Source organism: Burkholderia sp. 572, assembly GCF_040545135.1.
GTDB classification, from domain to species: Bacteria; Pseudomonadota; Gammaproteobacteria; order Burkholderiales; family Burkholderiaceae; genus Burkholderia; species Burkholderia cepacia.
In genome coordinates, this window is record NZ_JBEPLH010000023.1 from 1 (window position 1) to 57,671 (window position 57,671).

Below are 57,671 nucleotides of genomic sequence, written 5' to 3' on the forward strand. Positions count from 1 at the left end.
ACCCGAGGCCGGGCAAGCTATGATGCGTCTCGCTCCGCTTGCCGCCGGATCGGCCGCATCAGGTAGCCCATCCGCGCGCATCGCGCCATGCGTCGGTCTATGCGGTCACTGCGTACGTCCTCCACCTGAACGGCATCGTGCCCGGCGACGCCCGGCTCGACGCGCGCACGCTGCCGCGCGTGAAGATGCCGAACCGCGACGGTTTCGTGCCTGACCCGAGGCCGGGCAAGCTATGATGCGTCTCGCTCCGCTTGCCGCCGGATCGGCCGCATCAGGTAGCCCATCCGCGCGCATCGCGCCATGCGTCGCGCGGATCGACGGCACTACGGGCAATCATTCGGCAGGCCCCTGTTCCGGTGGATCGGGGCACGTCGCGGCAGCGCGCGACGCGGTATCCGTCACGCGGCGTACGTGACGCGCCGTCCGCAAGGATTGGGGCCTACCCGCCCCGCGTGAGGGGCCGATTTCAGCTTACGTCACGCATGCGCCGGGACTGACCGCGTCCCGACGCGTCAGTGCTGAATGCCCCAGCGCCGCACGGTCGCGCGTTCGAGCGTATCGAACACGAGGTTCTCGACCAGCAGCCCGATCACGATGACGGCCGCGAGGCCCGCGAACACGCGATCCGTGTACAGCTCGTTGCGGTTCTGGAAGATGTACCAGCCGAGCCCGCCCTGCCCCGCGCTCGCGCCGAACACGAGCTCGGCCGCGATCAGCGTGCGCCACGCGAATGCCCAGCCGACGCGCAGCCCCGACAGGATCGACGGCAGCGCGGCAGGCACGAGGATCAGCGCGATCTGGCGCAGGCCGGTGAGCCCGTAGTTGCGTCCGGCCATTTTCAGCGTGACGGGTACGCCGGCGAAGCCGGTATACATGCTCAGCGCGAGCGGCCACAGCACCGCATGCACGAGCACGAACAGCAGGCTTCCGGTGCCGAGCCCGAACCACAGCAGCGCGATCGGCAACAACGCAATGGACGGCAGCGGATTGAACATCGACGTGAGCATCGTCAGCAGATCGCGACCGATGCGCGTCGATACCGCGAGCGACGTCAGCGCGAACGCCAGCAGCACGCCCAGCGCATAGCCGCGGAGCAGAACCGACATCGAGATGCCCGTCTTGACGAGCAGTTCGCCCGACTCGATGCCCTGCACGAACGCAGCCAGCGTCGCGCCGAAGGTCGGGACGAGCAGATCGTTCGCGACGATGCGCGCGACGATCTCCCAGACGGCGATCAGCACGAGCGCGATGACGCTGCGGCGAAACCACGCTGCGCCGGCGATGCGGCGCAGCAGCGGCGCGGGCGCCGCGCGTTCGGCGTCGGGCAGCGCGTCGAGCGTGCGCGTGTATTCGTCGCGCACGGGCGGCCGCGGCGGCAGGGCCGGATCGATCGTACTCATGATGCGGCGTCCTCGGTCGTCGGTACGTGCGGTGCGTCGGTGTCGAACAGCAGGCGGTGAATCCGGGCGACGTTGTCGCGGAAGTCGCCGGTATCGACGTTGTCGAGCGAATGCTCGTGGCTGTTGAGCTCCGCGCGCACGCGGCCCGGATGCGGCGACAGCAGCAGAATCCGGTTGCCGACCACGAGCGCCTCCTCGATCGAGTGCGTGACGAACAGCAGCGTGAAGCGGAACTCGTCCCACAGCCGAAGCAGTTCCTCCTGCATCTTGCGGCGCGTGAGCGCATCGAGCGCCGCGAACGGCTCATCCATCAGCAGCACGCGCGGCTGCATCGCCAGCGCCCTCGCAATCGCGACGCGCTGCTTCATGCCGCCCGACAGCGTATGCGGATAGGCATCGGCAAACGCGCCGAGGCCGACCTTGTCGAGATAGTGCAGCGCGCGCTCGCGTGCTTCGACGCGCGACAGCTTCGCGGCGACGCGCAACGGAAACGCGACGTTCTCGGCGACCGTCTTCCACGGCGGCAACTGATCGAACTCCTGGAACACGACGATGCGGTCGGGCCCCGGCCCGCTTACGGGCCGGCCGTCGAGCGCGATCGAACCCGAGACGGGCTCGATGAAGCCGGCGATCGCCTTCAGCAACGTCGACTTCCCGCACCCCGACGGGCCGAGCAGCACGAAGCGGTCGCTGCCGTACACGTCGAAGCTCACCTGATGCGTCGCGCGAACGATCCGCGCGCCGCTGCGGTATTCGAGGCTGACCTGGTCGATCGCCAGCAGGCGTTCGCTGTGCGTGGCGGCCTGCGCGGCGTTCGCGGCCGGGCGATCGTCGGCACGCGTATCGGGCACGGCAGACGTGGCCGGCGACGCGCCGCCACGTGCCGCATACGGCGGCAACCAGGTTCGGGGAGAAGTGGCGTTCACGATCGAATCTCTTGCGGGAAAAGCGTCAACATACGGCCGGGCACCGTGTGGACCAACCATCGATTGCGCATATCGAAACCGCGCCGACGCATAAGCGTCGATCGCGGCGTCACAGCATCGGCGCCGTTCAACTGCCGCCAGTCGTCGCCGGATCGTCGAAGAAATAATCGCGCCACGACTTCGGTTCGTTGCGGATCGCGCCGGTGCGATGCATGAACTGCGCGAGCGGCAGCGTATTCTGCGGCGCGGTCTTGAACTGCACCTGCGGATTGCGCAGGATCTTCAGCAGCAGCGCGCGATCGATCTTCGAACCGTTCACGCGAATATAGGTGTCGGCCGCGCGCTCCGGATCGGCCGTGATCTGCCGTGCGGCGTCTGCCAGTGCGGCGACGAACGCACGGTAGGTCTTCGGGTTGTCGTCGCGGAATTTCTCGGTCGCGTACAGCACCGTCGCGGAACTCGGGCCGCCGAGCACGTCATACGAATTCAGCACGATGTGCGCGTTCGGGTTGCCGGCGAGTTCCTGCTCCTGGAACGGCGGATTGCCGAAGTGACCGGTAATCACGTTGCTGTTCGCGAGAATCGCGGCCGTCGCATCCGGATGCGGAATCGCCTGCGTCAGCGCGTCGAGCTTGTCGAACTGCTTGTCGCCCCACTGCTTCGCGGCCGCGTACTGCAGCACGCGCGACTGCACCGACACGCCGACCGCCGGCACCGCAATGCGGTCCTTCGCGCTCAGGTCGGCGATCGTCTTCACGTTGGGGTTGCTGCTCACGAGGTAGTACGGAAAATTGCCGAGCGACGCGACACCCTTCACGTTCTGCCGGCCGCGCGTGCGATCCCACACGGTCAAGAGCGGACCGACGCCCGCGCCCGCGACGTCGACCGCGCCGGACAGCAGCGCGTCGTTCACGGCCGCGCCGCCCGACAGCCGCACCCAGTCGACCTTGATGTCGAGGCCAGCCTTGCGCCCTTCCTTCTCGATCAGTTGCTGGTCGCGCGCGACGTTCAGCATCAGGTAGACGACGCCGAACTGCTCGGCGATGCGGATGCGGCCCTCCGCGTGCGCGGCTTGCGGGATGATCGCACCCGCGAAGGCGAGTGCGGCGGTGAGCGTGGCCGCCAGCGCGCGACGCGCCGGCAAGAACGAAAACGACATCGGAACTCCGGTCAGGAAGGGGCAGGAATGAATGACGCGGCGCGTGGCTCAGAAAGGCGCATCGCCCTCGATCGTCGTGCGGTACAGCTTGCGGCGCAGGTGGTCGGGCGTGCCGGCGGCGAGATGCATCAGCGAACGGTTGTCCCAGAACACGAGGTCGTGGTCGCGCCACGCATGCCGATACAGGTGCTCGGCGCGCACGCTGTGCGCGAACAGTTCGTCGAGCAGCGCGCGGCTTTCGTCGTCGGGCAAGCCGATGATGCGCGTCGTGAAATGCTCGCTGACGAACAGTGCCTTTCGGCCGGTTTCAGGATGGGTGCGCACGACCGGATGAACGACCGCCTCGACCTGCGCGATCTGCTCGGGCGACAGGTTGGGCCGCCACGGGCTGCGCGCCTGCAGTTCCGCATAGCGCGCGAGATACGTATGCTCGGCGTGCCGCCCTTCGACTGCGCGGCGCAGGTGCGCGGGCAGCGTGTCCCACGCGAGATGCATGTTCGCGAACAGCGTATCGCCGCCTTCCGCCGGCAGTTCCTGCGCGTGCAGCAGCGAGCCGAGGCTCGGTTTTTCCTTGTACGACAGGTCGGAGTGCCAGAAATGGCCGGCATCGCCGAGCCCGACCGGTTTGCCGTTCTCGACGATGTTCGACACGATCAGCACTTCCGGGTGGCCGGCCAGCGCGAACTGGTGCAGCACGTGAATCTGCAGCGGGCCGAAGCGGCGGCTGAACGCGATGTGCTCGTCCGGCGTGATGCGCTGGTCGCGAAACACCAGCACGTGGTGATCGAGATGCGCGCGATGGACGCGCGCGAAGTCGCCGGCGTCGAGCGGTTGCGACAGGTCGAGGCCGATCACTTCGGCGCCGAGCGGCGCGTCGAACGGCACGATGTCGAAATGCTGCGCCGCGCCGTCCGGCCGCAAGGCAGGATGTCCAGCGGATAGCGTTGCGGCGTCGCGAATGGCGGTAGTCGTCACGGCATGGCCCTGATTCGGTCAAAACGCGAATCTACGAGGGCGTGCCGGCGTGCGTCAACGAAGCGATTCGGATACGTTTATCTGCTGCGGTGATAAAGATCGCTGCTCGCGCATACGACGCCGGCGAGCAATACCGTATGCAGTTGCGCGCCGAAATCGCGCACGCGTTCCATCACGGACTTGTTGCGGCGCACGAGGAAGCGTCAGCTGGCGCCCGCCGCCAGGTGTCCACACCGAGCCCGCTCGATACATGCGCACAGCGCTTCGGCGATAGCGTCGATCGGTGCGCCGGGCCCGAACGTCGCCGCGACACCCTTCATCTTCAGGTGTCGCGCATCCGCCACGGGAAAGATTCCGCCCAACACCACCTGAATCGCGGCGTCATACGACGCCAGTGCACCGAGTAGCCCTTCGACCAGTTCGAGGTGGGCACCCGACAACGACGAAATGCCCACGATGTCGGCGCCATACGCCTGCGCGGCTGCCGCCACACATGCCGGCTGCTGAAACAGCGGCAGGCGCAGGACGTCGAATCCGGCGTCCTCGAGCGCAGTTGCGACGACGGCCGCACCGCGGTCGTGCCCGTCCTGGCCGAGCTTGGCGATCATGATGCGCGGCCTGCGTCCCACGCGTTTCGCCAGCCGGTCGACGCAGCCCTTCGCCGCCCGCCATGCAGCGTCGTCTCGCCGATGTTCGCCGTAGACGCCCTTGCCGTCCGCTTCCACCGCCACGACATGCCGCGGCCATACCGATTCCAGCGCGCGCGTACACTCCCCGACGGTCGCACGTGCCCGCATGCAGTCGATCGCCAGTGCCAGCAGGTTTCCGGTGCCGTCGCGCGCGGCGTCGGCCAGCCGCTGCAACGCCGTCGCAACCCGCGCCGGATCGCGCGCGGCCTTGACGGCTGCGATTCGCCGCGCCTGCCCGGCACGCACATGACGGCCGTCGATCTCGCACACCATGAATTCGCCAGTCGGTTCGTCCGCGACGAAACGGTTCACGCCAACCACGGTCCGGCGCCCCGAATCGACCTGCGCCTGCGTCGCGGCCGCGGCGCGCAGCAAGCGCCGCTTGACCCAGCCGGACTCGATCGCGGCGATCACGCCGCCCTGCGCGTCGATGGCGGCCAGCTCGGCGCGCACGCGCGTCGCGATGTCGTCCGTCAGCGACTCCATCATGTACGAGCCGGCCCACGGATCGACCGTGTCGCACAGTCCCGTTTCATGCTGCAGAATCAGCTGCGTATTGCGCGCGAGGCGCGCCGCCGCCGCGGAAGGCAGCGCAAGCGCTTCATCGTACGCATTCGTGTGCAGCGACTGCGTGCCGCCGAACGCCGCGGCCATCGCCTGCGCCGTCACGCGAACGATGTTGTTTTCCGGCTCCTGTGCCGTCAACGACCAGCCCGACGTCTGGCAGTGCATGCGCAGTGCGCACGCCCGGGGCGAACGCGCGCCGCACGCGTGTGCGATCTCCGCCCACAGCAGGCGCGCCGCGCGCAGCTTGGCGATTTCCGTATAGAAATCGCTGCCGACGCCGAAGAAAAAGCTCAAACGGGAGCAGGCTTCATCGGCAGGCATGCCGCGTGCGGCCAGCGTGTCGACGTACGCGCGCGCGTTCGACAGCGTCAGCGCGAGCTCGAGCACGGCATCGGCGCCGGCTTCCTGGAAGTGATACCCCGACACCGACAGCGCATTGAAGCGCGGTGCATGCCGCGCGAGCCACAACGCGACGTCGGCGACGATCCGCATCGACGGCTCCGGCTCGAAGATCCACGTATTGCGGACCATGTACTCCTTCAGGATGTCGTTCTGAATCGTCCCGCCGATCCGCTCGGGCGGCACGCCCTGCTCCTCGGCGGCCACGACGAACGCCGCCATGATCGGCAGGACCGCGCCATTCATCGTCATCGACACGGTCGTCGCGTCGAGCGCAATGCCGTCGAACAGCCGCACCATGTCCTCGACCGTATCGATCGCGACGCCGGCCAAGCCGACGTCGGCCCGCGCCTCGGCGCAGTCCGAGTCGTAGCCCCGCTGCGTTGCCAGGTCGAATGCCACGGACAACCCCTGCGCGCCCTGCTCGAGTGCCGTGCGAAACGCGAGATTGGAATCCGCGGCGTCGGCATGCCCCGTGTATTGCCGGATCGTCCATGGGCGATCGGTATACATCGACGCGTACGGCCCGCGCACATAGGGCCACGCTCCGGGCATGCCGTCGAGATGCGCGACGGCGTCGAGATCGCTGCGCGTGTAGAGTTTCCGCAGCGGCACCGCGCGCGCGCCTCGATCGTTCCGCGCGACGTTCTCCACGCCGGTGCCCGGCTCCATGCATGCCGCTTCGTTCATGCCCGACTCCAGCGCTTTTGCGTGATCACATCGGCAATCTTCGTCCCGTCGCCGTCGCGCACGATTTCGCTCCAGTGCAACAGGCCATCCGCATCCGATCGAGCACGCGCGAAACGCACGGTCAACGAATCGCCGATGTCGAGATTTCCATGAAAGTACAGTTGACGCGCCGCCAGCACGGGGGCTTGCTCGAAGCGGTAATGCTGCCATTCCGCGCGGTCGACGAATGCCTGGAAGCTGGCGAAGTAAAGCAGGTCCGCGCCATTGAAATCCATGTTCGGGCACGGCAGAAACGAGACGCTTGCGCCGTCGCCCTCCGCGAGGCCGGCGAGCGCCGGCACGATCGACGCATCCCGCACGCGCAACTTCTTCGCACGTTCCGCCATCGCCAGCGCATCGGCCGGAACCGGTCCGGTGCTGCCGTCGATGCCGGTCATGCGCGCCTTCGCCACCGAGCGGTTGCTGCCGGCGTGTTCGCGCGTCACGAACGTCGACATCATCCGCACGATGCCGGCTTCGTCGTCGCCGCGCCGGATCCGCTGCTCGCTGAAATGGCGAATCGGGCCGACCCTGCGAAGCGCGACATGAAGCGCGAACGTGTCGTTCTCGCGAATCGCGTGACGGCGGTTCATGTCGACGTGCACCGCAACGAACGACGCATAGGCACGCCGCCCCTCGTCGTCGAAGAACTCGGGGACGTCGCGGCCGCCGTGCGCGGCCAGCGCGTCCCAGTGACGCTGCCCGCACTCCTTGAGCAGCCAGTTCTCCGCGAGCCCCGTGTGCGCGAGTTGCGGCATGCCGGCCCGATAGCGATGGATGGCGGTATGCATCGGCGTCAGGCGGCCAGGCTTTCGGCCGAGCGCCGCGCGGCCGTCGTCCCGGCCTGGATCTGGTCGACGATATGGGCGGCATCGCGCGCCACCCCGGAGAATCGCCCGGAACCCCACGTATATAGCCAGGGCAGCCCGACGAAGTAGAGCCCCGGAACCGGCGTCACGCCGCGCCGGTGCGCGGGATAACCGCGGCCGTTGAATACCGGCGCATCCAGCCAGCTGAAATCCGGAGTGAAGCCGATGCACCAGACGACCGATGCGATGCCGCTGGCCGCGAGATCGAGCGCCGTGCGCTCGCCGGCCGGACGCCACACGGGCTCGTAGCGCGTCGCCGGCGGCGCCGCGATCCCGTTCTTCTCGATATGGGCATCGATGCCGGCATTGATCCGGTTGTACGTATCGTCGGCGCTGTCGAGCTGCGCCGACAGATCCGCGGAGAAGCGCAACTGCCCGCCCGCGAAATCCTCCAGCCGGCCGTACAGTTCCATCCCTTCGGCCGCAAAGCGGCGCAGATCGATATCGCGCCCGCCATCGCGGCCGGTCACATAGTGGTTGGTATTGTCGCGCACGCCTTCGCGCAGCGGATGCGCATCGACCGGCATGTCGTAGTACTGCATGTCGGCCAGCCAGTCGACGACGTCCCTGCCCCGGTAAAAACGCGCACAGCGCGGTGCATCGCCCACCGCGAGGAACACTTTTCGCCCGGCGAGGTGGAGGTCTTCCGCGATCTGCGCGCCCGACTGCCCCGATCCGACCACGAGAACCGGTCCGTCCGGCAATGCGGCCGGATTCCGGTATTCCGACGACTGGATCTGCACGATCGTTGCCGGCAACCGCTCGGCCATCCGCGGCACAATCGGCCGATGGTAGCCGCCCGATGCAACGACGACCTGATCCGCCGTGTACGCGCCGCGCGACGTCGCGATGCGATAACGTCCGTCCGCGTCGCGCGTCACACGCTCGACGGCGGTATGTTCCAGCACCGGTGCATCGACGCTGCGGATGAATCCGTCGAGATACTCGACGATCTCGTCCTTCGTCATGAAGCCGTGCGGGTCGGCACCGCGATACGGATAGCCCGGCAGCGCACACTGCCAGTTCGGCGTCACGAGACAGAACGCGTCCCAGCGCTGCTTGCGCCACGTGTGCGTCACGGTCTCCTTTTCGAATACGAGATGATCGATACCAGCCTGCTTCAGGTAGTAGCTGATCGACAACCCCGCCTGCCCGCCGCCGATGACGGCTACGCGCAGATGGGAATCGGATTCCGGGAGGCTGGATGAAACAACGGGTTCGCTTGACATGATGCAGTCCTGAATGTGTGTTGAAGAGGACAGTGGATTCCTGCGTGCCTTACGCCTCAAACGAGTTCGATGACGGTCACGGTCGCGTCGCCCTGCGGCGCGAATCGTTCCGCGTTCGCTTCGATCCGTGCCAGCTCGTCCATCGCGGCCGAGCACGCGAATCCGTATTTCTCGCGGACGCGATCGGACGCGATACCCAGCGCGCGTCGGGCTCGCTCGACGAAGTCGTCGAGCGCGTACTGCGTCTCGGGCGTGAAGAATTCCGACACGACGGTCGAAGGCGAATAGCAATTTGTTTCCGACTGATCGGGCCAACGAACCCGAAAATGCATGACCGGCATGATTCCTCCTCATTCAGTGGACACGACTCGCGCACGCTGCGCCAGCCGGGCCCGGTAGATATCCAGATGCCTTCGCGCACTCGCTTCCCATGAGTAGCGGTTCAGCACAGCGGGGACGGCATGTGCGAAATCGGGAACACGCCGTCCCGAGAGCGCGTCGCGCAGCGCGTCGGCGATCGAATCCACATCGCCGGGATCGGCCCACACGCACGCGTGCTCGTCCAGATACTCGGTAAAGGGTTCGATTTCGGACACGACGACGGGCTTTCCGCAAGCAAGCCCCTCGAGCACGACCAGACCGAATCCCTCTCGGACCGACACCATCGACACCACGTCGGCACAGTGCATCAGCGCGACCAGCGCCGCGTCGTCGAGCGGCCCCGTCGACACGACGGGTTCGTCGACGCCGATCCCCAGCCCGAGGGCAGCGGCGCGCGCGACGAAGCGGCGCGCGTATGCGTCGTGATCGAGCAGGCTCGCGCCGCCCGCGATCACGAGCCGTGCATCGGGCATCGTGCCGCGCAATCGGGCGAACGCCTCGAGCAACGCGATCGAGTTTTTCCGCTCCTCGATCCCGCCGATCGCCAGGACAATCGGGCCGCCGTGCAGGCCGTACCGCTGCCGCACCGCCTGCATGTCCGCCTGGTCCGTACGAGCGAACCGGGCGACGTCCACGCCGTTGGGCACCACGCTTGCGTCGACCCCGAACGTCTTGCGCATCGTGGCCGCCCACACGGCGCTCACGCACAGCACCTGGTCCGCCGCGCGCCACGCACGTTCCTGCCAGCGCTCGAGCTGCGGGTCGTCGAATACGTCGAGGTGATGCACGGTCCGTACGAAGCCGTCTATTGCGCCTGCCTGCCGCAACTCGGCCAGCGCATTGCCCGTGATGCTGTCCTGTGCATGCAGAACGTCGAACCCGCCCGCCTCGTGCTCCAGCAACGCGCGCCTGATCGCGGCAATCCGCGCGGACACCATTTCCGCGATGCTGCCAGGGCGGCCATCGACACGCGCCAGCACGACGCGGCACGGGACATCGCGGAACATCGCCTCGCCCGGCGCGGCCGGCGCGAACACGGTGACGTCGCTTCCCGCTTCGTGCAGCGCACTGGCGAGTTCAAGTGCGTGCACGACACCGCCGCGCGGATTCACCGAATGGGTCAGCAGCGCGATGCGCAACGCATCGCCACTCATCGGACACCTCCGCCGCCGGTCATGAACGGTTCGATCCGGAAATCCCACAGCACCGCCGTTTCGCCCGCTTCTTCGACGACGACCTCGCGCGTTGCGTCGATATCACCGATCACGGCGCACGCGAGCCCGCGCGCCGCGAAGCGCTCCACGATCGCGTCGGCATGCGCCGGCCGGACCGACATCAGGAACCCGTAGCTCGGAAAGGCCATCAGCCAGCGATCGAAATCGACGCCGGGCGGACGCGGGATCGCGTCGAGTTCGATGCGCGCGCCGACGCGCGAGCATTCGACGAGCATCAGCGCCGTACCGAGCACGCCCGCCATCGAGATATCCTTCGCGGCATCGCACAGCCCGTCTTCAGCCAACGCCGGCAGGATCTCGAGATCGCCGCGCAGCCGGGCCGGCGGCGCGCCGACCGACGCATTCCAGAACGGATACGGATCCTCGAATGCGCCACGCAGGTCGACCGCCATCATCAGGCGATCGCCCGGCCGCGCGCTGAAGCTCGACAGCAGCGCGCGGGCCCGGCCCAGGATCGATACCGCAAGCTGCCCCTGCGCGCTGCGCGTGTTGCTGTGGCCGCCGACGATCGGCACGCCATACGCCGACGCAGCCGCGGCCATCCCGGCGAGCACCGGCCGCGCGGCGTCGATTCCGTCGCTCCACAATGCATCGACGACGGCGATCGGCCGCCCGCCCATCGCGTAGATGTCGCTGATGTTCGCCATCACGCCGCTGTACCCCGCGAACCACGGCATCGACTCGACGAAATCGCCGACCATGCCCTCGATCGCGAACAGCAGGTAACCGTCCGCGTCGGGAATCGCCGCGCAGTCGTCGCCGAGTGCCACCGCCTGTGCAAGATCCCGCTCGCCGTTCGGCAATGACGCCGCGAGCGATGCGACCACGCCGGAGATGTCGTGCTTGTGCTGGAAGCCGCGACTTGCGCGCAGCGTCGCGATGCGATCGTCGACACTCATGGCCGCCCCTCCGAGCGCAGGACGAAACCCTCGAACGGCGTGCCGCACGGCGGATAGTGCGCAAGCCGGGCCTGCATCAGTTGATGAGGACGTCCGAACAACGTTTCCTCGCCGAGCGCATCCCAGTGAAGCCGACGAAACAGCGGCACGTTCTGCGATTGCACGTGTGCGACGAAGGTCCGGCAACCTTCGGCATGCGCGCTGCTGACGGCAAGTGCGATCAGCATCGAGCCGATCCTGCCCTGCCTGCGAAATGCCGGATGCACCGCCAGCCGCGAGCCCATCCAGGTTCCGGGCACGGTTTCATGAATCCGCACCGTGCCGACCACCTGCTCGGGCAGCCCCGCGCAGCAGCTGACTGCGACCAGCAGTTGCGCGTGGCGATCGATATCGTCGCGATCGTCGCCGGCGAAGATCCCCTGCTCGATGCAGAACACCGCCAGGCGCAGTTTGTACGCTTCGTCGATTTCCCACGGAAGCGCCGCCCATTTGATCCGGTATTCGGCGGGCCGGTAGGTGTCGCGGCAGTCGGCCAGTCCCATCTCTGCGCAGTACATGCTCACCCCTCGTAGGTCGAAAGCGACGAGCAGGCACCGCACTTTCCGCAGCCTGCCTTGATGTCGGCGGAGCGCATGCCGGCGTCGCGCAGCATGGCGCCGAGCGGTTCGAGCACCGCCCGCATGAACTCCGGCGACGGCGCCGGATGACTCTCCAGCGGCGTGCCGCTGATCGGGACGAACGGCACGACGAACGGATACACGCCCAACCCGATCAGTTCACGCGACATGTCGAGGATCGCGGCCGCGCTGTCGCCGAGCCCGGCAAGGATGTAGGTGCTGACCTGGCCGCGGCCGAACACGCCGACGGCCGCGCGGAATGCCGCCATGTATCGGGACAGCGGCACGCTCGCCTTGCCCGGCATGATCCGTTCGCGCACCGCCGGCGTCACGGCTTCCAGATGCATGCCCAACGTATCGATCCCGCTTGCCTTCATCCGGTCGAACCAGCTGTCGTCGTCCGGCGGCTCGCATTGCGCCTGGATCGGGAGATCGACGGCCGCCTTGATCGCGAACGCGCTTTCGCACAGCACGCGCGCACCGCGATCCGGCGTCGGTGGTGTGCCGGTCGTCAACACCATGTGCTTGACGCCGTCGAGCAGGACCGCCGCGCGCGCAACCTCGGCGAGCTGTTCCGGCGTCTTGCGGGCGATCGTCCGGCCGGCCGCGAGCGACTGGCCGATCGAGCAGAACTGGCAGGTCTTGCGCCGGCTCTCGTAGCGAATGCAGGTCTGCAGCACCGTGGTCGCCAGCACGTCGGCGCCATGCAGCGTCGCGATGTGCGAATACGGCACGCCCTCCAGTGTCTGCAACGCGTAGAAGCGCGGGCTCGACGGAAAGCTGATGCTCGCGATCGGGATGGTGCCGCGCGAGAGCAGGCTGACGCCCGCCGCATCGGGCGCCGCCGCGACGAACGGCGAATCCCACGCGGTACTCGTGTGCACCGGCACCATGATGGTCACGCCGTCGACCGTCACGGCCTTGTGATCGGACGGCCCGGCGCCGCCGCGCCGGCTCGCGGCGCCCACCCGCGGATCCGCGAGGCGCAGCCCGACCGACTGCAGTTCAGTCATCAATTGCCGGCTCTGCACCGACGGTTTCGCGTTCGCGCTCATGGCAATGTCCCTCGAAGTCGCGTGCGGCCCGCACGCCGATCCCCATCGGGGTCACCGTCGTCGCCGGCCGATCGTTGATGGCAAGACTCAGCAGTTCCGGCCGTGCATAGTGGCCGACCGAATCCATCATTCGCTTGCGCTTGGTGATCAGCGACATGTCCAGGTCGGCGATCACCATCCCTTCGCCCTCCCGCAAGGGCTCGGCCAGATGCTGCCCCTCCGGTGACACGATCGCGGTATTGCATCCGCCGCGCAGGGCCTTCTGCAGATTCGGATCGCCCGTGATCGACTCGATCTGGGCGTCCGTCAGCCAGCCGGTCGCATTGACGACGAAGCAGCCCGCTTCCAGCGCATGGTGGCGGATCGTGACTTCGATCTGTTCCGCAAAGATCGGGCCGACCAGCGAGCCGGGAAACTGACTGCAATGAATTTCCTCGTGCTGGGTCATCAGCGCATAACGGGCGAGCGGGTTGTAGTGCTCCCAGCACGCGAGCGCACCGACCCGTCCGACACCGGTCTGCGCAACCTTGAGTCCGGCCGCGTCGCCCTGCCCCCAGATCATCCGCTCATGAAACGTCGGCGTGATCTTGCGGCGCTTCACCGCGAGGCGCCCGTCGACGTCGAAGATCAGCTGCGTGTTGTACAGGCTGCCGTGGTCGCGCTCGTTCACGCCGAGCACGACCACCATCCCGTGCAGACGCGCGCGCTCCGCAACGGCATGCGTCACGGGGCCCGGCACCGCCACGGCCTGCTCGTACAGCCGCATGTGATCGGCGCCGGATGCGACCGGCGTCCGCACGAACGAGAAGTACGGGTAATACGGCACGAATGTTTCGGGAAAGACGATCAGCTGGACGCCCTTGCCGGCGGCCTCGTCGATCGCCGCGCAGACCTTGTCGAGCGTGCCGCCGGCGCGTTCCAGATCGGGAGCGATCTGGACGGCTGCCGCCCGGACGATGCGTTTGTCGGACATGATGGCACCCGTCATTCGATCAAACGGTCCAGGTATGGATAACCAGCGCGTTCTCCTTGCGGTGAAGCAGCTGGATATCCAGCACGTCGAGCGGATTGATCGGTCGAATGCCCTCGATCAGCGACGCTTCGCCATGCCCGTAGAGCGCCTGCAGCGCAAAACGGCACGCGTAGACTTTCCCGCCTTCTTCCATGAACTTGACGAGTTGCTTGTTGAAGTTCAGATGACCGGGAAACGCCTCGTCGCCGAGCGTCGGAAACCCGCGCTGGAGGCCGAGCGTCACGCCGGGGCCATAGAGCAGCACCGACGTCTCGAATCCCTTGCGTTGCAGGCGAGTCGCCTGCAGCAGGTTCACGAAGCCGATCGATCCCTCGAACGCAACCGTGTGGAACGTCACGAGCGCTTTCTCGCCCGGTTCCGCCTTGACGTCTTCGAACACCTTTTCCTCGTAATCGACGAGGAAATCTCCCTTCTTGTGCAACGGCTGATTGACTGCGGGCATGGCACGCTCCGTTTGATAATGAGTTCAGTGATATTCCCGAACACTTTCGAGTCCGGGCAATCTCATTAACGCAACGCATATGCCAACCAGGCACCGACCTGATGCGATCACTCTCCGATCATTCAATCGATAAATGCCGATGCAGCCGGTCCGATCCTTGCGTGACCGAATGCGGTTCGGACAGGAAGTGTCCCGTCCGGGCGACGGCGCGCACCCGTGTGAAGCAACCAGCAAGCATGCGTGCGCATCGAGCGTGCATCCATGCATCAATCCGATACATGATGCGATCAATGCAATCATCTGGCTTCAGAATGGCGATATAGATATTTCCGATTAATGCGCCATGCTAACGTTTTGATGAATCATCAAATGGAAACAGGTATGGATTACATAATCCATCATTGGTCGAAGCGACTCCTGGAAAGCAGGAAGCCGGCGTACCTGCTGATCCCCGACCTGATCGAGGAAGACCTGGCGGCGGGCCGGCTGAAACCACGCGACCGCCTACCCGGGCTGCGCGATCTCGCCGGTGCGCTGAACCTGAACTACACGACGGTGGCCCGCGCGTATGCTGAAGCCCGCAGGCGCGGCTTGCTCGATACACGGGCAGGAAGCGGTACGTTCGTGCGCGGCCCAACCCGGACGATCCCGCTGTCGGGCGGGAGCAGCATCGAGATGTCGATGAACATGCCACCGGAGCCGCCCGAGATGGCCGGGCGACTGCAGGAATCGGCTGCCGCATTGTTCGCCGCGGCGGACCCTTACCAATTGATGCGATATCAGGATTTCGGCGGCACACCGGCGGATCGCGCCGCCGGCCGCGCATGGCTGGCCAATCGCCTGCCCGGCTGCAGCAGCGATACCGTGCTCGTTTGCCCGGGAATCCACAGCGCCCTCGTCGCGCTCGTTTCCCGGCTTGCAAGCCGCGGCGACTCGATCTGCCTCGATTCGCTCGCTTACCCCGGCATCAAGGCCATCGCATCGCAACTGGGCGTGCGGTTACAGCCGCTGCCGCGGGACGACGACGGGCCGTTGCCGCACGCCTTCGAATCGCTCTGCCGAAGCGGACAGCCCGCTGCACTGTACTGCAACCCGACCCTACAGAACCCGAGCACGCTCACGATACCGTTCCGGCGCCGCGAAGCGTTGGCCGATATCGCCACACGCTACAACGTGCCCATCATCGAGGACGATGCCTATGCGATGCTGCCGCAGAGCGCGCCGCCCCCGCTGGCGCTGCTGGCGCCAGAACTGACCTACTACGTGACCGGCATGTCGAAGAACTTCGGCGCCGGGTTGCGCATCGCTTACCTGCTCGCGCCGACGGTGCGCGAAGCACAGCGGATCGCCGGCGCACTGCGCGCCACGACCGTGATGCCGAGCCCGTTCACGATGCTGCTGTCTACCCAGTGGATCAATGACGGCACGGCAAGCGAGATGCTGGCCGCAATTCGATCGGAGGCGCATGCACGGCAGGCGATCGCGGGCCGGATTCTCGGCGCATGGCCTTTCGATGCCCACCCCGACGGTTTCCATCTCTGGTTGCCGATTCCGGGCGAGTGCCTATGGACCGCACCGGATCTGGCGCAGCATCTGCGGAGTCGAAACGTCGCCGCCGTGGCGAGCGCGGCATTTTCGACGGACGGCGACCCGCCGGCGGCGATCCGTATCTGCCTTGGCGGGCCGCAGGATCGGGAGCAGTGCCGGGACGGCCTGGAACTCGTCGCGGATGCACTGACCGACGCGCATCATCTTTATGGTGCGGCGATGTAGCGGCCGATACCGCGTCGAAGACAAATAGGCGCCCCCCCGGTTCGCCATCGCGCTCGACCCGCGACCGTCAGAACTTGTGGCGAATGCCGATCCGTGCCGCAGTCTGAAAACTCGAGCTGGACGGCGATCCGAGCGCTGCTTCGATTTGCGCGCCGTGTGCATGATCATGCGCGAGCGCGCCAACGAAATACACGTCCGTTCGCTTGGAAATGAAGTAATCCGCCCCGATGGTCACCTGGTTCGCGCTGCCGACGCCGTTGTTGCGCTGTTGAAACTGGAACCCTGCTCCAAGCGAAATATCGGGCTTGACGAAGTAAGTCATGCCACCGTCGTAGGTCAGCGCCCGAGCCCGGGTGCCGCTGCTCAACTGAACATCGGTCACGACACCAAAAATCTGCGCTTTCCCCAGGCTGTAGGTTGCACCGCCGGCGTATTCGGTCAAATTCGCGGAAGACGTCGCGTTATGCTGCTTGAAATACGACAGCGATGCGGCGAGCCCGCCTTGGCTGTAGTTCAGCAGAAAATTCATCGAGCTGTTGGTGCCCAACGAGCCGGCGACGTTGCCGAAACCATACATGGCGCCGACGCTGAAACCCGAAATCGTCGGCGAAAGATACTTCACCGAGTTGTTGACGTTATCGCCCCACAGTCGGTTATCGAGCGTATATCCGCCAGCCGCATACGCCGGGATTCCCCACCCCAGGATGCCCGCTGCCGTATTTCCCGCAATCGAGTACGCCGGAAAGATATCGCCGATGAAGTCGTATTGCCGCCCGAGCGTCAGCGTGCCGAAGCGTCCGTCAAGGCCGACGAAGGCTGCGCGATTGAACAAAAGCCCGCTCTGCGCCAAGGCCCCGTTGGAAAGTTGAAAGCCGCTTTCGAGCGTGAAGATCGCCTTGAGTCCGCCACCCAGGTCCTCTTTACCCGTCAGCCCCCAGCGATCTCCCTGCGAAGACCCGGATGCAAACTGCACGAGCGCGCCATGTCCGGTGCTCGATGTCGCATTGTTCGTGTACGTAATACCCGCATCCACCAGCCCGTACAGCGTCACTGAGGACTGTGCATGTGCCACGCCGCATCCGACCGCGGCGCACACCACCATGCTTCGCTTGATGACCGTATCCATATCGCTTTCCTAATTTTATGCGTAGCTTTCGTTGACGAAAATGACTGAGGAAAACGTCCCGCTGGAAATGCATCGGAATCGTTTGGTCAATGGGCAGGCGTCTCCGGGTAATCCTCCAGCTTGCCTCGCTACAACGAACAGTCTCGGCACGTCCGCTTCCCACTGCGCATCTACTCTATGAGCACCGTTTTTTGAGCCCCATCGTTAGAAATATCGACAGGGGAAACTCGGCCTGAGCCCGCGCTCAAGAAATTCAGGCGCCCTCGCGAACATCCCTTCCGATCTGCAATAGGCAGTGGACCTGACTGCGGCATGAATACAACGGACAGGCAACGGCAGTGAAGTTCGTTGCTGATCGGGATTTTTTGCCTTGCTATGCTTGATGTGTAATGCGAACCAGTCTTTCGAGGCTGTTGCGCATGCTGTCTCCCGATTCCACCTACCGATGAGGCACCCTTGAAGCCACAAGTTCACGATCTCACGCTCGACGAACTCCGACTTTTCGGTGACATCATCGGGCGGCTCGAGGAGCTCGGGCCGATCGTGGATGTCAGGCGCGTCGTTTTGTCAGACCTGACCCGGCTGCTGCGATCCGATTTCTGCGTCTCCTACAACTGGGATGCCGAAAAAGGGATGTACGCCGACCCGATTGCAGTCAACGTCGACTCGGATCACGTGCGTCGCTACACGAGCTGGTACCAGCACAATGACCCGATGACGGCGCAACTCTGCAAGCGGCGCAGGGCCACGTTGGTGGAAGAAGTGATGGACCGGCCTGCACTGGAGAAAAGCGAGTTCTACAACGAGTTTCTCGCGCAGGATGGGTTGCATCACGGAATCAACGTGTTTGTCTTCGACGGCGAACGCCAGCTCAGCGACCTGAGAATCTGGCGAACGAGGAATCGGCCTGAGTTCGAGATGCGCGACAAACTCGTGCTCGATGCGATCGAGCCGTTCCTTTGCCGCGCGATCAAACGCCGGACAGGCAGCGCGACAGGGCTCACGGACCGTGAGAACGAAATCGCCCAGCTGGTCGCAAAGGGTTGTACCGATCAGGATATCGGCCGTCTTCTCTGCATCAGCCTGTCGACCGTGCGCACCCATTTGCGGCGGATCATGGACAAGAAGGGATTCTCCAACCGCGCGGAGCTTGCTGCCTCCGTCGCTGCGGCCGGAACGTCCCCGCCGTCATGACGATCGAACGGCGCGGTCGACGGCCACGTACGCGCGACGCGACAAATCGTCCGATACAAGAGACTAAACCGCCAATACGGTTTCGTACCGATGCCGGCACGAGCCCCTCCAACGCCCACCGCGGCACTTGCATGCAGCGCACGTTCGAGTACCGGCCGGGCGTCGGGTGACAGCCCCTCCCACAACGTCGAATAGGGAGCTGCCAGGCGAAAGCCACGTGTATCGTCGACCGCGGGAAGCGCTGAACCGTTTCCGGACAAGATCTCGTCCAGCAACATCACGTCGGCGACGGTGCGGGCGATCGGGCCGACCGTGTCACGCGTGGGCGATATCGGCACGACACCTCCGGACGGATAGCGTCCGTGCGTCGGACGAAAGCCGACCAATCCACACAGCGCCGCCAGTATGCGCACCGATCCGCCCGTGTCGGTGCCGAGCGCCGCCGGCACCGCACCACTCGCCACCAGCACGGCAGACCCGCCGCTGCTTCCGCCTGGAATTCTGGACGGGTCATACGGGTTGCGGGCCGGGCCGAAAAATCCGTTGTCGTTGGTGCAGCCGAAAGCGAGTTCGTGCATGTTGGCTTTGCCGGCGGCCAACGCTCCCGCGTCGATCACGCGTGCCACGACGGGTGCGTTAGCTCGAGGTACGGCGTCGCGGAGCGCTGCCGTTCCCGCGGCGGTCGGCATGCCCGCGCAGTCGATGTTGTCCTTGATGGCCAATGGAATGCCGGAAAGCGGCAACCGGCCCGTTCGGGCTACGAGCGATTCATCGTGTTCCCGCGCCGCTTGCAACAGCGCGTCACGGTCGAAAAACACGAACCCGTTCAGCGACTCGGTTTTGGCGTGTTGATCCACCAGCGCCTGAACGTATTCCAGCCAGGCGATTTCGCGTCGATCGATCGCGCCTTTTGCGTCGACGACTGAAAGCTGCGGCAGGGTTGGCATCTACGTCTCTCGTGCATTTCGGTCTTCGTAGATTGCGCGTCGGCTTTTTTGTAGCGCATCGTCAGAAATGACGATGGCGTAGCCAACCCTGGCAGCGCCACTCATCGCCGCGGGTACCGCCCGCGGCCGACGCAGGCGGCCTCGATCGCGCGAGTCCGCGCAACGATCTGAAATCCGCCTGCGCTTCGACGGACGTTCAGGCCGCGTCGATGTTCGAGACGGAATGCTTCGACGTCGCAGCGGGCACCGTTTCATCGAGGAACATCCCCACGAGCGCGCTCACCAACGACACGCCCCCGACGATCAGCATCGGATAACCCAGACCGAACGTGTCGGCAAGCCCGCCTGCAACCACGGGCATCAGGACCCCGCCAATGAGTTCACTGACAGCGGTCGGAACGCCTACGGCCGAACCGGTCAGCGTGGACGGTACGGATTCGCAAGGAATCACGGCAAGAAAGAGAGGTGCGATGCCGAAGCCGCAAATCCCGGCAGCAAAGAGGTTGATGAACATCACGATCGGAGAAGCGTGACAAAGAACGAACGCCAACATCAGGATGCCATAGCAAGCCGCCGAGACGACGAGCACGATGCGCCGCCCGAGCCGATCCGATATCGCCGGAACGGCGACCATTCCGATGAACCCGCCGAAACCCCATCCGGAAATGATCAAACCGACCGTGCCGAGGCTGAGGCCCGCGACTTTGGTCAGATAGAGCGCGACGAACGTCGAGAACACGAACAGGCCCGTCTGGAAGAGCGATCCGATGACCGTGGTCAACCAGATGTTCTTGTATCTCAGCACGGTCAACGGGCCGCCCGAGGCCACCCGGACTTGCCTGTCGCGACCGGCTTCCGTCTTTCGCATGGTCCTGCCGATCAGGAACGTCAGCAAAAGCCCCGGAATACCGAGCACGAAAAACACCCACTCCCAGCGCATGTGCATCACGAGCTGGGTAGCGATGATCGGTCCAAGGCCGATACCCAGAAGCGGGAAAAACGATTGATGAATGCCCAGATTCAAGCCGCGCCGGCTCGGCGTCGATATTTCGTCGATCGTCGCGACGCTGGCGCTGAAGACGCCGCCCTCGCCCACGCCAAGGAGGCCTCGCACGAGCAGCATGCTGTGGAACGACTTGGCGACGCCGGTAAAGGAGGTCATCACCGAGAAGAAGATCGAAGACCCCAGCAGAATCTTGCGACGCCCATGGCGATCGGACAGACTCCCGAGCACCCATGTCGAAATGGCCCAGGTCAACGCGAGAACCGACGCGATTGCGCCCGCCTGCGTGTTGTTCAGTTTGAGCTCCGGCAGAAGAACCGGAAACAGATACACGATGACCAGGCGATCGAGTCCAACGATGCCGAACAGCACCGCAAGAAAGATGACCATCTTCCATTCGTATTCTCGATTTTGTTTGTAGTTCATATCGATATCCTAAATATATCGTCGTGATTGAATGGCTGCTTTTTCAAAGAAAACCATCCCGCTTCAATCGGTATCGAGCCAATACGGCAGCGACACGAAAACCTCCGTCCGGCTCGCCACGGAATCGCATGGCGAGCCCGACAGGCCGCTACCGATCTCCGCCACTTCTCGCGAGCTCCGGCGAGCAACCGTTGTCCGACGATGTTTGATCATCGGCGACCGTCTCCCCGGCGGGGCCATCGAGGATCTCGGTGACCGGGGGGCGCGGTCGCCGGTCGATCAGCAACCGCAGAACGTCAGGCCGCGAGTAATGCCCCACGGGATCGAAAACGCACTTCGAAAGCGATTGCATGCCGAGGTCGATATCGGCGTAGAGCAGGCCTTCCGCGGTTTCGTCGATCTTGTCGAACAGTTCCGCCCCGTCGGGCCCGTATCCGACGCTGTGGCCACCGCCTGCCCGCAACAGCTGACGTTTGTCCTCGGTGTCGCAAAGGCTCTCGACCATTTCCTCGGTGACGACTGTCGAAGGCGCGAGGACGAAGCAACCTCCTTCGACGGCATACGTCCGCGAAACCGCGTTGTTCACCTGGTGGCTCAATGCGCTGGCAAATTCATAGAGCGAGAAGCTCGGCCAGGCCGCAACGTGGACCTGTTCGCCTTGCGCATACATTGCGGCCTTGGTCAAAGGCTGCACGTGTTCGGCACAACAAAGCCCGCCGAGCTTTCCCAACGGACTGTCGATTACGGTCAGGCCACTGCCCTCCCCGTCACCGAAGACCGTCCGCTCGAGATGGGTAGGCTTGAGCTTCTGTCGTTGCAGGAGGGTTTCTCCGTCGGGGCCGATGATCCATTGGGAGATATATAACGAATGTCCCTTGCGCTCCGAGAGTCCCATCACCACCGTGATGCGGTTTTTTCTGGCCGCGGCCCTCAGTGCATCGGCTTCCGGACTGTCGTAGCTCAGCGAGTTGTCGAAATATCGCTGAACATAGCCTTTGCTCATATACCAGGCCGGTGTACCCAGCCAGATGTAGAACGGGTAGCCCGGCAGCCACACTTCAGGGAACGCGATCAGGGCGGCGCCGGCCTGCGCCGCCTCTTCAATCAGGCGTATGGACTTTTCGATTCCGGCTTGAAGATCAAGGAACGCCGGGGCGGCCTGCACGACAGCCGCCTTATATTGGGGATGGTTGAGAGCCAAGATACTCCTCCACGACTCGCGGGACGGGACGCCCGCAACGTTGTAGAGGAAGTGTCCGGGGACAATATGGCGGACGCTTGACTCTGACAGAACAGGATTTTTACTTATGCTGCCAGCCGGCGGGATTACCGCGCAGCCCGCTCAGGGGCGATTCAACTAACGTCGCGATGCTTCGCACGGTAGTCGCGCGCAGACACGCCAAAGTGACGTCGAAACGTGCGACTGAAATGCGATGCATTATTGAAACCCCAAGCCATCGCGATATCGGTAATCGAGCGGTTAGCGTACGCGCGTTGCTGAAGCCACTCGCTGCACCCGTTGAGTCTGGCCGTACAGATGGTCTCGCCGATCGACTCCCCGGCCTCGGCGAACAGGCGATAGAGGTAACGGCTGGAAACCCCCAGTTCATCGGCGATCAGTTCGGGTCCCAGTTCCGGGTCGTGAATCCTGTCCTTGATCAACGCGCGCGCCCGCAGCAAATGCATCTCTTTCACGTTGGATCTGGGCAGCGGCACCGTGTTGAAATAATCCGCCAACGCCAGCGCGACCAGGTTGGCGGACACATCGCCAAGCCTCTCGCAAGCGGTCATCGCGCCTTCGTCTGACGAAAGCACTCGGTGCAGCGACGCGATATGGTCCGCGGCGATACGACGTATCCCGGTGGCCGCAGGAATGCGCACCGCGGTGTGCTGCCGGCCGCACGGCACCAATTTCTCCAGCGCCTGGCGGGGAAAGCGGATCGTGTAGTGCTGTCCGGAAAAATGCCAGACGAAATAGCGCGACGAGTCGAACAGCACCATGTCGGTAGGGTCGACGAACGCGGTGCGGGCATCCTGCTCGAGTGCACCTCGCCCCTCGATCTGTATCGACACGAGCAGGTAGTCGTCCGCCGTGCGCCGCACGTCGTCCCAGTCGTGAGCCGCGACGTGATCGACCGCCGAGATCCGCGACACACACACTCCGCCCGTGTTCACGCTGGAAATCTCGCCACGAAATCCCTGATCGGATTCGGTCCTGAAAACCATGGGGACGCAACTGGCCCGAACCTGATCCGCCCATGCCAAAAGCCGGTCGTCGCGATGGTAATGATCCGTGGTCGTCACTTGATTCATGGCACAAGGTTCCGGCGGCAAATACGCGGGAGCGTCACCCCGAACAATTGCGCATCCAGAATCCGCCGTCAATGCGCAGTTGCCTATGACGGCCGCTTCGAAACATAGCTGCGATCGAGTTCGCCCACCGAGCGACAACCGATGAGGGCGAGCGTCCGGTCAGTTTCCCGTTTGATCATGTCGATGACGTCGCTCACGCCGGTTTCCCCTCTGGCAGCCAGCCCGTACAAGGTGGCCCGCCCCAGCATCACGGCGTGGGCCCCCAGCGCGACCGCCTTGACGACGTCGGCCCCCGTCCGGATGCCGCTGTCGAGAATGACCGTCGTGCCTGAGGTGCGCTCGACGATATCCGGCAGCACGTCGGCCGTCGCGGGCAGGTCGGCGAGTTGCCTGCCGCCGTGGTTCGAAACGATGACGCCGTCCGCGCCGAGCGCGACGCACCGCGCGGCATCGTCGGCCGTCACGATGCCCTTGACGAGGAGTTTGCCCGGCCATTCGTCCCGCAAACGGCGCAGGTCGTCCCAACTGAAGCTCGCATCCATCTGCCGGCGAAGAATCGCCGCCTGGGAGGCGGTGTCCGATGCATCGTCCGTGGCGAAATTCTTCAACTCCGGCATGCCGTTCATCAGATAGGACCAAAGCCAGCGCGGGTGCGACAGTCCGTCGACGGCCGCACGTGCACTTGCCTTGAACGGCATGGCAAAGCCATTGCGAAGATCGCGTCGGCGAAAGCCGTTCACCGCGACATCGACGGTGAGGATCAAGGTCGAATAGCGAGCCGAACGGGCACGATTGACCAGACTCTTCGCGAGGTTGCGATGAACGACGTACAGTTGAAACCACAGGTCTCCGTCGGCCCCTTTTGCCACCTCTTCGATGGACATGTTGGAAGCCGTCGATAGCGCAAACGGAATACCGGCCTTGCCCGCTGCGCGCGCAAGTGCGAGGTCGCCCTTCGGCCAGAACGCGCTATTGAGGCCCGTCGGCGCGATCACCAGCGGTAATGGAATCAGCCGCCCGAAAAGCGGCACCGACTGCTCTCGCGTGCTGACATCCGACAGCCGGCGCGGCAACAACTGCAACCTGTCGAACGCCGAACGGTTATGCGTCAATCCCGATTCGTCGTCCGCCGCGCCTTCCAGATAGTCGAACACCATGCGTGGCAACCGCCGTCTGGCTTCGTCACGATAGTCGCTGACGGAGAAAATGCCGGGAAATCCTGTTGTCATGATCGGGGTACTGTCAGAGTAAATCGTGATGCGAAAAGCACGAGACGCGCTGCACGCCGGTTTCGCGCGTCTTCCTCCATCATTCGAGGCGGAAGACGACCGAGTAACGACGCAAAGTCGAAAGCTAGACGGCAACGCTCCCAACATAGTTTTCCGCCATGGACCTCGCCGCAGTCTCGGACGTAGTCACATGCTCGAGCTCGGCAACCTGCAACTGCTGTTCGAACGGCGAGGCATCGTCGAGACGATGCATCATTCGGGTCATCCAGTAGGAGAAATGCTCGGCGCGCCAGATCCGTTTCAGCGCAAGCTCGCTGTACGAAGCGAGTTGCGCTTCATCGCCGGTCCGGTAATACGCGTCGAGTCCACTGCTCAGGATTCGTACGTCGGAGACTGCCAGGTTGAGACCTTTTGCTCCGGTAGGAGGAACGATATGAGCGGCGTCGCCGGCAAGAAACAGTCGGCCGTGCTGCATCGTTGTCGAGACGAAGCTCCTCATGCCGACGATATTCTTCTGAAAGATCTTCCCGTCGACAACGCACTGACCATCGGCGGAGTCGACGCGCGCGTGCATTTCGGCCCAGATCCGGTCGTCGGACCAGTTGTCGACCGAATCTTTCGGGTCGCACTGGAAATACATGCGCTGAACCGTCGGCGAACGGGTACTGACCAAGGCAAAACCGCGATCATGACGTGCATAGATCAGCTCGTCTGCGGACGGCGCACCTTCGACCAGAATGCCGAACCAACCGAACGGATAGACGCGCTCGAAATCGCGGCGAACGCTCTCGGGAATCGCCGAACGGGACACCCCTTGCGAACCGTCGCATCCGATCACGAAATCACAGTCCAGCGTATGTGATTGCCCTTGATGCACGAACCGTATCGACGGGGCCGACGTGTCGATGTTGTGAATCGAGACATCCGCGACATCAAACAGGATAGAGCCGCCTGCAGCAACCCGAGCCGCCACCAGATCCTTGATGACTTCGTGTTGCGCATAGACGGTGATGGCCCGCCCGGTCAATGCCTTGAGGTCGATGCGCCGCCGCTTTCCGTCGAAGGCGAGTTCAAAGCCGTGATGCAACGCTCCTTCTGCCTTCATACGCTCACCGACACCGGACGCTTCAAGCAGGTCCATCGTCCCCTGCTCGAGTACACCCGCCCTGATCGTCGATTCGATCTGCTCGCGTCGGCGGGTTTCGAGCACGACAGACTCGATACCCTTCAGATGCAAAAGATGAGAAAGAAGGAGGCCGGCAGGACCGGCGCCAATAATGCCTACTTGAGTGCGCATGCCATCTCCAACTGAAGGTACTGTCAGACGTTTTCCGTCATTCGGTTCAACATGAGCGACATCGTTACGTGCCCTGCGCGGAGCACGTGACAAACGTCGCCCTCGACACTGATCTTGATCTCAAGCGCCCTTGATGGGCGGAATATGACGACGCACGATCATCATGCAGATAAAAACCATCGCCATCGCGGCGCCCAGCATGCCCAGGTACGCAGACGCTCCGCCCTGCGTGATCACGAAGGCCCCCGCGAACGCGCTGAGAATCGCGCCGAGCCGCCCGAACGCGAGCGCGGATGCGGTCCCGGTCGCGCGAATCTCGGTGGGATAGACGTACGCGCAAAGGGCATACATCGTCGACTGAACCGCGTTCACGAAGAGGCCGTGCAACCCGATTCCGAACACGAGCAACGTCGTGTGGGCAGAGACGTCGAGACCGCGCAGGAAAAGCGCGCTCGCGGACGCCATCAGGCAGCATACGAGCAAAGGCCAGCGCGACCCGAACCGACCGATCGCTACTGCGCAGCCCATTGCGCCGAGTACGCCGCCGAGGTTGTAGGCGGTAAGACCTGAACCCGCCACCGAAGCGCTGAGTCCCTCGCCTGCCAGCATCGTCGGCAGCCAGCTGAATGCGCTGTAGACCGCGACGAGGTTCATGAAGAAAGCGACCCAGATTGCGAGCGTGTCGCGGCCTTGATGGTCCGCGAACAACGCGCGAAAGCCTGGGCGCTGCCCCGCTTTCTGCTCCTTCTGATCGGCGAATACGGCGTGCGGCTGAATCGAGCGGGACATGCGGGACAGCAGGTGACGCAGTTCATTCCAGCGTTCCTGATGACGCACAAGATAACGTGGCGATTCCGGCATGACGAAATACAGCAGGAGCGCCAGTGCGACGGGAAGCGTGCCGCCAATCAGAAAGAGCCCGCGCCAGCCGTAATGCGGAAGCACGACACTCGCGAATAGCCCCGCAAGCATGCCCCCCAGCGGTACGCAAACGATGGTTGCGGTCACCGCGAGCGTCCGCCGGCGAGCCGGCGTAAATTCCGCCGTCATGGTCGTCGCGCTCGGCAGTGCGCCGCCGATACCCAGTCCCGCGAAGAAGCGCAGGATGGCAATGGTCATCACGTCCGGCGACAGCGCAATCGAACTCGTCGCCAAGCCGAATACCAGCACGCTGCCGATGATTGCCCAGCGCCGACCGAACCTGTCCGCGAACAGCCCGGCGAACGCGCTCCCTATACCCATGCCGACGAGGCCGGCCGCAACGGCGGGCGCAAATGCGTTGCGCGTGATGCCCCATTCCTTGATCAAGCTGGGAATGGCGAACCCGATGAGCTGCCCATCGAAGCCATCCATCACGATCGCAAGCGCGGCGAGCAGGACGACCGTTCGCTGGAACGCCGAGAACGGTCCGTCATCGAGGGCACGGCCGATGTCTACGGTCAGCAGAGGCGGATTACGATCGTTCATTTCGCTCTCCCGGACAGACCGGCGAAGTCTGAATCGCAGTCCTGCGTAATTCGTTTTCCGACGCGACGGTCGGACTCCAACCGGGCGCGATCGAGCGACGACTCGAAATTGATGACGGGCATTGCAGTCTCCTTAAGCCGGTCGCTCGTCGTTTCAGGAGCGAAGGCGTCTCAACGATATCGGGTTGTTATTGTGTTCGTGCCCACCATCCGGAAGCCCATCGCGTCCATGGTGAGAAACACGTGCCATGACCGCGGCAACGATCAGAACGGATAGTGACGAGGCGTCGTTTGCACGGTGATCCAGCGCAAATCCGTAAATTCCGCGATCCCGGCCTTGCCGCCGAAATGCCCGAAACCACTGGACTTCATCCCGCCAAACGGCATTTGGGCCTCGTCGTGAACCGTCGGGCCATTGACGTGGCAAAGCCCGGACTCGATACGCTTCGCGACCGTCAACGCCCGCGCGACGTCACGGCTGAAGACTGCCGCCGACAGGCCATATTCGTTGTCGTTGGCACAGGCGATGGCCTCTTCGTCGCCATTGACGCGAACGATCGCCTTGACGGGCCCGAACGACTCCTCCCGGTAGATATGCATGTCCGCCGTCACGTGATCGAGCAACGTGGCCGGCATGAGCGTGGTCTCGGATTTCCCTCCGCATACCAGGGTCGCACCTTTCGCCAGCGCGTCGTCGATCAGGTCGTTGCATCTCCTGACCGTCGCCATGTCCACGACGGAGCCGAGCACGGTCGGCCCCTTTCTCGGATCGCCAAGCGGCAGGCTCCGTGCCTTTTCCGCCAGTCGCGCGACGAATTCATCGGCGATCTTCGTGTCGACGACGATGCGTTCGGTCGACATGCAGATCTGGCCGGAATTGGCGAACGCCCCGAATGCCGCGCCTTGAACCGCCGCTTCGATATCGGCATCGTGAAGCACCAGGAACGGCGCCTTTCCGCCGAGTTCGAGTACCGAAGGCTTCAGATATTTCGCGCACTGGGTCGCGACGATGCGGCCGACGCGCGTCGAACCCGTGAAGTTCACCCGCCTGACCGCCGGTTCGGCAATGATCGCTTCGACGATGTCGCCCGCATTCGCCGGCGCGTTCGTGACGAAGTTCACGACGCCGCGTGGCAGTCCGGCGTCCTGTAACGCTTCGATGATGAGGCCGTGGGTCGCGGGGCAGGTTTCGGAACCTTTGAGCACGACGGTATTGCCGCACGCCAGCGGCAACGCGATGGCACGCACGCCGAGGATGACGGGCGCGTTCCACGGTGCGATCCCGAGCACGACGCCGGCGGCCTGCCTCACGCCGAGCGCAAGACTGCCCGGCACGTCCGACGGAATCACCTCGCCGGAGATCTGCGTGATCATCGCAGCCGCTTCGCGCAACCCGTCGGCCGCAAGCTTGACGTTGAAATCCGCCCACAGGCGGGACGCGCCCGTTTCGGTTGCCATTGCCAGCGCGAAAGCGTCGCCTTTTTCTTCGAGCGCATCCGCGGCCCGATTCAGTAGAGCGCGTCGCTCGCCGGGGCCCATCGCCGACCATGCGGGAAACGCGGCGGCCGCCGCATGCACCGCCGCTTGTGCATCGGCGACAGTCGCGGCCGGCGCCGTAGAGGCAACCGTGTCATCGAGCGGATTACGGCGCTCGAATGTCGCGCCGTCGCGAGCCATCGCACGCTCGCCGTTGATCAACATCGTTACCTGATTCATTACCGTCTCCTGGAATATTCTTGAAAAACCGGCCTGCCGAATCACCGACTCGCGGTCAGGCCACGACAATTTCGACGACGCGTGTTTTTCCCGAAGACAACGCGTCTTCCAGCGCGGGCTTCAGCGACAGCGCGTCGCTCACTCGAATGCCTTCGCACCCCATGCTGTTGGCCAGGGAAACGAAATCCAGCCCTGGCAGGTCGGTGCCCTGTACCGGATCCGACGCGGCGAAGCCGAACACGGGCGCGAATTCCTGCAAGGCGGCGTAGCGCGAGTTATTCAGGATCACGAATGTGATCGGAAGATCGAGCTGGACCGCGCTATAGATCGCTTGCGGCGAATACATCGCCGAGCCGTCGCCGATGAGGCCGATCACGCGGCTGCCGGGTCTGGCCAAAGCGACGCCCACCGCGGCGGGCATGCCGTAGCCCAGACCGCCGCTTGCCATCGTGTAGAACGTCTGACTGCGCGTGAACGGGAGATAACGTTGCATGACGGGGCGCGAACTGGGCGCCTCCTCGACCACGATATCGGCTGCGTTGCGGACTTCGGACAGCGTCTGCAACGCGTAAGCGACCGACATCACTGCCGTGGGCTCGGCTCGCTCGACCGCCTCGCGCGGCGCCGGCAGGGGCCGGCCTCGCGGTGCCGGCCGGGCGAGCAGGTCCACCAGCCCCAGGCGAATGTTCGCCACCACCGACGTGCCGACCGGGGTCCAGGCAGCGGTAGCCGGATCGTCGATGAGCTGGTACAACGCCGCGCCATCGGGCACATGCGGGCCACTGCCTTCGACGTGATACGCAAAAGCCGGCGCCCCGACGACGAAGATCAGGTCATGCCCGTTCAGCATCCGAACGATTTTTTCGCGCATCGCCGGCAGGAAGCCGGCGAAAAGTCGATGATCTTCCGGGAAGCTGCAGCGTGACGACATCGGCGCAACATAAACCCGCGCGTTGTGGCGCTCGGCCAGCTGGATGGCCTCGCTCCACGCATCGGCACGATCGAGTTCCGCGCCGACGACGAGGGCCGGCCGTTCGCAGTCGTCCAGCGCGTCGCCGATCTCCGCGATCCGTACCGGATCGGGGCGGAACCGGGTGCTGATCCGGGTCGCCTCGACGAAGTCGGCCGGCTGATCCCAGTCGTCGACCGGAACGGACACGAACACCGGACCACGCGGCTCCTGCATCGCCACGTGGTAAGCACGGGCGAGGGCCAGCGGAACATCCGCGGCACGAGCCGGTTCAATGCTCCATTTCACATAGGGCCGCGGCAGCTCGGTGGCTTGCGATGCCGACAGAAACGGATCGAACGGCAGAATCGAACGGGCCTGCTGGCCGGCCGTGATGATCAGGGGCGTCCGGTTCTTGAAAGCCGTGAAGACGTTGCCCATCGCGTTGCCGACACCGGCTGCCGAATGCAGGTTGACCAGCGCGGCATTGCCGGTGGCTTGGGCATACCCGTCCGCCATACCGACCACCACTGCTTCCTGCAATCCGAGCACGTACCGGAAGTCCTCCGGGAAGTCGCGGAACATCGGTAGCTCGGTCGAGCCGGGATTGGCAAACACGGACGTCAATTCGAGGCGCCGCATCAAGTCCACGACGGCATCGCGAACGGTCGGCTGCCCACTTGTATTTCGTTGCATCTCGAATCCTCTGCGGTTCGCCACTCAGGCTGGCGGTGATGGGATGAGCCGCAGTATGGGATTCGGCACCTTGTTTGAAAATTGCCAAAAAAGCTCAAAGTCATTACATTTTGGCATGCGTCTATCGGAATGCCGGATCGGCCAATTCCGCCCGGATGCCTTGTCGGAAAAGGCTGTTCGCCGTCATCGGGGGCTCGGCGGTGGTCGCAATGAGCGGGCACCGCGAGCCCTTGCAGGGAAGACACCTAGCTAGCGCCGGGCGACCCGGAATCTCGTTCGCCCCTTTCCCCCCTTTCAATCTGGTTCGACACGATGAGTTTCAATCTGCAGCAGTTGATGATATTCACCACGATCGTCTCCGCAGGTAGCCTGGGACGAGCCGCGGCCATGCTGAACATGACCCAGCCGGCGCTGAGCAGATCGATCAAGCGGCTCGAGGAGTCCGTCGGGGGGGCGCTTTTCGAGCGTCACACCAAAGGGATGCAGCTGACCGCGCTGGGCGAAGCATTGATGCCGCATGCGATGTCGCTGCAAAGGGAAGCCGAACAGGCGCGCGAGGAACTGGACGCAATGCGCGGCCTGGCGAAAGGCGTGATCAAGGTCGGCGCGGTGGGCAGCATAGCGAGCCTCGTCTTGCCGATGGCCATCGCGTGTGTGCTGGAGAAATGGCCCAATCTGCGCGTCGAGGTGATCGAAGGCGTGTGGGATCGTCTCGTCGAGGGCCTGCTCGCTTATGAAATCGATTTGGCGCTTTGCACATCGGGAATCGAAACCGAGGATGTCGCTGCGATCTCCGATTGTTCATGGACCGACAGGAGTTTCGTGGTCGCGGCACTCGATCATCCGTTGCGGGCGAAGCGCGGCCTTCGACTCGACGACACCTTGACACAACGGTGGGCACTCACGCCCAAGGGAACCGGACCTTATGCCCACATGCAGGAAACCTTCAGGGCCCGCGGCCTGCCAATGCCGGCCATCGCGGTCGAGACCCGTTCGGTCACCGTGCTCAAAAGCCTCGTAGCGCGATGTGGCTTTGTCTCGTGGATGGCCGAACCGATGTACGACACCGAAAGCAAAGCGGGCGTCATCGACGCCCTGGATATCGAAGGCCTGGATGCGCAACGCACCCTGACGGCATTCCGGCGCCGGCGAGGCACGCTACCCGCGCCCGCCGTCAAGCTGCTGGACGAATTGCGTCACCTGACGGGGTCTTTGCGCAAGGAAGGGCAAAGCCTGTCTTGATGGCCGTGAATCGGGCGTGCCCGCGAGTCGTGCGTTTTGGCATGACCCAACGCACACCCGGCCTTGTTCAATGGAAATCAGCCATAAATCATTGAACTAATTGGTTTTACAAGAACAACCAAGCATCAAACATCCGGATCCGGAATCCGCGCCGACTGAATCACAACCAGCGTGTCCCCGGCCTCGATCCTGCAAGGCGGGTCCTCGTAGAACGAAAAAATCTTCCCGCACCGATCGAGCCCGACGACGATCGCACCCGGCACGACGTTCGTCATGCAGCCGACCTCTTGCGGCATCGCTTCGCGCTCCAGCAGCGTCGCGCGTCCGCGCGTCGACAGCATGTCGTTCACGAACGGCACGATATAGCGGCTATGCACGGCGTCCGCGAGCAGCAGCGCGCCGATCTTCGTCGACGACACGATCACGTCGGCACCCGCCTGCCGCAGTTGCCGCTGGTACAGGTTCTCCTGGATCCGGACGACGATCTTCGTATCGGGCGCGATGCTGCGCACCGACAGCGTCAGCAGGATCGCGGTCGGATCGTCGGTCACCGAAATGATCACCGCCTTCGCCGAACGCACCTGCGCCTGCTGCAGCAGATCCTCGTGCGCGGGATCGCCGAGCAGCCCGGTCACGCCGAGCGACGTCGCGGCCTCGAGCGCCTGCTGCTGCGAATCGATCACGATGACCGTCGCCGGATCGACGCCGCTCTCGAGCAATTCGCGCACCGCGATCGAGCCCGACAGGCCATAACCGCATACGACGATGTGATCGGACAATTGCTTTTGCAGGCGTTTCATGCGGAATTCCTCGACGACGCGCTGGATCACGAACTGATAGGCCGTGCCCAGGAAAATGAACCAGATGACGATGCGGATCGGCACGATGAAGAACGCATCGATGAGACGCGCCCGTGCGGTGACGGGCACGATGTCGCCGTAGCCGACCGTCGCGACCGTGACCATCGTGAAGTACACGAGATCGGCGACGGTCATCGGCGTGCTCTTGGTCGAATCGCGCAATCCGTCGCGATCGAGATACAGCACGAGGAACGCGAGCGTGCACAGCAGCGCGACCGCGCCGAGACGGAACAACAGTGTGCGGCGCGGCGACGTCGCGCGACGCGTGAACAGCGTGCGCGCGCGCGGCGCCTGCCACGGGTTGCGCGCGCGGCGCAGGCGTGAGCGCAACGAGCGGCGCTGGGCGGAGGGCGATGCCAACGGGGAATCTCCTGAAGGATGCGGGCTCGATTCTACGATGGGTCGGCCGCGACCGGCCGACGCCATCGCATCGATTCGTCCGCTACAACATGCTGCGCGGCCGCACCATCGACCCGTCGACGAAGCGCTGCGCGCGAAACGCCGACAGGTCGAGCGACGGCGCGCCGGTGTCGATCCATTCGGCAAGCAGCCGCCCGACGATCGGCCCCATCGCGAAACCGTGGCCGCAGAACCCCGTCGCAATCGCGAGCCCGGACGGCGTGCCCGGCGCGTCGATCACCGGAATGCCGTCGGGCAGCACGTCGATCAGGCCCGCCCAGGCCTCGACGATCTGCGCGTCCTTCAGCGCGGGAAAGATCGTCTTGAGTTTCGCGAGTGCACGCGGCGCATGCGCGCGATTCGGCTGCGGCTGCGGATCGCGCGGCTCGATCGGCCCGGTCGCACCGTTGATGCGCGCAAGCGCATCGCGCCAGGCAGCCCCGTTCACGTGCAGCCGGAATTTGTCGCGCTGCGACCAGAACTCCGGCCAGAACAGGCTCAACCCGCGCAGGTGGCCGAGCGTCAGGTCGACGTCGACCTGCATGTCGTCGGCGAGATTGATCGCGCCGTTCTTGCGCTGCCGGATGCCGAGGCCGTGCCCCCACACCGTCGACGCCGACACCGGCGGCACCACATTGGTGCGCATGCAGGTACCGCGGACGGCCTGCTGCGGCAGCCGGATGCCGACGCCGTCGAGCAGCCGGAAGCTGGTCGCGCCCGCCGCGCAGATCACGCGCCGCGTGCGGATCGTGCCGCGCTCGGTCACGACGCCGACCACCGCGCCGCCGGCCGTCTCGATCGCGGTCACGCCGCAGCCTTCGAAGAAGCGCGCGCCGGCCTCGACGGCACGCGCGGCGAACGCGGCAGCCACCCGGCGCGGCTCGGCCTGCCCGTCGGTCGCCGTATACAGCCCGCCGAGCGTGCGTGCCTGCGGCGAAAGGCCGCTGACGCGCTCGTCGATCTGCGCGCGCGTCAGCGTGCGCGTGTCGAGTCCGTGCTCGCGCGCGACCGCGAGCCACGCGTTGAACGACGCCCAGTCCGTTTCGTTGTCCGCAATATAAAGACAGCCGCCCTGCCGCCATTCGAGATCGAAACCGAGGGTTTCCTCTAACGTTTCCCAGATCCGCATGCCGGCCATCATCAGCGGCACCTCGGCAGCTTCCCGGCCCTGCTGCCGCACGAAGCCCCACGCCCGTGTCGACTGCTGCCCGGCGATACGCGACTTGTCGAGCACGACGGCCTTCAGGCCGCGCAGACCCAGGTAATACGCGGCTGCGCAGCCCATGATGCCGGCGCCGGCGATCACGACGTCGGCGTCGGCCGGGAATGGCGTATCGCCCAGGGTCAGGGCATCGTGCAGCGGATAGGTGGTCGTCATTGTTTCCTGTCAGGGGTTAATGCATCCGGATACGGGCGGCGGTGGTAACGTCGTGACACACCTTTCACACAAACGCACCTTTCACGACGCTGAATAACGACCATTTTGCGGTAAAGTTATCTTTTCCGCGCGTGGCCGGTCGGCTCGCCCCTGGACGTCACGAAGACTGTCCGTCGAGACTGCCGCAAGGCGTCGTTCTGAACGTCACGATCCGTTCCCGTAGCATGACCACTGAAGCAATCACCACGGATTCCCTCGCGGTTGCCGAGCGCGTGCGCGAGCTGATGACCCGCAACGGCATCGGCAAGCGCCAGCAGACCACCGAGCTATGCCGCATCCTCGACCTGAGCTTTTCGCAAGGCCATCGTAAGCTGCGCGGCAGCAGCCCCTGGACGCTCGCGCAGATCAAGAAAGTCGCCGAAGCGTACGGCGAACCCGCCGCCCAGCTGTTCGGCGCGCAAACGCTCGACCCCGGCATGGTCGGCGCCTATTCGCAGGAGGCCGTACTTTATGCGGGCGTCGCCGAGATTCCGTGCACCGCATGGATCGGCGCGCCGCTCGAGGCCGGCGCGCGCCCCGAATTCGTCGCGTACGAACAGAACGGCCGCTGGCGCGTGCTGCGCCACACCGGCGTGCTGTACCAGAACGCGTACGACGTGCACAAGATCGAGATCTATCCGCGCCGCGCGGAGAGCGACAAGCTCGTCGTCGCGGTGATCGACCCCGATCGCGTCAGCGCGACCGAGCTGTGCCGCTATCTCGAACGCCAGGGTTTCGCGACGGCCGCATTCGACGGCCTCGCGCCGTTCGTCGACGCGCTGCAGGGCCAGGCGTTCGACGCGGTCCTGACCGAATGGCTGTTCGACGACAGCACGGCCGCCACCGCGATCAAGGCCGTGCGCACGTCCGACAACCCGGGCGCGCCGATCTTCGTGCTGACGGGCGACCTGCTCACCGGCCGCGCGAGCGAGGCCGACATCAGCGAAGTGATCCGCGCGTTCGACGTCGTCTGTTACGAAAAACCCGCGCGCATGGCGATCCTCAGCGCCGATCTCGCGAAACGGCTCGCACGCGGGTAACGTCCGCGGGCCGTTCCCCGTCCGGACGGCCATCGTCCGCGCGGCACAGCGGTCGTGAACAGGGTCGTGGATCAGTACAATAGCCGCACCCGTTCACGCCCACGCCGACATCCGCCGCCCGACGCCATGGCCCGCCTCATCCCCGACGACTGGAAAAGCCTCGCCGCGACCGGCGCGGCCGAACGCGAGCGCGAAACGCTCGCCGCCCTCGAACACGCGCTGCCCGACGGCTACACCGTGTATCACGGCGTGCACTGGACGCGCGCCGACCAGGCGTTCTCGGTGTTCGGCGAGGCCGCGTTCGTCGTCGTGAGCCCGGCCGGCCGCGTGCTGCTGATCGAGCAGAAAGCCGGCTTCCTGCGCGAAACGCCGAAGGGGCTCGTGAAGGTCTATCTGCAGAAGGAACGCAACGTCCCGATCCAGCTCGCGCGCACGCAGGAAACGCTGCACCGGCGCCTGACGGCCGCGCTCGGCGCGGGTGTCTATGGTGTCGAGGCGCTGCTGTACTGCCCCGACTACTCGATCCGCGACGCGTCGATCGCCGGCGTCGCGGCCGACCGCATCGTCGATGCGTCGCGCAAGGCGCAGCTCGCACAGGTGATCCTGCGAATCCTGCCCGAGGACGACGAGCACTTTCCGAACGCGCCGAAACTCCACCATTTCCTCGCGGACGAGCTCGCGCTCACGCCCGATACGAGCGCGCTCGTCGGGCAGGCCGGCACGCTTGTCACGCGGCTGTCGGGCGGGCTCGCCGCATGGGCACGCCAGCTCGAATTCGCGCCGTTCCGGCTGCGCGTCACCGGCACGGCCGGCTCGGGCAAGACGCAGCTCGCGGTGCAGGCAATGCGCGATGCCGTCGCGGCCGGCAAGCGTGTGCTCTATGTGTGTTTCAACCGGCCGCTCGCCGACTACATCACGCGCATCGCGCCGCCCGGCGCGAAGATCGCGAATTACCACCAGCTGTGCGACTGGGTCGCGCGCGACGGCGGTTATACGCCGGACTTCCAGGTGCCCGGCGAATTCGAACGGCTCGAGGCACGCTTCGCGCAAACGCCCATTTCCGAACGCTGGCGCTTCGACGTGCTGGTCGTCGACGAAGGGCAGGATTTCCATGCGCCGTGGGCGGCCGCGCTGGAGCGCCTGCTGGTGCCGGACGGCGCATGGTGGTGGCTGGAAGATCCGCTGCAGAACCTGTACATGCGCGAGCCCGTCGCGCTGCCGGGCTGGGTCACGCTGAAGGCGCTCACGAACTACCGGAGCCCGCGCGACCTGCTCGAATTCGTGCGCGACATCGTCGGCAGGGTCGAGCCGCTCGCGGCCGAGCTGCGCTCGGGCAGCCCGTTCGACGGTTCGGATCCGTCGGTGTCGGCGTACGGGGAAGAAGGTGCGTCGCAAGACGCGTTGGCCGAAGCCTGCGTCGACGCGACCAAGCGGGCGATCACGCACGCGCTGTCGCTTGGCTTTCGCAAGCAGGACATCGCGGTGCTGTCGTATCGCGGCCGCGAAGGCTCGGTGCTCGCGCCGCTCGACCAGCTCGGCCCGCACCGGCTCAAGAGCTTCACCGGCAAGTACGACCTGTTCGGCAACCCGGAATATCGCGAAGGCGACGTGCTGCTCGATTCGATCTACCGCTTCAAGGGCCAGTCGGCGCCGTGCGTGATCCTCACCGAGGTCGACTTCGACACGCTCGACGCGCGTGCCGCGCGCAAGCTGTTCGTCGGTGCGACGCGCGCGACGATGAAACTGCTGATCGTCGCGTCGTCGCGTGCGGCCGCGCAACTCGCGACCGTGACGTAATCGGCAGGCGACGGCGGGCAAGCGCCCGTCGTGTCGCCGCCCACCGTCGCTCAAGCCACCCGGAACGCCCCCACCGCGCGCCGCAACCCGTCCGCCTGTTCCTCCAGCGAAGCCGCTGCAGCCGCAGCCTGCTCGACGAGCGCCGCGTTCTGCTGCGAGACCTGGTCCATCTGCGACACCGCGCGGTTCACCTGCTCGATCCCGTCGCGCTGCTCGTTCGACGCGGCCGCGATCTCCGTCATGATGCCCGTCACGCGGCCGATCGCCTGCTGGATGTCCTGCATCGTCGTACCGGCCACGCCGACGAGCCGCGAGCCGTTCGCGACGCGCTCGACCGATTCGCCGATCAGCGTGCGGATTTCCTTCGCCGCCGACGCCGAGCGTTGCGCAAGCGTGCGCACCTCGCCCGCGACCACCGCGAAGCCGCGGCCCTGCTCGCCGGCACGCGCGGCTTCGACCGCCGCATTCAGCGCGAGGATGTTGGTCTGGAACGCGATCCCCTCGATCGTGCCGATGATGTCGGCAACCTTCTGCGAGCTCTGGTCGATCTCGTTCATCGTGCCGATCACCTCGCCGACCACGGTCGCGCCGCGCGTGGCGATCTCGCTCGCGGTGTCCGCGCAGGCCTGCGCCTCCACCGCGTTGTCCGCGTTCTGCTTCACGGTCGCGGTGAGCTGCTCCATGCTCGCGGCCGTCTCCTGCAATGCGGACGCCTGTTCCTCGGTACGCTGCGACAGGTCGGTGTTGCCGGCCGCGATCTGGTGCGTCGCCGTCGAAATCGCCTCGGAACCCTGGCTGACCTGGCGCACGGTGTCCGCGAGGCTGCGCTGCATGCCGGTCACGCCGTTGACCAGTTCGGCCATCTCGTCGCGCGACGACCAGCGCACTTCCGACGTCAGGTCGCCTTCCGACAGGCGGCGGAAATGCGACAGCAGGCGGTTCACCGGCTGCGTGATCGCGTAATGCAGGCCGATCGCGCAGCCGAGGCACGCGGCCAGGCCGAACGCGATACCCGCGATCGCGCCCGCACGCATCCAGCCGTAGTAGGTCTGCGCGGTGTCGTACACCTCCTTGCCGCGTGCGCCCTGGTACGCATCGAGCGCATCGGTCGCCTGCGTGAGCGCAACCGACAGCGGCGGCGCGACCGACATCAGCAGCCGGTCGGCCTCGTCGCGGCGGCCGTCGCGGACCGCGTCGATCATCGGCCTCAGCGCCTGCCCGATCAGCGCCTGGCGCGCGGCATCGAGGCGGCTCGCGAGCGGGCCTTCGTCGCCGTCGTGCGGCATCGACGCGTAGGCGCGCCACGCGGTGTCGGCCTTCGCGAGATAACTCTCGGCCTTCTTGACGAGATCGGGCACGTCCGGCGCTTCCGGGTGCAGCAGCGCGCGGTCGAGCGTCGTGCGCACGATCGTCAGGTTGAGACTGGCCGTCGACAGCGCGGTCTTCGCCGCCAGCTGCTGCGTATAGGCCTCGTCGAGCGCGCGGTTCGAGCTCTGCATGCCGGCGAGGCCGATCAGCCCCGACACGACGAGCAGCACGGCGACAAGGCCGAGCGTGGAGAAGATCCGCGTGCGGATCGAGAAACGGGAAAACAGGGCGTTCAGGTTCATGACGGGACGTGAGCGGTGAAAAGTGCCGCGGCAATCGGTCCGCAGCACGCTGTATTACGGTTTGCCTGCAAAAAACTTGAGTCCGGCCCTGCTTTCCGGCTGATCCCGGTCAATTTTTCGCGTCGGCAATCTACTGTTACCGTTGCAACAAATCGAGCCCGGGCAGAAATTGACTGGTCAACTATCCATCGCTATAGTTCGAGCCAATTCCCTGCCATGGCAGATATATCGATGACTACCGACACCCTCCTCACTCCGCCGGCCGCCGAAACGGCCCGCCGCGACGCGCCGACCGGGCTGATCGTCGCCGCGCTGCTGCTCGTCATGCTGCTGTCCGCGCTCGACCAGACGATCGTGTCGACCGCGCTGCCGACGATCGTCGGCGAGCTCGGCGGGCTCGACCAGTTGTCGTGGGTCGTTACCGCGTACCTGCTGTCGTCCACCGTCGTGCTGCCGTTGTACGGCAAGCTCGGCGACCTGTACGGCCGCAAGATCGTGCTGCAGGCCGCGATCGTGCTGTTCCTCGCCGGCTCCGCGCTGTGCGGCGTCGCGCAGGACATGACGCAGCTGATCGTGCTGCGTGCGCTGCAGGGGCTCGGCGGCGGCGGCCTGATGGTCGTGACGATGGCCGCGATCGGCGATCTGGTGCCGCCCGACCGCCGCGCGCGCTATCAGGGGATGTTCGGCGGTGTGTACGGCCTCGCGACGATCGTCGGCCCGCTGCTCGGCGGCTTCCTGGTCGAGCACCTGTCGTGGCGCTGGATCTTCACGATCAACCTGCCGCTCGGCTTTCTCGCGCTCGCGGTGATCGGCGTCGCGTTCCGGCCGCACGCCGCGCACGTGAAGCACCGGATCGACTACATGGGCGCCGCGTTCCTCGCCACCGCCCTCACCTGCGTGATCCTGTTCACGAGCGAAGGCGGCTCGCTGCTGCCGTGGACGTCGCCGCAGCTGTGGATGACGCTCGTGCTCGGCGTCGTCGCGATCGGCGGCTTCATTTACGAAGAACGGCTCGCGGCCGAGCCGATCATGCCGCTCGAACTGTTCCGCCATCGCACCTTCGTGCTGGTCAGCCTGATCGGCTTCGTCGTCGGCATCGCGCTGTTCGGCTCGGTCACGTTCATTCCGCTTTACCTGCAGGTCGTGAAGGGTTCGACACCGTCGCAGGCCGGGATGCAGCTGTTGCCGATGATGGGCGGGATGCTCGTGACGTCGGTCGTCAGCGGCCGGCTGATCTCGCGGCTCGGCTCGTACCGGATGTTTCCGATCCTGGGCACGCTGACCGGCGGCGTCGCGATGGCGCTGCTGTCCACACTGACGCTCGATACGCCGCTGCAAACGATGTATGCGTACATGGCGCTGCTCGGGATCGGGCTCGGCATGGTGATGCCCGTGCTCACGCTCGCCGTGCAGAACACGGTCGAATTCCGGCACATGGGCGTCGCGACGTCGGGGGCGACGCTGTTCCGCTCGATCGGCGGCTCGCTCGGCGTCGCGGCGTTCGGCGCGCTGTTCTCGCACGGGCTGCAGTCGCGGGTGATGGCCGCGCTGCCGGCCGGCACGGAGCTGCCGCCTGCGCTCGGCCCGGCCGCCGTGCAGCAGTTGCCGGATGCCGTGCGCGACGCGTACCTGCATGCGTTCGCCGGTTCGCTGCACGTCGTCTATCTCGCGGCGGCGACGGTCATCGCGATCGCGTTCGTGCTCGCGTGGTTCGTCGAGGATGCGCCGTTGCGCAAGCACAACTGACTTGCCGGTGAACCGCGATGCGGCCGCCGGGCCGCCTCGCGATTCGCCGCCACCCGCCGTTACGGCACCAGCACGACCCCGCCCGTCGTCGCGCGCGACTCCAGCAGCCGGTGCGCATCGGCCGCCTGTTCGAGCGGCAGCCGCGCGCCGATCTCCACGTGCATCCCGCTCGCCAGCCGTTCGAGTGTCGCGCGCGCAGCCTCCCGGTAACCGTCGACGTCGCGCGCGATGAAGCCGAGCACGCTCGGCCGCGCCAGCGCGATCGAGCGCGCCGGCCCCAGTTCGTCGAGATCGAACGTGTGCCGTGCGCCGATCGCGGCCACCTGCCCGATGCTCGCGACCATCCCGAACGGACGGACTGCACCGAGCGTGCGCGTCAGCACGTCGCCGCCGATCCCGTCGATCGCGTAATCGACCCCGGTGCCGCCGCCGAACGCGCGCGCCGCCGCGACGAAATCCTCCTCGCGATAATCGACGACCGCCTCGGCGCCATGCGTGCGCACGAGCGCGGCTTTCGCGGCCGACCCGACCGTGCCGATCACCCGCGCGCCGAGCGCACGCGCCCATTGCGTCGCCAGCAGTCCTACACCGCCGGCGGCAGCGTGCACGAGCACCGTGTCGCCCGCGTCGACCTGCCGGACGCGATGCATCAGCATGTAAACGGTGATCCCTTTCAGCAGCCCGGCGGCCGCTGCGTCATCGCTCAAGCCGTCGGGGATCGGCACCACGCGCTCGGCCGGCATCGTGCGCAGGCTCGCATAGCTGCCGGTCGGCATGCCCGCATACGCGACGCGCTGGCCGGGGACGAGATCCGTCACGCCCGGCCCGACCGCATCGATCACACCCGCCGCCTCGACGCCGAGCGCGTCCGGCAGCGCGGGCAACGCATGCGCGCCCGTCCTGAAATAGATGTCGACGAAATTCACGCCGATCGCGGTCTGGCGAATCCGTACCTCGCCGGCATCGGGCGGCGCGACGGGTGCATCGACGCGGCGCAGCACGCCGGCGTCGCCGTAGCGGTCGATCCCGATCCGGATGGCGGTCGTGGTTTGGGTCATGACGTTCCTCGCAATCGAATGAAGTGACACGATCATCCCATCGGGCATAATCGATCGAAATTCCCGTTGATCGCCCATCTACTGTGCAAAATTCGACCGATCAAGCATCCACACCCGCGGCCGCGCCGCCGATGAGCTGGGACGACATCCGCTACTTCCTCGCGGTGATGCGCGGCGGCAGCCTGTCGGCGGCCGCGCGGACGCTGCAGGTTCAGCATTCGACGGTCGCGCGCCGCATCGACGCGCTGGAATCCGCGCTCGGCATCCGGCTGTTCGACCGGCTGCCGCGCGGCTGGCCGCCCACCGACGAAGGGCTGCACCTTGCCGAGCACGCCGCACGCCTCGAAGCGGACGCGCATGCGTTCGCGCGCGCCGCCCAGGGTGCGGCTGCACTCGACGGCGTGGTACGCGTATCGGCGTCGCCGGTGTTCGCCAGCCATTTCCTCGCGCCGCGCCTGGCCCGCGCGCAGCACGCATGGCCGGCGCTGCGGATCGACCTGATGGGCGAGATGCACGCGGCGAACCTGTACGCGCGCGAAGCCGATCTCGCGGTGCGGCTGTCGCGGCCGACCGAGCCGGGGCTCGCGGCGCGGCGGCTCGGCACGATGCGCTTCGCGCTGTGCGCGTCGCCGGAATGGGCGAGCGCGCCGCCCGACACCTGGCCGTTCGTCGGCTACGACGATGCGCTCGCGCAAACGCCGCAGCAGCAGTGGCTCGAGCGTTTCGCGGCCGGGCGCCGTTTCGCGTTCATCGCGAACGACCTCGCTGCGCAGCATCGCGCGTGCGCGGCGGGCGCCGGCGTCGCGCTGCTGCCGCGCTTTCTCGTCGACGATCCGGCCGCGCAAGCCGGTGCGCCGCTCGTCGAACTGACCGCCGCGCCGCGTTGCGATATCGAGCGCGAAATCTGGCTCGTCGTCCACCCGGACGTGCGCCGCTCGCCGCGCGTACAGCGTGTCGCGGATGCGATCGCCGAGGCGGTTCGCACGGCGGATGGGCGGCTCTGACGCCCCGGCCTCGTCAGAACCGCTGCTGTAGCCCGGCCATGATCCCCAGTTGGCTCTGCCCCGTTTCGACCGTGCCACCGGCGGCGACCGCCTTGCCTGCGCTCGCGCTGTTCAGCATGTAGCCGACCGACGTATAGACGCGCGTCCGCTTGGACAGCTGATGGTTGGCGCGCCCGGCCAGCAACGTCGCGTTCGCATTGCTCGCGGGCCCGCGTTGCAGATAACGCGTGCCTTGCGCATCGAACGTGACCGCAGGCGTCAGCGCATAGGCAACGCCCGCGAAGACAATATCGGTCTGCAAATGGCCGGCCGCCGCGACGTTGTTCCTGATCCATCCCGCACCGAGCTTCGCGCGCCCCATCACCGCGTAGCCGCCGACGACGCCGTGCGTGCTCGTATGGGCGCTGCTGTCGAGCGGCGCCGATGCGCCCGCCCCGCCGCGCTTCACGTCGTAGGACACCGCGACGCCAAAGCGCGCCGCGTCGTAAGCGACCAGCGCCGTATATTGCCGGCACGCGAGCGGATTGCCCGGCACCTGCCCCGCGCAGCCGGTCGCGGAAGGCCCGGCCGGCCCGGCGGCATCGCGGCCGAAGCTGTAGGTGCCGCCGATCGTGAGCCCGCGGAACTTGCCCAGGTAACCGATCGCGTTGTCGCTGCGCGCATTCGGCAGATAGGCGTCGAAGTTGCTCGGCGAATGAATGGACGGCCCGATCACGTCGGCGTTGGCCAGCGCATGGGCCGTCATGTTCATTTGCCTGCCGAGCGTGAGCGTTCCGTATGCGCTGCTCAGTCCCACGTTCGCCTGCCGGCCGAACAGTCGCCCGCCGTAGTTGAGCCGACCGGTGCCTGGCTGAAAGCCGTTCTCCAGCACGAAAAACGCGCGGTTGCCGCCCCCCAGGTCTTCGATACCCTTCACGCCCCACCGCGACGGCAATTCGCCGGTCAGATGCGGCATGCCTACCGCCGATCCGCCCTGCGCCGCATGGTTGTAGTACGAAATGCCGGTGTCGACGATGCCGTACAGCGTCACACTGCCCTGCGCCTGTACGGTGCCCGTCGTCGCGGTCAGCGACGATGCGAACACACTCCATCTCAGCATCGCCTTCGACGCTCTTGAATCGAGATGCATGACTGACTGTCCCCTTCATAGGATGCGGGCCGCGGCGTCGCCGTGCGCGATCGGCCGGCGGCCGTGCGCCGGCGCCGCGGATAAGCCGTTCAGGACTGCCCGGCGGACGACACGTGCCGTTCGGCGGCCGAAACCGCCGGGCCGTGGCGCGACGCCGAGCGACGCTGATCGATCAAGCCGACCGCGACGGCCGCCACCAGCGCGGGCAGCCCGATCGCCATGAAGTTCTGTGCCAGCGGCAAATCGATGCCCACCAGCACGCCGATGACGATCGGCGCCAGGATCGCGCCGCTGCGGCCCACACCCAACGTCCAGCCGATGCCGGTCGAACGGATCGCCATCGGATAGAACTGCCCCGCGTACGCGCAGTTGACGATCTGCGTGCCGATCGTCGACGCACCCGCGAGGCCGACCAGCACGAACAGCAGTGCGGTCGGCATCGGGTAGCCGAGCAGCGTGATCGACACGGCGGCAAGGAGGTACATCGACACGAGCACCGTCTTGATCGGCAGGCGATCGGCCAGCCAGCCGCCGCCGATCGCGCCGACCATCGCGCCGGCGTTCAGCACCAGCACGAACGTCAACGCCGAGCCGAGGCTGTAGCCGGCGCCCGCCATGAGCCGCGTCAACCACGAACTGAGCGCGTACACCATGAACAGGCACATGAAGCACGCGATCCAGAACATGACCGTGCTGAACCCGCGGCCGTCGTCGAACAGCTGCCGGACCGGCGCGTTGCCCGTGTGGTCGGCGCGCGGAACGACATAGCAGTCACCCGGTTGCGGCCGACAGGCGGGATCGAGCCGCTGCGCGATGCGTGCGAGTTCGTCCGTCCTGCCGTGCCGGATCAGGAACGGCAGCGATTCCGGCATCCATTTCATGAGCAGCGGAACGAGCAGCACCGGCGCGCCCGCGGCGACGAACACGGATTGCCATCCATGGGCGTCGATCATCCCCTTGCCCATGACCGCCGCCAGCATGCCGCCGACGGAATAGCCGCTGAACATCAGCGTCACCAGCGTATTGCGCACGCGGCGAGGCGCGTATTCGGTCATGTGGGCGATCACGTTCGGCATGACGCCGCCGATGCCGATGCCCGCGAGGAAGCGCGCGACACCGAACAGCACGGGCGTCGGCGCGAGCCCGGCCGCCGCGGTGAAGACGCTGAACAACGTCAGGCAGGCCGCGATGGCCCGGCGGCGCCCGATCCGCTCGGCGACGGTCCCGAACACGATGTTGCCGACCATCATGCCGAACAGCGCCGAGCTGACCATGAAGCCGGCCTGCGCGGGGTTGACGCCCATCTCGTTCATGATCGCCGGCAGCGCGATGCCGGCCACTGCCAGGTCGTAACCGTCGAACACGATGATCAGCGCGCACCAGAACAGCACGACGCCGTGCAGCTTGCCCAGCCGCGCATCGTCCGAGAGCGCCTGCAGGTTGATTTGACGCATGGAGCTTCCTTCCTTTTCCAGAGGGGACCCGGGCCCGGCGGTAGCCGTCGCATTACGCGAGTTCGACCTAGTACGATCGATCGGCCCATCAACTTAGTAGTTGTACGAATCATTGACATGAAATGCGCCGCTGTTCGTCCGGCTGCCGGCGCAGTGTAGGAAGCCACAATGATTTCCACTATCCGGAATTTGCAGGCCGCTCGCGAATCCGGTTCGTTTTTCTCGTGCCGCACGCCGCGCGCTATCCGGATTTCTCCCCGGCGGGGACGGGACTATCCGATTCTTGCGAAACTTTCGACAAGCCTGACAAAGATCAATATCATCGTTTCAGGATATCTCGCTCACAAGAGAAACCGATGTGGCACGACGCACATCCGCGGCCAGCCGATGTGCTGCACGAAAAACGCCACGCAGGAGACGCCCCATGCCCCTCACCCCGAATGCGGACGTATTGTCCGCGCTGTATCGGAATTGCGTGTTCCGATCCGGCCTGCGCACGGATGCGCACGAGCAGGTCTCGCTGGAACTGGCCGAGCATGCGCTGCGCTGGAAGCAGGGCGTACCCGACGCAGCGCTGTTCAAGGGGCAACTGAATCATCTGAGCGTCTACGCGCTGCAGTACGGCGCCGAAGTTGAAGTCGCCCCGCGCCCGTTCGACGGCTTTTCGCTCGTCCACACGTCCCTCGCGGGCGGCGCCGAAATCGAGTGCGACGGGCACGTGATGGGCGTGTCCGAAGGGCGCACTGCCGTGCTGGCACCGACGTCGCGCGTGCGCCTGCGCTGGCGAACCGGCACCCGGCAGCTGATCGTCAAGGTGCCCGATTCGCTGATGCGCGCAGTCTGCGGCCGCCGGCCCGACGACGCGGCGCCCGGCCTCGCGCCGGGCTTCCTGTTGCCGACGGCGCTTGCGTCGCAGTGGGATCTGATCGCGCAGTCGCTGCTCAACGTGCTCGCCGTTGCCGACGACGGCGGCATACGGGCCGAATGGCGCGACCACTTCGAACAAAGCCTCGCGCTGTTCCTGCTCGTGCATTGCCCGCCGTCGCCCGCCGCCGTGCAAGCCGGCCCGGCGCTGCAAGCGCGCGGCGCACCCGCGCAAGCCGGATCGCGCGGCGACATCCGGCAGATGGATGCGCTGCACGAATTCATCCACGCGCGGCTCTGCGCGCCGATCTCGCTCGAGGATCTCGCCCGCGCGGCCGGTGTCAGCCTGCGGACGCTGAACGTGCTGTGTCGCCGCTATCACGGCGCGACCCCGATGGAGCTGCTGCGCAACATCCGGCTGGACGCCGCGCGCGTGCAGTTGCTGACCGACCCGGCTGCCAGCATCACCGATACGGCGCTGATGTTCGGCTTCGGGCACCTCGGCCGCTTTTCCGCCTACTACTTCGCCCGCTTCGACGAGTTGCCGCGCGACACGCAGAAGAAGCGGGCGCCGAACTGAACCCGCGGCGCCGGACGCGCGGCTACCGCCGTAGTCGCCGCCGCTCGCCATCGCCGCAGCCACCGCTTTACGCGCCGGGCATTCGCCCGCATAGTAGTGGTTTTCCCGTACCCCACCCTTTCGCTCCGTCGCCATGTCCATCTCGCCAGCCGCCTGCGTCGTCCGCGACGCGACCGAAGCCGATCTCGACGCGATCCACGCGATCTATGCGCACCACGTGCACCACAGCGTCGCCTCCTTCGAGGAAACGCCGCCCGACGTCGCCGAACTGCGCGCGCGCCGCGACGCGGTACTGGGCCACGGGCTGCCGTACCTCGTCGCCGAATGCGACGGCCGCGTGGCCGGCTACGCGTACGCGACGCCGTACCGCACACGCAGCGCGTACCGCTTCACGATCGAGGATTCGATCTACATCGACGATGCGCAGCGCGGGCGCGGGATCGGCCGCGCGCTGCTCGCGGCGCTGATCGAACGCTGCGAGGCCGGCCCGTGGCGGCAGATGATCGCGGTGATCGCCGATGGCGGCACCGGCGGCTCGACGTCGCTGCATCGCGCGTTCGGCTTCGAGCCGGCCGGCATGCTGAAGGCGGCCGGTTTCAAGCACGGCCGCTGGATCGATACGGCGCTGCTGCAGCGCCCGCTCGGCGACGGCGCGAACACGCTCCCCGTCTCGCCATAGGTCCGGTCATGCGAATGACCGGCTCGCGCCGGCCCTTCATGCGCGCGAACGGACCGTGGCGCGCCACGTCGCGCTAGAATGGCCGCATGTCAAAACAGACTCATTCCACACCCGACGAGGCCGCGCCGGACGCCCGCAACGAGTACACGGTCGACGAGCTTGCGCGCGTGTCCGACACGACCGTGCGCAATGTCCGCGCGTACCAGGATCGCGGCTTGCTCGCGCCGCCGGAAAAGCGCGGCCGCGTCGGCATTTACGACGACACGCACGTCGCGCGCCTGAAGCTGATCAACCACCTGCTCGCGCGCGGCTACACGCTGTCGAACATCCAGGACCTGATCAAGGCGATCGACGAAGGCCACGACCTGCGCTCGATCCTCGGCCTCGAAAACGCGATCGGCGGCCGCTGGTCGCACGAACTGCCGAAAACCTATTCGCTCGCCGCGCTCGCGCAGATGTTCGGCCCGCAGGCGACCACGCAGCTGTCACGCGTCACCGAACTCGGCCTGCTCGAACGGCGCGGCCTGTCGTTCGTCGCGAAGAGCCCCGCGCTGCTCGAAGCGGCGGCCGCCATGACGAAGGAAGGCATCCCGCCGCGCGAACTGCTCGACGTGATCAGCCTCGCGCGGCCGCATTTCGACGCGATCGCTCGGCTGCTCGTCGATCTCGTCGTGAAGCGGCTCGACCGCTACGATGCCGGCACGCTGCCGCCCGCCACCGACGTGCCCGAGCTGGTCGACGCGATCTGGCGCCTGCGCCCGCTCGCGGCCGTGTTCGTCGAAGGCGAGACGAACCGCGCGCTGGAAACCGCCGCGAGCGCCTATCTCGGCGGCCGCGTCGCGACGATCCTCGACAAAAAGCTCAGCGACGAGGCCGCACGGCAGTCCGGCACGCCGGCATCGGAACACGACGACGAAGCATAGGCGCGCCGCCGTCATATTCATATCGGCAATGCTTCGTTTGCGGGCGCGATCGCCCATGCGACGATTCTTCCAACTGAGCGGCACCGCCGCTCGCCCGAAGACGTTTTGCATGGAGTCCGTTCGATGATTCGTTTCACCCGCTGGATCGCCCGCACCGCCGCCGTCACGCTCGTCACGCTGTCTGCGGCATCGGCGTTCGCACAAGGTAGCGCCGACAAGGTCGTGCGCATCGGCTACCAGAAGGCCGGCCTGCTGTCGGTCGTCAAGGCCCAAGGTTCGCTCGAGGCGCGGCTCAAGCCGCTCGGTTATGGCGTCCAGTGGTTCGAATTCCCGGCCGGGCCGCAACTGCTCGAAGCACTGAACGCGAACAGCATCGACTTCGGCTATACGGGCGCGCCGCCGCCCGTGTTCGCGCAGGCGGCCGGCGTGCACTTCGTCTACGTCGGCGCGGAGCCGCCGGCGCCGCACAACGAAGCCGTGCTCGTGAAGGCCGATTCGCCAATCCGTACGGTTACGGGCCTGCGCGGCAAGAAAATCGCGCTGCAGAAGGGCTCGAGCGCGAACTACCTGCTGCTCGAAGCCTTGCAGAAGGCCGGCGTGCGCTACGACGAAATCCACCCCGTGTACCTTGCGCCGGCCGACGCGCGCGCCGCATTCGAAAGCGGCAACGTCGATGCGTGGGTCGTCTGGGATCCGTACTACGCGGCCGCGCAAAACACGCTGAAGGTACGCACGCTGTCCGACTACACGGGCCTCGCGGCGACCAACAACTTCTACGAAGCGACGCGGGACTTCGCGCAGCAGCATCCCGACGTGGTCGGCGCGATCCTGAAGCAGGCGCGCGAGACGGGCCTGTGGGTCAACGCGCATCCGGCCGACACCGCCGCGCTGATCGCGCCGAAGGTCGGCCTGCCGCAACCGCTCGTCGAGACGTGGATCAAGCGTGTCCCGTTTGGCGCGGTGCCGATCGACGACCGGATCGTCGCGGCCCAGCAAGGAGTCGCCGATGCGTTCTACGCGGCGAAGCTGATTCCGCAGAAGCTGAGCGTGGCCGACAACGCGTGGAGCGACAAGAGCATCGCATCCGCGCTCGCCGCGAAGTAGCGCGAACCCACGCTTCGCACAGCGTCCATACGAAAAAGGCCGACGGGCATGCTGCCCGCCGGCCTTTTCTGCATTGCCCGACGTTGCGGAATTTGGGCGGCGAGCAACTGCCCGCTTCGCCAACGTCCCCGCTCCGCGCCTCCATTGACCTGGTTGCTCTACGTGGTCACGTGCCGGCCGATGGTGTCGGCAGCCGGCCGGCCGTTCATCGCCCCCGACTTCTTCGCGTCACGTTGACCTTCCGGGCGTACGGCGCCGAAGACCGGGAAACGCGCCTCCTCAAAGATCGTCGTTCGAAGACAACCACCCGGGTTCATATGCACCCAGTGCACGTGCCGGATAAAACCATCGCAGCGGCGCATCGTCGATCTGCAATGGCGGGCGAAGCCGCGATGCCGGCCCCCACGATGTGAGCTCGACGTGGTCCGCCCGATCCCGCTGATCGTCGGCTACCAGCTCGACCACCTCGCTCATCGGCTCCGGGCGCAACTGCAAGACGGCCGCCGTGCGCGCCAGCGAGGCGCGGACCTCGGTACCGACACCCTGCGTCATTCGCGTGGTCAGCCCGCGGATGGCGGCCGTCGCCATCAGGTAGCCCGTCGCATGGTCGATCGCCTGGACCGGCAGGTTCACCGGTTCATCGCTGCCCGTCACGCGCATGCCCGCCTCGGCGATTCCCGTGCTCATCTGAATGAGGCTGTCGAAGCCGCGCCGGCAACGCCACGCGCCGGTCCAGCCATAGGCGTCGAGCGACACGTCGATGAGCGCGGGATTCAGTTCGCGCCGTTGCGCGGCATCGAGCCCGAGGCGCGCGAGCGCATCCGATCGGTAACCGTGCACGACGATATCCGCGCGGCGCAGCAACTGCCTGAGCGTATCGAGATCCGCGGCATCCTTCAGGTTCAGCCGCGCACAGCGCTTGCCGAGAACGACTTCGGGCACCGTACCCGGCTCTTCCCAGCCGTACGGATCGATGCGCAGCACCTCGGCACCCAGGCCCGCGAGAAATCGTGTTGCCACGGGGCCGGCGAGAATGCGCGTCAGGTCGAGCACGCGAATGCCGCGCAACGGCCGGTCGCTCGAAGGCCGCCAGGCATGCGCGACGGCATCCGTCGCGGAATGAACGTGCAGCAACGGTTCGGCTGCGACCGCCTGCCCCTGCGGATGCCCGGCCCACTCCTGCGCCGAGTACATCGCCGCGGCACACCCGCCACGCTCGACGATCGCCGCCTCGAGCGCACCGGCATCCCAGCGACTCACCGCCTGCGCGACCGATTCCGCATCGGCGGCACAGCCGAGTACCGACAACGCGGCCAGTCGATGATGCGGCGCGTTGGTGTGCAACCTGATCCAGCGATCGCGCGCCCGATAGTTGCCGGCCACCGGATCCCATTGAGGCGGCATCGTCCAGCCCTGCGGACGCAGCGACGTGCCGAACCACAGCGACGCCATGCGCCGGTCGACCTGTACCGCCGGCAACGTTCCCGCCGACGCATGCAGCAATTCGGCGACGGACGTCCCCGCCGCCCCGATTGCCGCCGCGGCCTTGTCGGTTACGCGAAACGCGGAGACGAGTTCTCCCGCGCCGCTGAAGCTGCACGATTCGAGAAACGCTGGAGAGCCGCCGGCCGCCAGCCAGAACGTCCGCAGATGGTGCGACACCCGATCCTCGTCGGTCGTGGCCCGTTCCCGCGATATTTGATCGACACGCATGTTCGTCTCGCATGAATTAGGTGACGCAAAGATCGTCTCGCTCGCATTTGCTGTCAACGTTGATTATCCTGATCAACCTGTCGAACGATTCACTCTGCGCACGATGTCGAACTACCTGAATTCGACCGACGCCGCGGCAAGACTCGGCGTCTCGCGGCAAACGCTCTATGCGTACGTCAGCCGCGGCCTGCTTCGCGCGGAACCCGGCGGCAGCCACCGTGAAAGCCGCTACCTCGCGGCCGACGTCGACCGGCTCGCGGATCAACGCGCACGAGGCCGCAAGCCGAAGGAAGTCGCAAAGGCCGCGCTGAACTGGGGCGCCCCGGTGCTCGAATCGAGCATCACGTTGATCGACGGCGGCCGGCTCTTCTATCGCGGTACGGATGCGCTCGATCTCGCGAGCCGTGCGAGCCTCGAGGAAGTCGCGGCGCTGCTATGGCGAAACGACGAGCAGACCGCTTTCGGCCGCCACGTCCCCGCTACGCCCGCGGTGCTGCGGACGCTCTTCAGGCACTACGGCGACCAACGTGCCGAGCAGGCACTGTTGCCGCTCTTCACCGTCGCGAGCGAGGACGCGCCGACGGCGATCTGGCAGCAATCGTCCGATCGTCACGCACAGGGCTGCGGCGATCTCGTGCGGATTCTGGCGGCATGCCTGCTGCGCACCCGGATCGATACGGCCCCCGTCCACGTGCAATGCGCGCGGGCGTGGGGTGTCGGGCCCGCGGGCGCCGAGCTGATCAGGGCGGCGCTCGTGCTGTGCGCGGATCACGAACTGAACGCGTCGAGCTTCACGGGCCGGTGCATTGCGTCGACGAACGCGAGCCTGCGGGCCGTCGTGGTCGGCGGCCTGGCCGGCCTGTCGGGCGAACGTCACGGCGCCACCACGGCGCGCGGCGAAGCGCTGTGGGACGAAATCGGCAATAAGGATGTCGAACGGAAAATGAGCGAGCGTCTCGCCCGGGGTGACGGCTTGCCGGGCTTCGGGCATTCGCTCTATCCCGATGGCGACGTGCGCGCGACGTACCTGTTGTCGCGGATCCTGCCGCGCCACCCTCAATGGAACAGGATGCTCGATGCAGGGAGCGCGCTCACCGGCCAGAAGCCCTCCGTGGATCTCGCGCTTGTGGCACTGCGCAGACATTTGCGGCTTCCCGTCGGTGCCGCATTCGGCCTGTTCGCACTGGGCCGCTCGATCGGCTGGATCGCGCACGGGCTGGAGCAGCGCGCGCAATCCGATCTCATCCGGCCGCGTGCGGTTTATACAGGAACATGGCCGGTCGGCACCGAAGTCGAGCCGGATCGCGCGCGATCCCGCGGACGATCGGGAAAGCAGCGAGCGACGCCGCACCGTGCTGCTCCGGTCGACGACATGCTTTCCGCTTTCTTCAGGAATCGATAGCTTTTTGCTCGATGCCGCCGGCACGCAGCATCGGTGACACGCGAATGCCTCGCCGGCGGACGAAGGCAGCCACCCGCTGACGTTTCGCTGATGTCGCCAACGGATCGGCAAGGACCTTCCACGGAATTCCCCGATGGCCCTTTGCCGAATCCACCGGATGCAAACGGCAATCGGCACACCACGCATCGAGCCGACAACGTGCGCGCGCCGTCGGCACGCGCGTACTCGGCATGCCTGCTTACTTCAGCGCCCCCGCCACCTTCTTCTGCCGCCACAGACACAGCAAGTCACACGCAACGTGCGCGGCCGCGATCGCCGTGATGTCCGCGTGGTCGTACGCAGGTGCCACCTCGACCACATCCGCACCGACCAGGTCGATCGCGCCGAGCGCGCGCACGATCGCGAGGGCCTGTGCCGACGACAGCCCGCCCGCGACCGGCGTGCCGGTGCCGGGCGCGAACGCCGGATCGAGGCAATCGATGTCGAATGTCAGGTACGCGGGCCGCGCGCCGACGATGTCGACGATCCGCTCGACCGCCGCGCGCGCACCGTGGTCGTGCACCCACGCGGCATCGAGCCGCTCGATCCCGAGGAAATCGTCGTTCCACGTGCGGATGCCGACCTGCACCGACGTCGCGGGATCGATCAGCCCTTCCTTCACGGCCTTGTAGAACATCGTCCCGTGATTGAGGCTGTCCGGATCGTCGTCGGCCCACGTATCGCAGTGCGCGTCGAAATGGATCAACGACAGCGGCTTGCCGTAGCGCTCCGCGTGCGCGACCAGCAGCGGATACGTGATGTAGTGGTCGCCGCCGAGCGTCAGCATCTTCGCGCCCGAGCGCAGGATCGTGCGCGCATGCTCGACGATCGCGGGCTTGATCGACAGCGGGTTGTGCGCGTCGAACCAGCAGTCGCCGTAGTCGACGGCCGCGAGATCGTCGAACGGGTTGAAACCCCACGGATACGGGTGAAGCTCCGCGAGCTGCACGCTCGCCGCGCGAATCGCGGCCGGGCCGAGCCGCGCGCCGGAGCGATAGGTCGTCGCGAGGTCGAGCGGCACGCCGGAGATCGCGACGTCGACCCCGTCGAGCGTGCGCGAATAGTTGCGGCGCATGAACGACAGCACGCCCGCATAGGTGTTTTCGATCGACGAGCCGTACGGCGTCGTGCGACGGATCGCGCCGTCGCCATGGAGAAGTTCGGTCATGGTCGGACCATTTTTCGTGGGGGCCGGCCCGCGCCGCGTTGCATCGGCGCGCGCAGCGGGCACGGCATGGATTCATCGGGCACGCACCGGCTTGCGCATCCTGTCACGCGGCCGGGCGGAACAACGACAACGTCAATACCGCGGCGATCATAACAAGCCGAATTGATGTCGTTGCCCCGGCTCGACCGGGGCAACACGTCGAAGAAACCGGGTGAAGGCGTTCGCCCGTCGTGCACACGGCAACGCCCGATCGCCACGGTTGCGACCAGGCGCCTTTGCGTCCCCTGCCTGCCGCGTCCTAGAAGGATTCGCCGGTTTTCCCGCGCCCGTTCTTCCGGATAATGGCCGGCAGCCGCGCCCTCGACCGTGCGCCGTCCACCGCAGACAACAACAAACCGGAGACACCCCGCCTTGATCGCCACGCTTCCCGCCACCTACCGCCGGCTCTGGCCGCTCGCCGTTGTCGCCGCGCTGCTGTACGGGCTGTCGCTCGCTGCCGCCCCCTATCCCGGCCAGGCCGCCGCGAAAGCCGCGATGGGCATCCTGCTGCTCGCGGCGGGCAGCACCTGCGGCGCGGCGCGCGAACGCGCGTGGCTGTGTGCGGCGCTCGTGACCGCCGTGCTCGGCGACGTGCTGCTCGCGCTGCCCGACTGGCCGCTGTCGTTCGTCCTCGGCCTCGGCGCGTTCCTGCTCACGCACCTGTGCTATTGCGCGATCTTCATGCGCTGGCGCGCACGGCCGCACGGCTGGCGCGTCGTCGCACTCGTCGGGCTGTGGATCGCCGCCCCGGCGTTCTACGTGGCGTTCTTCCCGCACCTCGGCGAACTGCTCGCACCCGTCGCCGTCTACATGCTCGTGCTCTGCGTGATGGCGAGCTTCGCGCTCGCGGCGCGCACGCACAGCCCGCTGGTGGCCGTCGGCAGCCTGATCTTCGTCGGCTCCGATACGCTGATCGGCGTCGGCCGTTTCCTCGGCGGCTTTCCGGGCATCGAGTACCTGATCTGGGGCCTCTACGCGCTCGCGCAGGTCACGATCGTGGCCGGGGTTTTCCATGAGACGGCCGCCCGAACGATCCGTCCCTGATACCGTTTCAAACAGACCGCCGCACGCTGGCGGTCTCGTGCGCTCCCTCTCTCGCCCCGCCGACGGCCCTTTCCGCGCATCCCGCGATGCGGGAACCGGCCCGTTCCAAACCCCGCTCAGCCTTTTCCAGCCTGGCTTCCGGCCCTTAGAGCGCCGCTTCTAGCCTCTTGCGGTTTCCGGGTTCACCCACTATCGTTACATCAAACAATGTAACATTCGAAAATGAGCCAAATCGGAGACACCCGGATGAATGCTCGCACGTTGCCTTTCGGTCCGCCCGGCCACGACGGCCTGGACGAAACCATCGACATCGCCATCATCGGCACCGGCTTCGCCGGCCTCGGGATGGCGATCCGCCTGCGGCAAACAGGCGTGACCGACTTCGTCGTCCTCGAGAAGGCCGCGTCGGTCGGCGGCACGTGGCGCGACAATCATTACCCCGGGTGTGCATGCGACGTGCAATCGCACGTCTATTCGTTCTCGTTCGCGCCGAACCCGCGCTGGACGCGCATGTTCGCGCCGCAACCGGAGATCCGCGCATATCTGGAAGACTGCGTGCAGCGCTTCGGGATCGGCGCGCACCTGCGCCTGAACCACGAACTGCAGCGCGCCGAATACGACGACGCCGCGCAACGCTGGCGCCTCACATTCGCGAACGGCAAGCGGCTGTCGGCACGCGTGCTGGTGTCCGGGATGGGCGGCCTGTCGCGCGCCGCGCTGCCGTCGATTCCCGGCGTCGAGAACTTCAAGGGCCGCGCGTTCCACTCGCAGCACTGGGATCACGACTATGCACTCGAAGGCAAGCGCGTCGCGGTGATCGGCACCGGCGCGAGCGCCATCCAGTTCGTGCCGCAGATCGCGCCGCGCGTGAAAACACTCGCGCTGTTCCAGCGCACGCCGCCGTGGATCATGCCGAAGCCCGACCGCAACCTGACCGGGTTCGAGAAGTGGCTGTTCCGTACGCTGCCGTTCACGCAGAAGGCCGTGCGCAGCGGCATCTACTGGATGCTCGAATCGCGCGTGCTCGGCTTCGCGATCCATCCGTCGCTGATGAAGAACGTGCAGAAGCTCGCGCTGCGCCACATCCGCAAGCAGATTCCCGATCCGGAGCTGCGCAAGACCGTCACGCCGAACTACACGCTCGGCTGCAAGCGCGTGCTGATCTCGAACGACTACTACCCGGCGCTGTCGCGCAAGAACGTCGACGTGATCACGACCGGCATCGACCACATCGAAGCCGACGCGATCGTGACGACCGACGGCCGCCGCCATGAAGTCGACTGCCTGATCTACGGCACCGGCTTCCAGGTGGCCGATCCGTTTCCGCGCGGCGCGATCATCGGCCGCGGCGGGCTCGACATCGTCGACGCATGGCGCGACGGCGCGCACGCGTATCTCGGCTCGACGCTGCCCGGCTACCCGAACTTCTTCATGATCGTCGGCCCGAACACGGGCCTCGGCCACAACTCGATGGTGTTCATGATCGAGTCGCAGATCGAGTACATCCTCGGCGCATTGCAGGCGATGCGTCGCGAACGCGCGGATGCGATCGAGGTGCGTCCGCTCGTCGAGGCGCAATTCAACAGCGACCTGCAGGGCAAGCTGAAAAAGGCGATCTGGTCGACGGGCGGCTGCAAGAGCTGGTACCTCGATCCGCGCACCGGCAAGAACACCACGCTGTGGCCGGGCTTCACGTGGCGCTTCCGCCAGGCGACCGCGCGTTTCTCGATCGCCGATTACCACGCGTATCGCGCGCCGCAACTCGACACCACGGCGCGGCCCGCCGCCGCACCGGCCGCTGCCGCTGCTGCTTCGACTTCGACTTCCGCCGAAGCGGCCTGAGCCAGACAAGGAGCAACCGACATGAGAGATTTCGCCAACAAGGTCGCCGCGATCACCGGTGCCGGCTCGGGCATGGGCCGCTCGCTCGCGATCCAGCTCGCACAGGCAGGCTGCCACGTGTCGCTCGCCGACAAGAACGGCGTCGGCCTCGCCGAAACCGAACGGATCGTCCGTACGATCGCGCCGAACGTGCGTGTCTCGACGCGCGTGCTCGACGTCGGCGAGCGCGATGCAATGTTCGCGTGGGCCGACGACACCGCGAAAGAACACGGCAAGGTCAACCTGATCTTCAACAACGCGGGCGTCGCGCTGTCGAGCACGATCGAAGGGATGGACTACAACGATCTCGAGTGGATCGTGAACATCAATTTCTGGGGCGTCGTGCACGGCACGAAGGCATTCCTGCCGTACCTGAAGGCATCGGGCGACGGCCACGTGATCAACACGTCGAGCCTGTTCGGGATCTTCGCGCAACCGGGCATGAGCGGCTACAACGCGACCAAGTTCGCGGTGCGCGGCTTCACCGAATCGCTGCGCCAGGAACTCGACATGATGAAGTGCGGCGTATCGGCGACCTGCGTGCATCCGGGCGGCATCCGCACGAACATCGCGCAGGCGAGCCGCGTGTCGAAGAACATGGTCGGCTTCATGGTCGCGAGCGAGCAGCAAGGCCGCGACACGTTCGAGAAGTTCTTCATCACGACCGCCGACGATGCCGCGCGCACGATCCTCGCGGGCGTGCGCAAGAACAAGCGCCGCGTGCTGATCGGCCGCGACGC

Annotated in this window: 46 protein-coding genes and 2 pseudogenes (1 of these 48 running past the window's edge); 16 read left to right on the forward strand and 32 right to left on the reverse strand. The window is 66.0% G+C overall.

All coding sequences use genetic code 11. The annotated features are described in order from the left end of the window. Positions 1-92 precede the first annotated feature (92 nt). Positions 93-236, forward strand: a pseudogene (locus ABIC51_RS32430) (c-type cytochrome); the annotation flags it as partial. A 276-nt stretch (positions 237-512) separates the two neighbouring features. Here ABIC51_RS32430 and ABIC51_RS32435 read toward each other — a convergent pair. The 14 genes from ABIC51_RS32435 to ABIC51_RS32500 form a co-directional block, all read right to left on the reverse strand. Continuing rightward, on the reverse strand, positions 513-1,400 hold the full coding sequence (locus ABIC51_RS32435) for an ABC transporter permease (protein WP_027789310.1): 888 nt from the start codon (positions 1,398-1,400) through the stop codon (positions 513-515). Further along, complete coding sequence (locus ABIC51_RS32440; RefSeq protein WP_175897558.1) at positions 1,397-2,386, reverse strand: ABC transporter ATP-binding protein; 990 nt, start codon at positions 2,384-2,386, stop codon at positions 1,397-1,399. Before ABIC51_RS32440 ends, ABIC51_RS32435 begins: the two co-directional genes overlap by 4 nt. Positions 2,387-2,453: 67 nt before the next feature. Next, positions 2,454-3,485, reverse strand: a complete 1,032-nt coding sequence (locus tag ABIC51_RS32445) for an ABC transporter substrate-binding protein (RefSeq protein ID WP_175897559.1) — start codon at positions 3,483-3,485, stop codon at positions 2,454-2,456. Between the two features lie 48 nt (positions 3,486-3,533). After that, positions 3,534-4,460, reverse strand: a complete 927-nt coding sequence (locus ABIC51_RS32450; protein WP_175897560.1) for a TauD/TfdA dioxygenase family protein — start codon at positions 4,458-4,460, stop codon at positions 3,534-3,536. A 203-nt stretch (positions 4,461-4,663) separates the two neighbouring features. Next, positions 4,664-6,805 carry a methylmalonyl-CoA mutase gene (gene scpA / locus ABIC51_RS32455; RefSeq protein ID WP_175897561.1) on the reverse strand — a complete coding sequence of 714 codons (2,142 nt, stop codon included), beginning with the start codon at positions 6,803-6,805 and terminating at the stop codon, positions 4,664-4,666. Further along, on the reverse strand, positions 6,802-7,635 hold the full coding sequence (locus tag ABIC51_RS32460; RefSeq protein ID WP_226127928.1) for a Pnap_2097 family protein: 834 nt from the start codon (positions 7,633-7,635) through the stop codon (positions 6,802-6,804). Before ABIC51_RS32460 ends, scpA begins: the two co-directional genes overlap by 4 nt. Before the next feature lie 5 nt (positions 7,636-7,640). Continuing rightward, positions 7,641-8,942 carry an MSMEG_0569 family flavin-dependent oxidoreductase gene (locus ABIC51_RS32465; protein WP_027789316.1) on the reverse strand — a complete coding sequence of 434 codons (1,302 nt, stop codon included), beginning with the start codon at positions 8,940-8,942 and terminating at the stop codon, positions 7,641-7,643. A 56-nt stretch (positions 8,943-8,998) separates the two neighbouring features. Beyond that, positions 8,999-9,283 (reverse strand): MSMEG_0570 family nitrogen starvation response protein, encoded by a 285-nt coding sequence (locus ABIC51_RS32470; protein ID WP_021156903.1) that lies wholly within the window; start codon positions 9,281-9,283, stop codon positions 8,999-9,001. Between the two features lie 9 nt (positions 9,284-9,292). Then, entirely contained in the window at positions 9,293-10,477 is a 1,185-nt protein-coding gene (locus tag ABIC51_RS32475) for an MSMEG_0565 family glycosyltransferase (protein ID WP_175897562.1), read from the reverse strand. Continuing rightward, on the reverse strand, positions 10,474-11,457 hold the full coding sequence (locus tag ABIC51_RS32480) for a sll0787 family AIR synthase-like protein (protein WP_175897563.1): 984 nt from the start codon (positions 11,455-11,457) through the stop codon (positions 10,474-10,476). The genes ABIC51_RS32475 and ABIC51_RS32480 overlap by 4 nt, the downstream gene beginning before the upstream one ends. Then, the gene (locus ABIC51_RS32485) at positions 11,454-12,014 is read right to left on the reverse strand and encodes an MSMEG_0567/Sll0786 family nitrogen starvation N-acetyltransferase (RefSeq protein WP_175897564.1); all 561 of its coding nucleotides are present in this window, start codon (positions 12,012-12,014) and stop codon (positions 11,454-11,456) included. Before ABIC51_RS32485 ends, ABIC51_RS32480 begins: the two co-directional genes overlap by 4 nt. Before the next feature lie 2 nt (positions 12,015-12,016). Further along, positions 12,017-13,087 carry an MSMEG_0568 family radical SAM protein gene (locus tag ABIC51_RS32490; protein ID WP_027789320.1) on the reverse strand — a complete coding sequence of 357 codons (1,071 nt, stop codon included), beginning with the start codon at positions 13,085-13,087 and terminating at the stop codon, positions 12,017-12,019. Then, positions 13,080-14,102 carry a Nit6803 family nitrilase gene (locus tag ABIC51_RS32495; RefSeq protein ID WP_175897565.1) on the reverse strand — a complete coding sequence of 341 codons (1,023 nt, stop codon included), beginning with the start codon at positions 14,100-14,102 and terminating at the stop codon, positions 13,080-13,082. The genes ABIC51_RS32490 and ABIC51_RS32495 overlap by 8 nt, the downstream gene beginning before the upstream one ends. Positions 14,103-14,121: 19 nt before the next feature. Beyond that, a complete protein-coding gene (locus ABIC51_RS32500; RefSeq protein ID WP_006405208.1) occupies positions 14,122-14,604 on the reverse strand; it encodes an MSMEG_0572/Sll0783 family nitrogen starvation response protein in 483 nt (160 codons plus the stop codon). Between the two features lie 381 nt (positions 14,605-14,985). Here ABIC51_RS32500 and ABIC51_RS32505 point away from each other — a divergent pair, with 381 nt between their 5' ends. Further along, on the forward strand, positions 14,986-16,377 hold the full coding sequence (locus ABIC51_RS32505; RefSeq protein ID WP_006405206.1) for an aminotransferase-like domain-containing protein: 1,392 nt from the start codon (positions 14,986-14,988) through the stop codon (positions 16,375-16,377). Between the two features lie 67 nt (positions 16,378-16,444). Here the strand turns inward: ABIC51_RS32505 and ABIC51_RS32510 are convergent, their stop codons facing one another. Then, complete coding sequence (locus ABIC51_RS32510; RefSeq protein WP_226127932.1) at positions 16,445-17,503, reverse strand: porin; 1,059 nt, start codon at positions 17,501-17,503, stop codon at positions 16,445-16,447. A gap of 456 nt (positions 17,504-17,959) precedes the next feature. Here ABIC51_RS32510 and ABIC51_RS40925 point away from each other — a divergent pair, with 456 nt between their 5' ends. After that, positions 17,960-18,697: a helix-turn-helix transcriptional regulator gene (locus ABIC51_RS40925; protein WP_027789324.1), complete on the forward strand. Its 738-nt coding sequence runs from the start codon at positions 17,960-17,962 to the stop codon at positions 18,695-18,697. Between the two features lie 212 nt (positions 18,698-18,909). On the opposite strand, the pseudogene ABIC51_RS32520 reads toward ABIC51_RS40925, so the two are convergent. The 9 genes and pseudogenes from ABIC51_RS32520 to mdlC all read right to left on the reverse strand — a co-directional run. Continuing rightward, positions 18,910-19,644, reverse strand: a pseudogene (locus ABIC51_RS32520) (amidase family protein); the annotation flags it as partial. A 196-nt stretch (positions 19,645-19,840) separates the two neighbouring features. Further along, the gene (locus ABIC51_RS32525; protein ID WP_208451237.1) at positions 19,841-21,073 is read right to left on the reverse strand and encodes an MFS transporter; all 1,233 of its coding nucleotides are present in this window, start codon (positions 21,071-21,073) and stop codon (positions 19,841-19,843) included. Between the two features lie 148 nt (positions 21,074-21,221). Then, entirely contained in the window at positions 21,222-22,274 is a 1,053-nt protein-coding gene (locus tag ABIC51_RS32530) for a carbon-nitrogen hydrolase family protein (protein WP_049096296.1), read from the reverse strand. Positions 22,275-22,426: 152 nt separating this feature from the next. Beyond that, positions 22,427-23,386 (reverse strand): AraC-like ligand-binding domain-containing protein, encoded by a 960-nt coding sequence (locus ABIC51_RS32535; protein ID WP_175897567.1) that lies wholly within the window; start codon positions 23,384-23,386, stop codon positions 22,427-22,429. An 83-nt stretch (positions 23,387-23,469) separates the two neighbouring features. Then, the gene (locus tag ABIC51_RS32540) at positions 23,470-24,615 is read right to left on the reverse strand and encodes an alpha-hydroxy-acid oxidizing protein (protein ID WP_175897568.1); all 1,146 of its coding nucleotides are present in this window, start codon (positions 24,613-24,615) and stop codon (positions 23,470-23,472) included. Between the two features lie 124 nt (positions 24,616-24,739). Then, positions 24,740-25,912 carry a 4-hydroxybenzoate 3-monooxygenase gene (locus tag ABIC51_RS32545; RefSeq protein WP_119336869.1) on the reverse strand — a complete coding sequence of 391 codons (1,173 nt, stop codon included), beginning with the start codon at positions 25,910-25,912 and terminating at the stop codon, positions 24,740-24,742. Positions 25,913-26,032: 120 nt separating this feature from the next. Beyond that, positions 26,033-27,379 carry an MFS transporter gene (locus ABIC51_RS32550; RefSeq protein WP_354006823.1) on the reverse strand — a complete coding sequence of 449 codons (1,347 nt, stop codon included), beginning with the start codon at positions 27,377-27,379 and terminating at the stop codon, positions 26,033-26,035. 263 nt (positions 27,380-27,642) lie between these two features. Continuing rightward, the gene (locus ABIC51_RS32555) at positions 27,643-29,094 is read right to left on the reverse strand and encodes an aldehyde dehydrogenase (protein WP_091919153.1); all 1,452 of its coding nucleotides are present in this window, start codon (positions 29,092-29,094) and stop codon (positions 27,643-27,645) included. 55 nt (positions 29,095-29,149) lie between these two features. Further along, positions 29,150-30,739 carry a benzoylformate decarboxylase gene (gene mdlC / locus ABIC51_RS32560; protein ID WP_175897569.1) on the reverse strand — a complete coding sequence of 530 codons (1,590 nt, stop codon included), beginning with the start codon at positions 30,737-30,739 and terminating at the stop codon, positions 29,150-29,152. Positions 30,740-31,051: 312 nt separating this feature from the next. Between mdlC and ABIC51_RS32565 the strand changes: the two genes are divergently transcribed. Further along, complete coding sequence (locus tag ABIC51_RS32565; protein ID WP_175897570.1) at positions 31,052-31,981, forward strand: LysR family transcriptional regulator; 930 nt, start codon at positions 31,052-31,054, stop codon at positions 31,979-31,981. Positions 31,982-32,106: 125 nt separating this feature from the next. On the opposite strand, the gene ABIC51_RS32570 is transcribed toward ABIC51_RS32565, so the two are convergent. Both ABIC51_RS32570 and ABIC51_RS32575 read right to left on the reverse strand, forming a co-directional pair. Then, positions 32,107-33,201, reverse strand: coding sequence for a potassium channel family protein (locus ABIC51_RS32570; protein WP_027789331.1), 1,095 nt, complete (start codon positions 33,199-33,201; stop codon positions 32,107-32,109). Between the two features lie 82 nt (positions 33,202-33,283). Then, complete coding sequence (locus tag ABIC51_RS32575) at positions 33,284-34,618, reverse strand: NAD(P)/FAD-dependent oxidoreductase (protein ID WP_146253883.1); 1,335 nt, start codon at positions 34,616-34,618, stop codon at positions 33,284-33,286. Between the two features lie 224 nt (positions 34,619-34,842). Between ABIC51_RS32575 and ABIC51_RS32580 the strand changes: the two genes are divergently transcribed. Together ABIC51_RS32580 and ABIC51_RS32585 are read left to right on the forward strand one after the other, a co-directional pair. Beyond that, positions 34,843-35,697: a helix-turn-helix domain-containing protein gene (locus tag ABIC51_RS32580; RefSeq protein WP_006485970.1), complete on the forward strand. Its 855-nt coding sequence runs from the start codon at positions 34,843-34,845 to the stop codon at positions 35,695-35,697. Between the two features lie 126 nt (positions 35,698-35,823). Continuing rightward, positions 35,824-37,494, forward strand: a complete 1,671-nt coding sequence (locus ABIC51_RS32585) for an ATP-binding domain-containing protein (RefSeq protein WP_060371801.1) — start codon at positions 35,824-35,826, stop codon at positions 37,492-37,494. A 50-nt stretch (positions 37,495-37,544) separates the two neighbouring features. Here ABIC51_RS32585 and ABIC51_RS32590 read toward each other — a convergent pair whose 3' ends face one another. Beyond that, on the reverse strand, positions 37,545-39,104 hold the full coding sequence (locus ABIC51_RS32590; RefSeq protein WP_124545538.1) for a methyl-accepting chemotaxis protein: 1,560 nt from the start codon (positions 39,102-39,104) through the stop codon (positions 37,545-37,547). A 231-nt stretch (positions 39,105-39,335) separates the two neighbouring features. Between ABIC51_RS32590 and ABIC51_RS32595 the strand changes: the two genes are divergently transcribed. Then, complete coding sequence (locus tag ABIC51_RS32595; protein WP_175897573.1) at positions 39,336-40,850, forward strand: MDR family MFS transporter; 1,515 nt, start codon at positions 39,336-39,338, stop codon at positions 40,848-40,850. 59 nt (positions 40,851-40,909) lie between these two features. Here the strand turns inward: ABIC51_RS32595 and ABIC51_RS32600 are convergent, their stop codons facing one another. Then, a complete protein-coding gene (locus ABIC51_RS32600; RefSeq protein ID WP_027789339.1) occupies positions 40,910-41,908 on the reverse strand; it encodes a quinone oxidoreductase family protein in 999 nt (332 codons plus the stop codon). Between the two features lie 131 nt (positions 41,909-42,039). On the opposite strand from ABIC51_RS32600, the gene ABIC51_RS32605 reads away from it, so the two are divergent. Further along, positions 42,040-42,912: a LysR family transcriptional regulator gene (locus tag ABIC51_RS32605; protein ID WP_049098451.1), complete on the forward strand. Its 873-nt coding sequence runs from the start codon at positions 42,040-42,042 to the stop codon at positions 42,910-42,912. A gap of 13 nt (positions 42,913-42,925) precedes the next feature. On the opposite strand, the gene ABIC51_RS32610 is transcribed toward ABIC51_RS32605, so the two are convergent. Together ABIC51_RS32610 and ABIC51_RS32615 are read right to left on the reverse strand one after the other, a co-directional pair. Further along, on the reverse strand, positions 42,926-44,011 hold the full coding sequence (locus tag ABIC51_RS32610) for a porin (protein ID WP_226127934.1): 1,086 nt from the start codon (positions 44,009-44,011) through the stop codon (positions 42,926-42,928). Positions 44,012-44,130: 119 nt separating this feature from the next. Next, positions 44,131-45,495 carry an MFS transporter gene (locus tag ABIC51_RS32615; protein WP_226127936.1) on the reverse strand — a complete coding sequence of 455 codons (1,365 nt, stop codon included), beginning with the start codon at positions 45,493-45,495 and terminating at the stop codon, positions 44,131-44,133. Positions 45,496-45,919: 424 nt separating this feature from the next. On the opposite strand from ABIC51_RS32615, the gene ABIC51_RS32620 reads away from it, so the two are divergent. The 4 genes from ABIC51_RS32620 (at position 45,920) to ABIC51_RS32635 (ending at position 49,645) form a co-directional block, all read left to right on the forward strand. Further along, entirely contained in the window at positions 45,920-46,939 is a 1,020-nt protein-coding gene (locus ABIC51_RS32620; RefSeq protein WP_226127938.1) for an AraC family transcriptional regulator, read from the forward strand. A 133-nt stretch (positions 46,940-47,072) separates the two neighbouring features. Continuing rightward, entirely contained in the window at positions 47,073-47,618 is a 546-nt protein-coding gene (locus ABIC51_RS32625; RefSeq protein ID WP_060084231.1) for a GNAT family N-acetyltransferase, read from the forward strand. Positions 47,619-47,704: 86 nt separating this feature from the next. Next, positions 47,705-48,541, forward strand: a complete 837-nt coding sequence (locus tag ABIC51_RS32630) for a MerR family transcriptional regulator (RefSeq protein ID WP_027789345.1) — start codon at positions 47,705-47,707, stop codon at positions 48,539-48,541. A gap of 123 nt (positions 48,542-48,664) precedes the next feature. Beyond that, positions 48,665-49,645: a sulfonate ABC transporter substrate-binding protein gene (locus ABIC51_RS32635; protein ID WP_027789346.1), complete on the forward strand. Its 981-nt coding sequence runs from the start codon at positions 48,665-48,667 to the stop codon at positions 49,643-49,645. 279 nt (positions 49,646-49,924) lie between these two features. Here the strand turns inward: ABIC51_RS32635 and ABIC51_RS32640 are convergent, their stop codons facing one another. Then, a complete protein-coding gene (locus ABIC51_RS32640; RefSeq protein WP_226127940.1) occupies positions 49,925-51,358 on the reverse strand; it encodes a CoA transferase in 1,434 nt (477 codons plus the stop codon). 103 nt (positions 51,359-51,461) lie between these two features. On the opposite strand from ABIC51_RS32640, the gene ABIC51_RS32645 reads away from it, so the two are divergent. Beyond that, positions 51,462-52,760 carry a citrate synthase family protein gene (locus ABIC51_RS32645; protein ID WP_200057368.1) on the forward strand — a complete coding sequence of 433 codons (1,299 nt, stop codon included), beginning with the start codon at positions 51,462-51,464 and terminating at the stop codon, positions 52,758-52,760. 238 nt (positions 52,761-52,998) lie between these two features. On the opposite strand, the gene speB is transcribed toward ABIC51_RS32645, so the two are convergent. Further along, positions 52,999-53,967: an agmatinase gene (speB, locus tag ABIC51_RS32650; protein WP_060084234.1), complete on the reverse strand. Its 969-nt coding sequence runs from the start codon at positions 53,965-53,967 to the stop codon at positions 52,999-53,001. A gap of 411 nt (positions 53,968-54,378) precedes the next feature. Here speB and ABIC51_RS32655 point away from each other — a divergent pair, with 411 nt between their 5' ends. The 3 genes from ABIC51_RS32655 to ABIC51_RS32665 form a co-directional block, all read left to right on the forward strand. Continuing rightward, positions 54,379-55,050 carry a lysoplasmalogenase gene (locus tag ABIC51_RS32655; protein ID WP_059697801.1) on the forward strand — a complete coding sequence of 224 codons (672 nt, stop codon included), beginning with the start codon at positions 54,379-54,381 and terminating at the stop codon, positions 55,048-55,050. Positions 55,051-55,296: 246 nt separating this feature from the next. Beyond that, the gene (locus ABIC51_RS32660) at positions 55,297-56,892 is read left to right on the forward strand and encodes a flavin-containing monooxygenase (RefSeq protein ID WP_354006824.1); all 1,596 of its coding nucleotides are present in this window, start codon (positions 55,297-55,299) and stop codon (positions 56,890-56,892) included. A 21-nt stretch (positions 56,893-56,913) separates the two neighbouring features. After that, a protein-coding gene (locus ABIC51_RS32665; RefSeq protein ID WP_021156860.1) for an SDR family NAD(P)-dependent oxidoreductase crosses the window boundary here: on the forward strand, positions 56,914-57,671 show its 5' portion. The gene runs 178 nt beyond the window's last position; 758 of the gene's 936 nt are visible here — the first part of the coding sequence; it begins with the start codon at positions 56,914-56,916; its stop codon lies off the right edge, out of view.

Bases quoted from the DNA above. Each gene is read 5' to 3' on its own strand.
- ABIC51_RS32460 (WP_226127928.1), bottom strand. From the start codon at position 7,635: ATGCATACCGCCATCCATCGCTATCGGGCCGGCATGCCGCAACTCGCG.
- ABIC51_RS32615 (WP_226127936.1), bottom strand. From the start codon at position 45,495: ATGCGTCAAATCAACCTGCAGGCGCTCTCGGACGATGCGCGGCTGGGC.
- ABIC51_RS32595 (WP_175897573.1), top strand. From the start codon at position 39,336: ATGACTACCGACACCCTCCTCACTCCGCCGGCCGCCGAAACGGCCCGC.
- ABIC51_RS32575 (WP_146253883.1), bottom strand. From the start codon at position 34,618: ATGACGACCACCTATCCGCTGCACGATGCCCTGACCCTGGGCGATACG.
- ABIC51_RS32490 (WP_027789320.1), bottom strand. From the start codon at position 13,087: ATGACTGAACTGCAGTCGGTCGGGCTGCGCCTCGCGGATCCGCGGGTG.
- ABIC51_RS32620 (WP_226127938.1), top strand. From the start codon at position 45,920: ATGCCCCTCACCCCGAATGCGGACGTATTGTCCGCGCTGTATCGGAAT.
- speB (WP_060084234.1), bottom strand. From the start codon at position 53,967: ATGACCGAACTTCTCCATGGCGACGGCGCGATCCGTCGCACGACGCCG.
- ABIC51_RS32500 (WP_006405208.1), bottom strand. From the start codon at position 14,604: ATGCCCGCAGTCAATCAGCCGTTGCACAAGAAGGGAGATTTCCTCGTC.
- ABIC51_RS32645 (WP_200057368.1), top strand. From the start codon at position 51,462: ATGTCGAACTACCTGAATTCGACCGACGCCGCGGCAAGACTCGGCGTC.
- ABIC51_RS32475 (WP_175897562.1), bottom strand. From the start codon at position 10,477: ATGAGTGGCGATGCGTTGCGCATCGCGCTGCTGACCCATTCGGTGAAT.
- ABIC51_RS32635 (WP_027789346.1), top strand. From the start codon at position 48,665: ATGATTCGTTTCACCCGCTGGATCGCCCGCACCGCCGCCGTCACGCTC.
- ABIC51_RS32445 (WP_175897559.1), bottom strand. From the start codon at position 3,485: ATGTCGTTTTCGTTCTTGCCGGCGCGTCGCGCGCTGGCGGCCACGCTC.
- ABIC51_RS32510 (WP_226127932.1), bottom strand. From the start codon at position 17,503: ATGGATACGGTCATCAAGCGAAGCATGGTGGTGTGCGCCGCGGTCGGA.
- ABIC51_RS32590 (WP_124545538.1), bottom strand. From the start codon at position 39,104: ATGAACCTGAACGCCCTGTTTTCCCGTTTCTCGATCCGCACGCGGATC.
- ABIC51_RS32525 (WP_208451237.1), bottom strand. From the start codon at position 21,073: ATGAACTACAAACAAAATCGAGAATACGAATGGAAGATGGTCATCTTT.
- ABIC51_RS32505 (WP_006405206.1), top strand. From the start codon at position 14,986: ATGGATTACATAATCCATCATTGGTCGAAGCGACTCCTGGAAAGCAGG.
- ABIC51_RS32555 (WP_091919153.1), bottom strand. From the start codon at position 29,094: ATGAATCAGGTAACGATGTTGATCAACGGCGAGCGTGCGATGGCTCGC.
- ABIC51_RS32660 (WP_354006824.1), top strand. From the start codon at position 55,297: ATGAATGCTCGCACGTTGCCTTTCGGTCCGCCCGGCCACGACGGCCTG.
- ABIC51_RS32610 (WP_226127934.1), bottom strand. From the start codon at position 44,011: ATGCTGAGATGGAGTGTGTTCGCATCGTCGCTGACCGCGACGACGGGC.
- ABIC51_RS32630 (WP_027789345.1), top strand. From the start codon at position 47,705: ATGTCAAAACAGACTCATTCCACACCCGACGAGGCCGCGCCGGACGCC.
- ABIC51_RS32580 (WP_006485970.1), top strand. From the start codon at position 34,843: ATGACCACTGAAGCAATCACCACGGATTCCCTCGCGGTTGCCGAGCGC.
- ABIC51_RS32565 (WP_175897570.1), top strand. From the start codon at position 31,052: ATGAGTTTCAATCTGCAGCAGTTGATGATATTCACCACGATCGTCTCC.
- ABIC51_RS32605 (WP_049098451.1), top strand. From the start codon at position 42,040: ATGAGCTGGGACGACATCCGCTACTTCCTCGCGGTGATGCGCGGCGGC.
- ABIC51_RS32465 (WP_027789316.1), bottom strand. From the start codon at position 8,942: ATGTCAAGCGAACCCGTTGTTTCATCCAGCCTCCCGGAATCCGATTCC.
- ABIC51_RS32480 (WP_175897563.1), bottom strand. From the start codon at position 11,457: ATGAGTGTCGACGATCGCATCGCGACGCTGCGCGCAAGTCGCGGCTTC.
- ABIC51_RS32550 (WP_354006823.1), bottom strand. From the start codon at position 27,379: ATGAACGATCGTAATCCGCCTCTGCTGACCGTAGACATCGGCCGTGCC.
- scpA (WP_175897561.1), bottom strand. From the start codon at position 6,805: ATGAACGAAGCGGCATGCATGGAGCCGGGCACCGGCGTGGAGAACGTC.
- mdlC (WP_175897569.1), bottom strand. From the start codon at position 30,739: ATGCAACGAAATACAAGTGGGCAGCCGACCGTTCGCGATGCCGTCGTG.
- ABIC51_RS32435 (WP_027789310.1), bottom strand. From the start codon at position 1,400: ATGAGTACGATCGATCCGGCCCTGCCGCCGCGGCCGCCCGTGCGCGAC.
- ABIC51_RS32470 (WP_021156903.1), bottom strand. From the start codon at position 9,283: ATGCCGGTCATGCATTTTCGGGTTCGTTGGCCCGATCAGTCGGAAACA.
- ABIC51_RS32535 (WP_175897567.1), bottom strand. From the start codon at position 23,386: ATGAATCAAGTGACGACCACGGATCATTACCATCGCGACGACCGGCTT.
- ABIC51_RS32600 (WP_027789339.1), bottom strand. From the start codon at position 41,908: ATGACCCAAACCACGACCGCCATCCGGATCGGGATCGACCGCTACGGC.
- ABIC51_RS32440 (WP_175897558.1), bottom strand. From the start codon at position 2,386: ATGGTTGGTCCACACGGTGCCCGGCCGTATGTTGACGCTTTTCCCGCA.
- ABIC51_RS32495 (WP_175897565.1), bottom strand. From the start codon at position 14,102: ATGTCCGACAAACGCATCGTCCGGGCGGCAGCCGTCCAGATCGCTCCC.
- ABIC51_RS32625 (WP_060084231.1), top strand. From the start codon at position 47,073: ATGTCCATCTCGCCAGCCGCCTGCGTCGTCCGCGACGCGACCGAAGCC.
- ABIC51_RS32545 (WP_119336869.1), bottom strand. From the start codon at position 25,912: ATGCGCACTCAAGTAGGCATTATTGGCGCCGGTCCTGCCGGCCTCCTT.
- ABIC51_RS32540 (WP_175897568.1), bottom strand. From the start codon at position 24,615: ATGACAACAGGATTTCCCGGCATTTTCTCCGTCAGCGACTATCGTGAC.
- ABIC51_RS32640 (WP_226127940.1), bottom strand. From the start codon at position 51,358: ATGCGTGTCGATCAAATATCGCGGGAACGGGCCACGACCGACGAGGAT.
- ABIC51_RS32485 (WP_175897564.1), bottom strand. From the start codon at position 12,014: ATGTACTGCGCAGAGATGGGACTGGCCGACTGCCGCGACACCTACCGG.
- ABIC51_RS32585 (WP_060371801.1), top strand. From the start codon at position 35,824: ATGGCCCGCCTCATCCCCGACGACTGGAAAAGCCTCGCCGCGACCGGC.